59 protein-coding genes, 1 tRNA gene and 2 riboswitches (2 of these 62 cut by a window edge) are annotated in these 57,671 nt (G+C 36.6%); of the genes, 50 read left to right on the top strand and 10 right to left on the bottom strand.

The window, feature by feature from the left end; genetic code table 11:
• The 25 genes from grpE to MKY70_RS22425 all read left to right on the top strand — a co-directional run.
• Positions 1-122: the 3' end of a nucleotide exchange factor GrpE gene (grpE, locus tag MKY70_RS22545; RefSeq protein ID WP_088034231.1), read on the top strand. The gene continues 454 nt to the left of window position 1, outside the view; 122 of the gene's 576 nt are visible here — the last part of the coding sequence; its start codon lies off the left edge, out of view; the stop codon is at positions 120-122.
• Positions 123-148: 26 nt separating this feature from the next.
• Entirely contained in the window at positions 149-1,984 is a 1,836-nt protein-coding gene (dnaK, locus tag MKY70_RS22540) for a chaperone protein DnaK (protein WP_002015198.1), read from the top strand.
• A gap of 202 nt (positions 1,985-2,186) precedes the next feature.
• A complete protein-coding gene (gene dnaJ / locus MKY70_RS22535) occupies positions 2,187-3,296 on the top strand; it encodes a chaperone protein DnaJ (protein ID WP_088034233.1) in 1,110 nt (369 codons plus the stop codon).
• A 28-nt stretch (positions 3,297-3,324) separates the two neighbouring features.
• Positions 3,325-4,263, top strand: coding sequence for a 50S ribosomal protein L11 methyltransferase (gene prmA / locus MKY70_RS22530; protein WP_002067162.1), 939 nt, complete (start codon positions 3,325-3,327; stop codon positions 4,261-4,263).
• A gap of 145 nt (positions 4,264-4,408) precedes the next feature.
• Complete coding sequence (locus MKY70_RS22525; protein ID WP_002015195.1) at positions 4,409-5,158, top strand: 16S rRNA (uracil(1498)-N(3))-methyltransferase; 750 nt, start codon at positions 4,409-4,411, stop codon at positions 5,156-5,158.
• 6 nt (positions 5,159-5,164) lie between these two features.
• Entirely contained in the window at positions 5,165-6,517 is a 1,353-nt protein-coding gene (mtaB, locus tag MKY70_RS22520) for a tRNA (N(6)-L-threonylcarbamoyladenosine(37)-C(2))-methylthiotransferase MtaB (RefSeq protein ID WP_002015193.1), read from the top strand.
• 472 nt (positions 6,518-6,989) lie between these two features.
• Positions 6,990-7,163, top strand: coding sequence for a 30S ribosomal protein S21 (rpsU, locus tag MKY70_RS22515; protein ID WP_000048061.1), 174 nt, complete (start codon positions 6,990-6,992; stop codon positions 7,161-7,163).
• 15 nt (positions 7,164-7,178) lie between these two features.
• The gene (locus MKY70_RS22510) at positions 7,179-7,622 is read left to right on the top strand and encodes a GatB/YqeY domain-containing protein (protein ID WP_000054578.1); all 444 of its coding nucleotides are present in this window, start codon (positions 7,179-7,181) and stop codon (positions 7,620-7,622) included.
• Positions 7,623-7,729: 107 nt separating this feature from the next.
• Positions 7,730-8,023 carry a sporulation protein YqfC gene (gene yqfC / locus MKY70_RS22505; protein WP_002067170.1) on the top strand — a complete coding sequence of 98 codons (294 nt, stop codon included), beginning with the start codon at positions 7,730-7,732 and terminating at the stop codon, positions 8,021-8,023.
• 249 nt (positions 8,024-8,272) lie between these two features.
• Positions 8,273-9,472, top strand: coding sequence for a sporulation protein YqfD (gene yqfD, locus MKY70_RS22500; protein WP_088034235.1), 1,200 nt, complete (start codon positions 8,273-8,275; stop codon positions 9,470-9,472).
• Positions 9,473-9,475: 3 nt separating this feature from the next.
• Complete coding sequence (locus tag MKY70_RS22495) at positions 9,476-10,435, top strand: PhoH family protein (RefSeq protein ID WP_002015189.1); 960 nt, start codon at positions 9,476-9,478, stop codon at positions 10,433-10,435.
• Between the two features lie 196 nt (positions 10,436-10,631).
• Positions 10,632-12,776 carry an HD family phosphohydrolase gene (locus MKY70_RS22490; RefSeq protein ID WP_341025722.1) on the top strand — a complete coding sequence of 715 codons (2,145 nt, stop codon included), beginning with the start codon at positions 10,632-10,634 and terminating at the stop codon, positions 12,774-12,776.
• Positions 12,773-13,243: an rRNA maturation RNase YbeY gene (gene ybeY / locus MKY70_RS22485; protein WP_002165062.1), complete on the top strand. Its 471-nt coding sequence runs from the start codon at positions 12,773-12,775 to the stop codon at positions 13,241-13,243. The genes MKY70_RS22490 and ybeY overlap by 4 nt, the downstream gene beginning before the upstream one ends.
• Entirely contained in the window at positions 13,240-13,593 is a 354-nt protein-coding gene (locus MKY70_RS22480; protein ID WP_088034237.1) for a diacylglycerol kinase family protein, read from the top strand. The genes ybeY and MKY70_RS22480 overlap by 4 nt, the downstream gene beginning before the upstream one ends.
• A gap of 99 nt (positions 13,594-13,692) precedes the next feature.
• Complete coding sequence (locus tag MKY70_RS22475; protein ID WP_002015184.1) at positions 13,693-14,091, top strand: cytidine deaminase; 399 nt, start codon at positions 13,693-13,695, stop codon at positions 14,089-14,091.
• Positions 14,084-14,989 (top strand): GTPase Era, encoded by a 906-nt coding sequence (gene era, locus MKY70_RS22470; RefSeq protein WP_002088672.1) that lies wholly within the window; start codon positions 14,084-14,086, stop codon positions 14,987-14,989. The genes MKY70_RS22475 and era overlap by 8 nt, the downstream gene beginning before the upstream one ends.
• A 176-nt stretch (positions 14,990-15,165) precedes the next feature.
• On the top strand, positions 15,166-15,309 hold the full coding sequence (locus MKY70_RS22465) for a YqzL family protein (protein WP_000883924.1): 144 nt from the start codon (positions 15,166-15,168) through the stop codon (positions 15,307-15,309).
• A 33-nt stretch (positions 15,310-15,342) separates the two neighbouring features.
• Complete coding sequence (recO, locus tag MKY70_RS22460) at positions 15,343-16,089, top strand: DNA repair protein RecO (protein ID WP_002088669.1); 747 nt, start codon at positions 15,343-15,345, stop codon at positions 16,087-16,089.
• 106 nt (positions 16,090-16,195) lie between these two features.
• On the top strand, positions 16,196-16,828 hold the full coding sequence (locus MKY70_RS22455) for a helix-turn-helix transcriptional regulator (protein WP_088034669.1): 633 nt from the start codon (positions 16,196-16,198) through the stop codon (positions 16,826-16,828).
• A 29-nt stretch (positions 16,829-16,857) separates the two neighbouring features.
• The gene (locus MKY70_RS22450) at positions 16,858-17,670 is read left to right on the top strand and encodes a pyruvate, water dikinase regulatory protein (protein WP_088034239.1); all 813 of its coding nucleotides are present in this window, start codon (positions 16,858-16,860) and stop codon (positions 17,668-17,670) included.
• Between the two features lie 889 nt (positions 17,671-18,559).
• Entirely contained in the window at positions 18,560-20,362 is a 1,803-nt protein-coding gene (dnaG, locus tag MKY70_RS22445) for a DNA primase (protein WP_002067179.1), read from the top strand.
• A gap of 59 nt (positions 20,363-20,421) precedes the next feature.
• Positions 20,422-21,549 (top strand): RNA polymerase sigma factor RpoD, encoded by a 1,128-nt coding sequence (gene rpoD / locus MKY70_RS22440; RefSeq protein WP_000764062.1) that lies wholly within the window; start codon positions 20,422-20,424, stop codon positions 21,547-21,549.
• Between the two features lie 385 nt (positions 21,550-21,934).
• The gene (gene cccA / locus MKY70_RS22435; RefSeq protein ID WP_002015178.1) at positions 21,935-22,291 is read left to right on the top strand and encodes a cytochrome c550; all 357 of its coding nucleotides are present in this window, start codon (positions 21,935-21,937) and stop codon (positions 22,289-22,291) included.
• A 167-nt stretch (positions 22,292-22,458) separates the two neighbouring features.
• Positions 22,459-23,166, top strand: coding sequence for a tRNA (adenine(22)-N(1))-methyltransferase (locus MKY70_RS22430; RefSeq protein WP_002190695.1), 708 nt, complete (start codon positions 22,459-22,461; stop codon positions 23,164-23,166).
• The gene (locus MKY70_RS22425) at positions 23,163-24,284 is read left to right on the top strand and encodes a Nif3-like dinuclear metal center hexameric protein (RefSeq protein ID WP_088034241.1); all 1,122 of its coding nucleotides are present in this window, start codon (positions 23,163-23,165) and stop codon (positions 24,282-24,284) included. The genes MKY70_RS22430 and MKY70_RS22425 overlap by 4 nt, the downstream gene beginning before the upstream one ends.
• 40 nt (positions 24,285-24,324) lie before the next feature.
• On the opposite strand, the gene MKY70_RS22420 is transcribed toward MKY70_RS22425, so the two are convergent.
• Both MKY70_RS22420 and vrrA read right to left on the bottom strand, forming a co-directional pair.
• On the bottom strand, positions 24,325-25,275 hold the full coding sequence (locus MKY70_RS22420; RefSeq protein ID WP_002067184.1) for a 4-hydroxy-3-methylbut-2-enyl diphosphate reductase: 951 nt from the start codon (positions 25,273-25,275) through the stop codon (positions 24,325-24,327).
• Between the two features lie 89 nt (positions 25,276-25,364).
• Entirely contained in the window at positions 25,365-26,078 is a 714-nt protein-coding gene (gene vrrA / locus MKY70_RS22415; RefSeq protein ID WP_088034243.1) for a VrrA/YqfQ family protein, read from the bottom strand.
• 179 nt (positions 26,079-26,257) lie between these two features.
• On the opposite strand from vrrA, the gene MKY70_RS22410 reads away from it, so the two are divergent.
• Together MKY70_RS22410 and MKY70_RS22405 are read left to right on the top strand one after the other, a co-directional pair.
• Entirely contained in the window at positions 26,258-27,568 is a 1,311-nt protein-coding gene (locus MKY70_RS22410) for a DEAD/DEAH box helicase (protein ID WP_002015172.1), read from the top strand.
• A gap of 250 nt (positions 27,569-27,818) precedes the next feature.
• Complete coding sequence (locus tag MKY70_RS22405; RefSeq protein ID WP_002167660.1) at positions 27,819-28,715, top strand: deoxyribonuclease IV; 897 nt, start codon at positions 27,819-27,821, stop codon at positions 28,713-28,715.
• A 19-nt stretch (positions 28,716-28,734) separates the two neighbouring features.
• Here the strand turns inward: MKY70_RS22405 and MKY70_RS22400 are convergent, their stop codons facing one another.
• Entirely contained in the window at positions 28,735-28,989 is a 255-nt protein-coding gene (locus MKY70_RS22400) for a DUF2624 domain-containing protein (RefSeq protein WP_002088657.1), read from the bottom strand.
• 151 nt (positions 28,990-29,140) lie between these two features.
• On the opposite strand from MKY70_RS22400, the gene MKY70_RS22395 reads away from it, so the two are divergent.
• The 4 genes from MKY70_RS22395 to MKY70_RS22380 all read left to right on the top strand — a co-directional run bounded on the left by MKY70_RS22395 (position 29,141) and on the right by MKY70_RS22380 (position 32,230).
• Complete coding sequence (locus MKY70_RS22395; protein ID WP_002015168.1) at positions 29,141-30,019, top strand: YitT family protein; 879 nt, start codon at positions 29,141-29,143, stop codon at positions 30,017-30,019.
• A gap of 180 nt (positions 30,020-30,199) precedes the next feature.
• Entirely contained in the window at positions 30,200-30,970 is a 771-nt protein-coding gene (locus tag MKY70_RS22390) for a metal ABC transporter ATP-binding protein (protein WP_002015167.1), read from the top strand.
• Complete coding sequence (locus tag MKY70_RS22385; RefSeq protein ID WP_002015165.1) at positions 30,970-31,803, top strand: metal ABC transporter permease; 834 nt, start codon at positions 30,970-30,972, stop codon at positions 31,801-31,803. The genes MKY70_RS22390 and MKY70_RS22385 overlap by 1 nt, the downstream gene beginning before the upstream one ends.
• A 13-nt stretch (positions 31,804-31,816) precedes the next feature.
• Positions 31,817-32,230, top strand: a complete 414-nt coding sequence (locus MKY70_RS22380) for a Fur family transcriptional regulator (RefSeq protein WP_002015164.1) — start codon at positions 31,817-31,819, stop codon at positions 32,228-32,230.
• Between the two features lie 84 nt (positions 32,231-32,314).
• Here MKY70_RS22380 and ispG read toward each other — a convergent pair whose 3' ends face one another.
• The 3 genes from ispG to yqgB form a co-directional block, all read right to left on the bottom strand.
• Positions 32,315-33,424: a flavodoxin-dependent (E)-4-hydroxy-3-methylbut-2-enyl-diphosphate synthase gene (ispG, locus tag MKY70_RS22375; protein WP_162208025.1), complete on the bottom strand. Its 1,110-nt coding sequence runs from the start codon at positions 33,422-33,424 to the stop codon at positions 32,315-32,317.
• Between the two features lie 165 nt (positions 33,425-33,589).
• A complete protein-coding gene (locus MKY70_RS22370; RefSeq protein ID WP_002129120.1) occupies positions 33,590-33,955 on the bottom strand; it encodes a hypothetical protein in 366 nt (121 codons plus the stop codon).
• 65 nt (positions 33,956-34,020) lie between these two features.
• A complete protein-coding gene (gene yqgB / locus MKY70_RS22365) occupies positions 34,021-34,788 on the bottom strand; it encodes a protein YqgB (RefSeq protein WP_002034056.1) in 768 nt (255 codons plus the stop codon).
• A gap of 19 nt (positions 34,789-34,807) precedes the next feature.
• Between yqgB and MKY70_RS22360 the strand changes: the two genes are divergently transcribed.
• From MKY70_RS22360 to glcK, 15 genes are all read left to right on the top strand, one after another.
• Positions 34,808-34,999, top strand: coding sequence for a hypothetical protein (locus MKY70_RS22360; RefSeq protein WP_002034057.1), 192 nt, complete (start codon positions 34,808-34,810; stop codon positions 34,997-34,999).
• 28 nt (positions 35,000-35,027) lie between these two features.
• Positions 35,028-35,101 (top strand) — tRNA-Ile (locus MKY70_RS22355).
• Between the two features lie 223 nt (positions 35,102-35,324).
• Complete coding sequence (sodA, locus tag MKY70_RS22350) at positions 35,325-35,936, top strand: superoxide dismutase [Mn] (RefSeq protein WP_001052029.1); 612 nt, start codon at positions 35,325-35,327, stop codon at positions 35,934-35,936.
• 122 nt (positions 35,937-36,058) lie between these two features.
• Positions 36,059-37,336 (top strand): MFS transporter, encoded by a 1,278-nt coding sequence (locus MKY70_RS22345; protein ID WP_002015154.1) that lies wholly within the window; start codon positions 36,059-36,061, stop codon positions 37,334-37,336.
• 109 nt (positions 37,337-37,445) lie between these two features.
• On the top strand, positions 37,446-39,578 hold the full coding sequence (locus tag MKY70_RS22340) for a peptidoglycan D,D-transpeptidase FtsI family protein (protein ID WP_088034247.1): 2,133 nt from the start codon (positions 37,446-37,448) through the stop codon (positions 39,576-39,578).
• 522 nt (positions 39,579-40,100) lie between these two features.
• Positions 40,101-41,018: a PstS family phosphate ABC transporter substrate-binding protein gene (locus MKY70_RS22335; RefSeq protein WP_088034249.1), complete on the top strand. Its 918-nt coding sequence runs from the start codon at positions 40,101-40,103 to the stop codon at positions 41,016-41,018.
• Between the two features lie 27 nt (positions 41,019-41,045).
• Complete coding sequence (gene pstC, locus MKY70_RS22330; protein ID WP_088034251.1) at positions 41,046-41,996, top strand: phosphate ABC transporter permease subunit PstC; 951 nt, start codon at positions 41,046-41,048, stop codon at positions 41,994-41,996.
• Between the two features lies 1 nt (position 41,997).
• Entirely contained in the window at positions 41,998-42,864 is an 867-nt protein-coding gene (gene pstA / locus MKY70_RS22325) for a phosphate ABC transporter permease PstA (protein WP_088034253.1), read from the top strand.
• A 28-nt stretch (positions 42,865-42,892) separates the two neighbouring features.
• Positions 42,893-43,708: a phosphate ABC transporter ATP-binding protein gene (pstB, locus tag MKY70_RS22320; protein ID WP_088034255.1), complete on the top strand. Its 816-nt coding sequence runs from the start codon at positions 42,893-42,895 to the stop codon at positions 43,706-43,708.
• A 324-nt stretch (positions 43,709-44,032) separates the two neighbouring features.
• Positions 44,033-44,689, top strand: a complete 657-nt coding sequence (gene phoU, locus MKY70_RS22315; protein ID WP_002015145.1) for a phosphate signaling complex protein PhoU — start codon at positions 44,033-44,035, stop codon at positions 44,687-44,689.
• Positions 44,690-45,034: 345 nt separating this feature from the next.
• Positions 45,035-47,389 carry a sugar phosphate nucleotidyltransferase gene (locus tag MKY70_RS22310; protein ID WP_088034258.1) on the top strand — a complete coding sequence of 785 codons (2,355 nt, stop codon included), beginning with the start codon at positions 45,035-45,037 and terminating at the stop codon, positions 47,387-47,389.
• 68 nt (positions 47,390-47,457) lie between these two features.
• Complete coding sequence (gene rpmG, locus MKY70_RS22305) at positions 47,458-47,607, top strand: 50S ribosomal protein L33 (RefSeq protein WP_001265616.1); 150 nt, start codon at positions 47,458-47,460, stop codon at positions 47,605-47,607.
• 105 nt (positions 47,608-47,712) lie between these two features.
• Positions 47,713-48,291: a 5-formyltetrahydrofolate cyclo-ligase gene (locus tag MKY70_RS22300; RefSeq protein WP_088034260.1), complete on the top strand. Its 579-nt coding sequence runs from the start codon at positions 47,713-47,715 to the stop codon at positions 48,289-48,291.
• Positions 48,292-48,395: 104 nt separating this feature from the next.
• Positions 48,396-48,596: a YqgQ family protein gene (locus tag MKY70_RS22295; protein WP_002015140.1), complete on the top strand. Its 201-nt coding sequence runs from the start codon at positions 48,396-48,398 to the stop codon at positions 48,594-48,596.
• Between the two features lie 19 nt (positions 48,597-48,615).
• Positions 48,616-49,599 carry a glucokinase gene (glcK, locus tag MKY70_RS22290; protein ID WP_002034037.1) on the top strand — a complete coding sequence of 328 codons (984 nt, stop codon included), beginning with the start codon at positions 48,616-48,618 and terminating at the stop codon, positions 49,597-49,599.
• An 80-nt stretch (positions 49,600-49,679) separates the two neighbouring features.
• Here the strand turns inward: glcK and MKY70_RS22285 are convergent, their stop codons facing one another.
• Positions 49,680-49,853 (bottom strand): DUF2759 domain-containing protein, encoded by a 174-nt coding sequence (locus tag MKY70_RS22285; protein ID WP_002015138.1) that lies wholly within the window; start codon positions 49,851-49,853, stop codon positions 49,680-49,682.
• 170 nt (positions 49,854-50,023) lie between these two features.
• Here MKY70_RS22285 and MKY70_RS22280 point away from each other — a divergent pair, with 170 nt between their 5' ends.
• Entirely contained in the window at positions 50,024-50,653 is a 630-nt protein-coding gene (locus tag MKY70_RS22280; protein WP_088034262.1) for an MBL fold metallo-hydrolase, read from the top strand.
• A 9-nt stretch (positions 50,654-50,662) separates the two neighbouring features.
• Positions 50,663-51,775 (top strand): class I SAM-dependent methyltransferase, encoded by a 1,113-nt coding sequence (locus tag MKY70_RS22275; protein WP_088034264.1) that lies wholly within the window; start codon positions 50,663-50,665, stop codon positions 51,773-51,775.
• Between the two features lie 150 nt (positions 51,776-51,925).
• Here the strand turns inward: MKY70_RS22275 and MKY70_RS22270 are convergent, their stop codons facing one another.
• The 3 genes from MKY70_RS22270 to metI all read right to left on the bottom strand — a co-directional run bounded on the left by MKY70_RS22270 (position 51,926) and on the right by metI (position 54,999).
• Entirely contained in the window at positions 51,926-52,216 is a 291-nt protein-coding gene (locus tag MKY70_RS22270) for an ArsR/SmtB family transcription factor (protein ID WP_000894375.1), read from the bottom strand.
• Positions 52,217-52,726: 510 nt separating this feature from the next.
• The gene (metC, locus tag MKY70_RS22265) at positions 52,727-53,890 is read right to left on the bottom strand and encodes a cystathionine beta-lyase (protein WP_088034266.1); all 1,164 of its coding nucleotides are present in this window, start codon (positions 53,888-53,890) and stop codon (positions 52,727-52,729) included.
• Positions 53,887-54,999, bottom strand: a complete 1,113-nt coding sequence (gene metI, locus MKY70_RS22260; protein WP_341025711.1) for a cystathionine gamma-synthase/O-acetylhomoserine thiolyase — start codon at positions 54,997-54,999, stop codon at positions 53,887-53,889. The genes metC and metI overlap by 4 nt, the downstream gene beginning before the upstream one ends.
• Before the next feature lie 89 nt (positions 55,000-55,088).
• Positions 55,089-55,202, bottom strand: a riboswitch (SAM riboswitch).
• A gap of 202 nt (positions 55,203-55,404) precedes the next feature.
• Positions 55,405-55,514: riboswitch (SAM riboswitch) on the top strand.
• Positions 55,515-55,584: 70 nt separating this feature from the next.
• Between metI and MKY70_RS22255 the strand changes: the two genes are divergently transcribed.
• Positions 55,585-57,417 (top strand): bifunctional homocysteine S-methyltransferase/methylenetetrahydrofolate reductase, encoded by a 1,833-nt coding sequence (locus tag MKY70_RS22255; RefSeq protein ID WP_341025710.1) that lies wholly within the window; start codon positions 55,585-55,587, stop codon positions 57,415-57,417.
• A protein-coding gene (gene metH, locus MKY70_RS22250) for a methionine synthase (RefSeq protein ID WP_088034270.1) crosses the window boundary here: on the top strand, positions 57,417-57,671 show its beginning. It continues 3,144 nt past the right edge of the window; the window shows 255 of its 3,399 coding nt (coding positions 1-255); it begins with the start codon at positions 57,417-57,419; the stop codon falls past the right edge of the window. Before MKY70_RS22255 ends, metH begins: the two co-directional genes overlap by 1 nt.

The raw sequence follows: 57,671 nt of genomic DNA, 5'->3' as shown, positions 1-57,671 counted from the left end.
AAGCTATTATGCAAGTGGAAGACAGTGAATTTGAATCAAACGCGGTAGTTGAAGAATTCCAAAAAGGTTATAAACTAAAAGACCGTGTGATTCGCCCATCAATGGTAAAAGTAAATCAATAATTTACATAAAAGTAGGAGGATTCGCCATGAGTAAAATTATCGGTATTGACTTAGGTACAACAAACTCTTGTGTAGCTGTTATGGAAGGTGGAGAACCAAAGGTTATCCCAAATCCAGAAGGAAACCGTACAACACCTTCTGTTGTAGCTTTCAAAAATGAAGAGCGTCAAGTTGGGGAAGTTGCGAAGCGTCAAGCAATTACAAACCCAAATACAATCATGTCTGTTAAACGTCATATGGGTACAGACTACAAAGTAGAAGTTGAAGGTAAAGATTTTACACCTCAAGAAATTTCTGCAATCATTTTACAAAACTTAAAAGCTTCTGCTGAAGCATACTTAGGTGAAACAGTAACGAAAGCTGTTATTACAGTACCTGCATACTTCAACGATGCTGAGCGTCAAGCAACGAAAGATGCTGGTCGTATCGCTGGTTTAGAAGTTGAGCGTATCATTAACGAACCAACAGCCGCAGCACTTGCTTACGGTTTAGAAAAACAAGATGAAGAGCAAAAAATCTTAGTATATGACTTAGGTGGCGGTACATTTGATGTATCTATCCTTGAGTTAGCAGACGGCACATTCGAAGTTATTTCAACTGCTGGTGACAACCGTCTTGGTGGAGATGACTTTGACCAAGTTATCATCGATCATTTAGTAGCTGAATTCAAAAAAGAAAATAGCATTGATTTAAGCCAAGATAAAATGGCACTTCAACGTCTGAAAGATGCAGCTGAAAAAGCGAAGAAAGATCTTTCTGGTGTAACACAAACACAAATTTCATTACCATTCATTAGTGCTGGAGCTGCTGGACCATTACACTTAGAATTAACGTTAACAAGAGCTAAATTCGAAGAAATTTCAGCTGGTCTTGTTGAAAGAACATTAGAGCCAACTCGTCGTGCATTAAAAGACGCTGGTTTTGCTCCAAGCGAATTAGATAAAGTTATCCTTGTTGGTGGATCTACTCGTATCCCAGCTGTACAAGAAGCAATTAAACGTGAAACTGGTAAAGAGCCATACAAAGGTGTAAACCCAGATGAAGTTGTAGCATTAGGTGCTGCAGTTCAAGGTGGCGTACTTACTGGTGATGTAGAGGGCGTTCTATTATTAGACGTAACTCCACTTTCTTTAGGTATCGAAACTATGGGCGGTGTGTTCACGAAACTAATCGAGCGTAACACTACAATTCCGACAAGTAAGTCACAAGTATTCTCAACAGCTGCTGATAACCAACCAGCGGTAGACATTCACGTACTACAAGGTGAGCGTCCAATGTCAGCTGACAACAAAACGTTAGGTCGTTTCCAATTAACAGACCTTCCGCCAGCACCACGTGGAATTCCACAAATCGAAGTAACATTCGATATTGATGCGAACGGTATCGTTAACGTACGTGCAAAAGACTTAGGTACAAGCAAAGAGCAAACTATTACAATCCAATCTTCTTCAGGTCTTTCTGATGAAGAAGTAGATCGTATGGTACAAGAAGCTGAATCAAATGCTGATGCTGACCAAAAACGTAAGGAAGAAGTTGAACTTCGTAACGAAGCTGACCAACTTGTATTCCAAACAGACAAAGTTGTAAAAGATTTAGAAGGTAAAGTAGATGCAGCTGAAGTAGCGAAAGCAACGGAAGCGAAAGAAGCATTACAAGCGGCAATCGAGAAAAACGAACTTGAAGAAATCCGTGTGAAAAAAGATGCTCTTCAAGAAATCGTACAACAATTAACTGTTAAATTATACGAGCAAGCTCAAGCGGCTGCAGGGCAAGCAGAAGGTGCACAAGGAGCACAAGACGCTGGCGCGAAAAAAGATAATGTAGTAGACGCTGAGTTTGAAGAAGTAAAAGAAGACAAGTAATACAGTGAAATAAAATAAGTAAGATGACAAAAAGTCAAAGTCAAGCGTGCCTTGGCTTTGGCTTTTTTCACGAATAAGAAGAAATGTGTGAGGATCTTAAGTTTTTTATTTTGCATACTGTAAGTGAGGAAACTTTGTTGCAAAGCACTTTCTTTCGGTGTTAAAATTACGTTTATGTGAAAGATTCGGGGGTTGCAAATTTATGAATAAACGAGACTATTATGAGGTCCTTGGACTTAGCCAGGGCGCTTCAAAAGATGAAATTAAAAAAGCGTATCGTCGTTTGGCTAAAAAATATCATCCAGACGTAAGTAAAGAAGAAAATGCAATTGAAAAGTTTAAAGAAGTACAAGAGGCATACGAAGTATTGAGCGATGATCAAAAGCGTGCGCAGTATGATCAATTTGGTCACGCTGGTCCGAATCAAGGTTTCGGTGGCGGAGGAGACTTCGGCGGTGGCTTCGGTTTCGAAGATATCTTTAGTTCATTCTTTGGCGGTGGCGGTGGCGGCAGACGTCGTGATCCAAATGCTCCACGTCAAGGTGCTGATTTACAATATCAAGTTACTTTAGAGTTTGAAGAAGCTATTTTTGGTAAAGAATTAAACGTTGAGATTCCAGTGGAGGATCCATGTGATACTTGTAAGGGTAGTGGAGCAAAACCAGGGACTTCAAAAGAAACATGTAAACACTGTTCAGGATCAGGGCAAGTAAGTGTAGAACAAAATACACCATTTGGGCGTATTGTAAACCGTCAAGCTTGTGGACATTGTTCAGGAACAGGTCAAATGATTAAAGAGAAATGTACGACATGCCATGGTTCTGGTAAAGTTCGTAAACGTAAAAAAATCAATGTTAAAATTCCAGCGGGTATCGATAATGGTCAACAAATTCGTGTATCTGGAAAAGGTGAAGCAGGCGTAAATGGCGGACCGGCAGGTGACTTATATGTTGTTGTTCATGTGAGAAATCATGAATTCTTTGAACGCGAAGGGGATCACATTATTTGCGAAATGCCAATAACATTTGCGCAAATGGCACTTGGTGCGGAAGTAGAAGTTCCTACCGTTCATGGCAAAGTGAAGCTGAAAATTCCAGCAGGAACACAAACAGGAACAGAATTCCGCTTAAAAGGAAAAGGTGCTCCGAACGTACGTGGATATGGTCAAGGAGATCAATATGTAGTCGTTCGTGTTGTTGTGCCGACGAAATTAACTTCACATCAAAAAGATTTATTGCGTGAATTTGCAGGGCAAGAAGAGCAGGATGATAGCTTATTCAGAAAGCTTAAACGTGCTTTCAAAGGGGAATAATGGAAATAAAAAATGGAGTTGGTAAATTGTGAAATGGTCAGAAATTAGTATTCATACAACAGAAGAAGCAGTAGAAGCTGTCTCTCATATTTTGCATGAAGCAGGCGCTAGCGGGGTTGCGATTGAGGACCCAGCGGAGTTGACGAAAGAGCGCAAGCAACAATACGGTGAGATTTATGCACTTAACCCAGATGAATATCCAAGTGAGGGTGTTTTGGTAAAAGCATATTTCCCACAAACGGATTCTTTACACGAAACGGTTGCAGGTGTAAAATCATCTATTGATGCACTACCATCTTTCGACATCGAAATTGGTAAAGGAACTATTACAATTAATGAAGTCGATGAGGAAGATTGGGCTACTGCTTGGAAGAAGTATTATCATCCAGTTCAAATTTCTGATACATTCACAATTGTGCCGACGTGGGAAGAGTATACACCGTCTTCTCCAGATGAAAAAATTATTGAATTAGATCCAGGTATGGCGTTTGGTACAGGGACACATCCAACAACGACGATGTGTATTCGTGCGTTAGAAAAAACGGTTCAGCCAGGTGATACTGTGATTGATGTAGGGACAGGTTCGGGGGTACTTAGTATTGCTGCGGCAAAATTAGGTGCGGCTTCTGTTCAAGCGTATGATTTAGACCCAGTTGCAGTTGAAAGTGCAGAAATGAATGTGCGCTTAAATAAAACAGATGACATTGTCAATGTTGGACAGAATAGTCTATTAGAAGGTATTGAAGGCCCAGTTGATTTAATCGTAGCAAATTTACTAGCGGAAATTATTCTTCTATTCCCTGAAGATGCAGCGAGAGTTGTGAAGCCAGGTGGATTATTTATTACATCTGGTATTATTGGGGCGAAAGAAAAAGTAATTTCTGAAGCGTTAGAAACAGCTGGATTTTCAATTGAAGAAGTACTTCGAATGGAAGATTGGGTAGCAATTATTGCACGAAATGCGTAATATAGATTTTAGTCTATAAAGAACAGGGGAGTCTCTCACCGTATAAGGTGAGGGACTTGCCGTTTGTTATATGAAAATGATAACGTTTCGTTCTTTTCGTAAGTGTTGACTTACGAAAGGAACGAAACTCTACTAAGGTGATTATATGCAACGTTATTTTGTAGAAGAGAAATATGTAAATGAGACAAGTATTCGCATAATGGGTGATGATGTCCATCACATCGCAAGAGTGATGCGTATGTCAGCTGGTGACCACATTTATTGCTGTGTAAATGGTAAAACAGCAGAGTGTTCAATTGCTGAAATTACCAGTGAATTTGTGGATACCACTATTGTAGAATGGGTAGAGGCGTCAAGCGAACTTCCTGTGTTCGTGACGATTGCAAGTGGACTGCCGAAAGGAGACAAGCTAGAGTTAATTTTTCAAAAAGGAACTGAGCTTGGGGCAGCTGCATTTTTACCATTTCAAGCATCTCGATCTATTGTAAAGTGGGATGCGAAAAAAGCAGATAAAAAAGTTGAGCGTTTGAAAAAAATTGTAAAAGAAGCTGCGGAACAATCGCATAGAAGTGAAATTCCAGAAGTACACGTTCCCTCATCATTTAAACAACTGCTGTCGATGAGTAGCGAGTATGATGTTTGCCTTGTTGCGTATGAAGAAGAAGCGAAACAAGGTGAGAAATCTAATTTTGCGAAAGCCTTAGCGACGATTAAACCAGGCCAAAAACTGCTGATTGTATTTGGACCAGAAGGCGGTTTAGCGGAGGAAGAGATAACCGCACTTCGTGAACATAAATTTGTACCATGTAGTTTAGGACCAAGAATTTTAAGAACAGAAACGGCTCCGCTTTATGCGTTAAGTGCCGCTTCTTATCATTTTGAATTGATGGGGTGATAATCAATGGCAACTGTTGCGTTCCACACGTTAGGTTGTAAAGTAAACCACTATGAAACAGAAGCGATTTGGCAATTGTTTAAACAAGGTGGTTATGAAAGAACTGAATATGAAAAAAAATCTGATGTATACGTTATTAACACATGTACAGTAACGAATACTGGAGATAAAAAAAGCCGTCAAGTAATTAGACGTGCTGTACGTCAAAATCCAGATGCGGTAATTTGTGTAACTGGATGTTATGCACAAACATCTCCAGCGGAAATTATGGCAATTCCAGGTGTAGATATTGTTGTTGGTACGCAAGATCGTGAGAAGATGTTAGGATACATCGAAGAATTCCGTAAAGAGCGTCAACCAATTAATGCTGTCCGTAATATTATGAAAACACGTGTATATGAAGAGCTCGATGTACCATATTTCACGGACCGTACACGTGCATCTTTAAAAATACAAGAAGGTTGTAATAACTTCTGTACATTTTGCATCATTCCTTGGGCGCGTGGTTTAATGCGTTCTCGTGATGGAAAAGAAGTTATTAAACAAGCGCAGCAATTAGTAGATGCTGGCTATAAAGAAATCGTATTAACAGGTATTCATACAGGTGGGTACGGTGAAGATATAAAAGAGTATAACTTAGCTGGATTACTGCGCGATATGGAAGCGGAAGTAGGCGGATTGAAACGCCTTCGTATTTCTTCTATTGAGGCGAGTCAAATTTCTGATGAAGTAATTGAAGTGTTAGATAAATCAGAAGTAGTTGTACGTCACTTGCATATTCCATTACAGTCAGGATCTAATACTGTATTGAAACGTATGCGCCGTAAGTATACGATGGAATTTTTCCAAGAGCGTTTAGATCGTTTGAAAGAAGCGTTACCAGGTCTTGCGATTACATCAGACGTAATTGTTGGATTCCCAGGCGAAACAGAAGAGGAATTCATGGAAACGTACAATTTCATTAAAGAGAATCGTTTCTCTGAATTACACGTTTTCCCTTATTCGAAACGTACAGGTACTCCAGCAGCACGTATGGAAGATCAAGTTCCTGAAGACGTGAAGAACGATCGTGTTCACCGTCTAATTGAGCTATCAAATCAATTAGCGAAAGAGTATGCTTCTAGATTTGAAGGTGAAGTACTTGAAATCATTCCGGAAGAGACATTTAAAGATGGTGACCGTGAAGGTTTATATGTAGGTTATACAGATAATTACTTAAAAATTGTGTTTGAAGGATCTGAAGAATTGATTGGTAAGCTAGTAAAAGTGAAAATTACAAAAGCTGGTTATCCATATAACGAAGCGCAGTTTGTTCGTGTTCTTGAAGATGATGTAAAAAAAGAATCAGCAAGCGCATAAAATGAAACTTTAATCAGTGGGGGGGTTGTTCATCCCCGCTGATTATCAGCCTGACCCCCGCCTAAGTTCTTTGCTTTCGCTGAATTTTGAGGTGGGGGTCTTACTGTCCTGGCAAATAGCGGGATAAAAAAGCATGCAAACGGAAACGATTTGCATGCTTTCTTTTTTTTTTTTTGTGTGGAGAAGTTAAGTACTGAAAAGGCAGGTACGTTGAATGAGTAGTTATTTAATGCTTTCTTGTATTAAACAAGGTGTAATGATAAAAAATATAGTTGTCTTCAGGGGAAAAGGATAATAGCTATCTACATAGCTTTTGAACAGGTAAGGGCATCTATTCTTCTTTTATTCTGCCAAATAGTTGACCTGAAGTGATAAAATGTATTATAATCGTAAAAGACATGCTGAAGAAGGGTTTCTTTTTGCATGCTGAAATTAGTATGTAAGTGTGATGTTTCGGAGGGAGGGAAAGAGAATGTCAAAAACAGTCGTTCGTAAAAACGAGTCTTTGGAGGATGCACTTCGCCGTTTTAAAAGATCGGTTTCTAAAACTGGTACACTTGCTGAAGCAAGAAAGCGCGAGTTTTATGAAAAGCCAAGTGTAAAACGTAAGAAGAAATCTGAAGCGGCAAGAAAGCGTAAGTTCTAAGAGAGGGTGTAAGTTATGAGTCTTCTCGGTCGTTTAAACGATGATATGAAACAAGCGATGAAGAATAAACAAAAAGAAAAATTAACCGTTATTCGTATGGTTAAGGCTGCTTTACAAAATGAAGGTATTAAACTGCAACATACTCTTACTGAAGAAGAGGAATTAACAGTTTTAGCTCGTGAAGTAAAACAGTATAAGGACTCCCTCCTTGAATTTAAAAAAGCTGGTCGTGAAGACCTTGTTGATAAACTGCAAAGTGAAATTCAGATTTTAAGCGCATATTTGCCGGAGCAATTAACAGAAGAAGAACTAGCGGATATAATTAAGCAAGTTATTTCTGAAGTTGGTGCTACATCTAAAGCAGATATGGGTAAAGTGATGACTGCTGTTATGCCGAAAGTAAAAGGTAAAACAGACGGATCACTTGTGAATAAGCTGGTTATCCAGCTATTAGCATAAAAAAGCGTCTCATTTCGTATGAGACGTTTTTTTATGCTTTTTTCAGTTTGGACGTGATATTACAAGCTCTTTTTTCATACATATGGGATGAGAGGGGGTCTTTTGAGATGAAAAAAATAGAACAAATGAAGAATTGGTTAACGAAGCAAATAGACCTGCCAGTGGATGTGTTAATGGATCTACCTCGGATCACGCTTGTTGGGCAAGTACATATCTATATAGAAAATCATCGAGGATTATTAGTGTTTTCAGATAAAGAGGTAAGATTGCTATTGAAACATGGTCAATTATTAATTAAAGGTCAATCCTTTGTTATTAAAACAATCCTTCCAGAAGAACTGTTGCTTGAAGGGATTATTGAACAAGTGACGTTTTTAGAAAATGAAAAGAAAGAGGAGTGAGGAGAAACTTCCGTTTGTGAAGTTTTTCTTCGTTACCTTGTATTAACAGGCGGTAACGTTCTGGCCTCAATATTCGGCTCGTACAAAGAGGATAGGTGGGAATTGAGTTCCACGTAAAAAACTGGCTCGTGAAGGTTAATAATTAGTGAGGATCAAGGAATCTGCTAATTAACATTTTAGTACGAGCTAGTTTGATAATCGAATTGAAAAGTAGTGTATCTACTTTTAGAAAGGTAGTGGAGATAGTCGATGAAAAATAAATGGTTTATAAAATGGCTTGGGTATGTAAAGGTGCGAATTGAAGGTAGAGGAGCGGAACGCTTTGTTAACGAGTGTGTGCGGAAGAAATTACTCGTTTGGGATGTAAAGAAGATAGCTGATGAAACGTTAGTTTTTTGTATGTTATTACGAGATGTGAAAAAGATAAAACCAATTTATAGAAAAAATGAATGTAAATTATATTTTATTGGACGTTACGGTTTTCCTTTTTGGAATAAGCGTATAATTAAAAATAGTGGATTTTTAATTGGGTTTTTAATATTTTTTTTCGGAATGATCGCATTGTCAAATATGGTGTGGAAAATTGAAATTACAGGAGCAAAACCTGAAACAGAATATATATTGATGAAAGAATTGGACAAAATGGGTATAAAAAAAGGTAAATTACAATTCCAAATGCCGAGTGTAGAAGATGTTCAACGTCATTTGACAGACAATATTAATGCGATTACTTGGGCGGGATTAGAAATAAGAGGGACAACATATCATTTTAAGATTGTTGAAAAAAATGAGCCGAAAAAAGAAAGTGAACAACAGCCACAAAACTTAGTAGCAAAAAAAGAAGGGATTATTACAAAAACATTTGTGGAAGTTGGGAAGCCGGTTGTCATGAAAAATGACCATGTAGAAAAGGGGCAACTTCTCGTATCCGGGATGTATGGTAATGAGGAGAATCCGACAGTTGTTTCGGCTAAAGGGATTGTATATGGAGAAACGTGGTATAAATCTGAGGTGGATGTTCCGTTAAAGACACAATTTCAAGTGTATACTGGTAATTCATACAATGAATATTTCCTTAAATTTGGGAGTACTAAAATAAAAATATGGGGATTTCTACAGGATAAGTATAAGCGCTCTCGTACTGAAAGTGTAAAACATGATGTGAAATTATTTGGATTTACATTACCAATTGCATACGAGAAAAATATTGTACGAGAAGAGGAAGAAGCGAACCGAGAATATACCGAAAAACAAGCAATGAAAGTAGCGAAAGAGATGGCAGAAAAAGAACTGAAGAAAAAATTGGATGAACATGCTATGATTGTAAGTGATAACATTTTGAGTAAAGAGGTTGAGGCGGATCACCTAAAGGTCACATTACATTATACAGTGATTGAAAATATTGCAGAGCCACAACCAATATCTGAATCCGATATTCAAGGAGACTGAGTAATGGCAGAACAATTAGTAGAAATGAACCAACAATTGGAAAATCCCAACGAAGCAATCGCTCTTTTTGGGGTAAATGATGCTCATTTAAAAGTAATTGAACGAGAACTTAGTGTATCGATTGTGACTAGAGGAGAATCTGTTCGTGTATCTGGGGCAGATGAAACTGTGGTGCTCGTAGAAAAAATCTTACAACAGTTACTTGTTGTTATCCGTAAAGGTGTATCAATTTCGGAAAGAGATGTTGCGTATGCGATTCAGCTTGGGCAACAAGGGAAAATTGCTCAATTCGAAGAATTATATGAAGAGGAAATTTTTAAAACGGCAAAAGGTAAATCCATTCGTGTGAAAACGATGGGGCAAAGACGATATATTCATGCAATGAAAAAGAATGATATTGTATTTGGGATAGGACCTGCTGGGACAGGAAAAACATACTTAGCCGTAGTAATGGCTGTGAGAGCTTTAAAGCAAGGGTATGTAAAGAAAATTATTTTAACAAGACCTGCTGTAGAAGCTGGAGAGAGCTTAGGGTTTTTACCAGGTGATTTGAAAGAAAAAGTAGATCCGTATTTACGTCCACTATATGATGCGTTACATGATATTCTTGGACAAGAATATACACAACGTATGATGGAACGTGGTGTAATTGAAATTGCACCTCTTGCTTATATGAGAGGGCGTACTCTTGATGATTCATTTGTTATATTAGATGAGGCGCAAAATACAACTGGTGTTCAAATAAAAATGTTTTTAACACGATTAGGTTTTAGTTCTAAAATGGTTATTACGGGGGATCCCTCACAGGTAGACTTGCCAAAAGGGGTAAAGTCAGGTCTTTCTATTGCTGCTAATATTTTATCTGGTGTATCAGGTCTTTCGTTCATTACATTGGAACAAACGGACGTTGTGAGACACCCGTTAGTGCAACGTATTATTGAGGCATATGATAAAATGGAATGATCCTATTTGTCAGGGTCATTTCTTTTTGTATGATAAGGTTGGCGAGTGGCATATTTTTTACTATCATTAAAGACGAGGGAAATGAACTATAGGTAATAGTGGATAAAAACGTTGTCCAAAAAGTATCGTTGCCTAGAAGAAATGAAAGCTATAAATAGTTTCACTTTATTTCTGGAGAGGAGAAGGTATTGAAATCATGTCAAGATCTCAAGAAATTTCTAAGTGGTTTCGTAATTTACAACATTCGAAAAAACTAAGTTGGATTTCTTACGTTTTATTAGGAGCAGTGCTGTTTTTTGCACTTATGAATAATGTAAAACCAGAGCAATTAGATGTTACAACATATTCTATTGCGAAAAAAACAATCCATTCTCCTATTAAAATTGAAGATAAAGTTACAACGGACAAAAAGAAAAAAGAAGCCGCTACAAAAGTTGAAGATCAATATACATATAAAAGTGAGTATAAACAAAATAAAGTGGATATTGTGAATGACGTCTTTGCTAAAGTAGATGAAGTGATACAAGAGATTAAAGCGGTTGGACCGGATGAGCAAAAAAAGATTACTGATGCTGAAAAAGTGGACAAGTTGAAAAAAAAATTGCCTACTGATTTAACGAAAGAATTATCTGATTCAAACTTACTAAACTTAATTAATGCAGATTCGAACCAATTAGTATTAGCGAAAGATGCAACAGTTACAGCTATTAATAGTATCATGACTGAGCATGTTAAAATGGACGAATTGAAGGATGCGAAGGAACGATATGTAAGTGAGATGAATAGTGTTAATGTTGATAATGGTTTAAAGGAATCTATTAAGGCGTTAGGGAAATATGCGATTTCTGCAAACTATTTTTATGATCCGACCTTAACAAAAGAGAAGAGAAAAGCGGAAGAAGATTTAGTTCCACCTGTTTATATTCTTCAAGGGCAAGTCCTTGTTAGAGAAGGTGAAACGATTTCAAGTGATATGTACAATCAGTTGAAATTAGTTGGCCTGTTAGAAAAAGGGAACAGTTTTCAACCCTATGTTGGGTTAGCGGTACTCATTGGTGTGCTATTGTACTTTATGCATAAGCAGTTTGAAGTGTTTTTACAGCGGAAAAGAGAAGATAGGCCGTATGTCTTAGCGTATATTACAATTTTGTCTATCACGATTGTTTTAATGAAAATCATTAGTTTGTTTCAAAAACTTGAGTATGCAGGAATCGCGTATGTTGTTCCAGTTGCCATGGGAACAATACTTGTAAAATTAATGATTGGTGATCGATTTGTATTTTTAACGAGTATGATCTTTTCTGTATGCGGAAGTATTATGTTTAATGAAGGTGTAACGAGTACACTGAATTATAGTGTGGGGATTTATGTTTTATTAAGTTCATTATCAGTTAGTATTTTCTTGAGAGAAAAAAATCGTCGTACGATGATTTTACAAGCTGGTATACTCGTTTCTGTATTAAATGTAGTCGTATTAGCGGCTTTGCTATTATTACGTAACGGGAATTTTTCGCCTCTTGAAATTGGGGTGCAATTATTAATGGCTGCTGTTTCGGGTATTATCTCTTCTGTTCTAGCTATGGGGATTTTACCGTATTTAGAAAGTGGTCTTGGGATTGTATCGAGTATGAAATTGATGGAACTTTCAAGTCCGAATCACCCGCTCGTGCGCAAAATTTTATTAGAAGCACCAGGTACATATCATCATAGTGTAATGGTAGCTAATCTCTCAGAAGCTGCTTGTGAAGCAGTTGGAGCAAATGGAGTATTAGCGCGTGTAGGGGCGTATTATCATGATGTAGGGAAAACGGTACAACCACAGTTTTTTATTGAAAACCAAATGGGTATTGAAAACCCGCATGATAGATTAGACCCTGTAACGAGCAAAGATATTATAATTGCTCATGTAACCGATGGGGTGAGAATGTTAGAAGAACACCATATACCTCAAGAAATTATCGATATTGCTGGACAGCATCATGGTACAACGTTACTTAAATATTTTTATTATAATGCGATTAAAGAAGATAAAGAGAAATATAAGGAGGAAATGTTCCGCTATCCAGGATCAAAAGCAACTTCTAAAGAGTCGGCGATCGTTGGTATTGCTGATAGTGTGGAGGCGGCGGTACGTTCGATGAACCATCCAACACCAGATCAGATTAATAATTTAGTGCAAAGTATTATTAAAGATCGCCTGCAAGATGGTCAATTTAGTGAATGTGATTTGACATTTAAGGAACTACAAATCGTTGGAAAAACGTTATGTGAAACGTTAAATGGTATTTTCCATTCCCGTATTACATATCCGGAACCGCCGGAAGAAAAGGAGAAAGAATGAGTTTATTAATTGATTTTATTGATGAAACAGAAGAAGTGAAAGAAGAATATATAAGTTTGATTCGAGGTTTAGTAGAGAAAGCAGCCCAAATGGAGAACATAGAAGAAGGCGCAGAATTATCGGTTACATTTGTAGATAATGAACGTATTCGTGAAATAAACCGTGATTACCGAGATAAGGATCAGCCTACGGACGTTATTTCTTTTGCTATGGAAGAAATGGGAGAAGGCGAAATGGAAATTGTCGGTGCAGAGATGCCGCGTATGTTAGGAGATCTTATTATTTCTATTCCAAGAGCAAAAGAACAAGCTGAAGAATATGGACATTCTTTTGATCGAGAACTTGGGTTTTTAGCACTACATGGCTTTTTGCATTTGCTTGGTTATGATCATATGACAGAAGAAGATGAGAAAGAAATGTTTGGAAGACAAAAAGAAATTTTAGAGGCCTTTGGATTAGGGCGATGAAAACAGGAAAACTTTTAGATAGTTTTGGATATGCTATAGATGGTATATACTTTTGTCTTCGTCATGAACGAAATATGAAAATTCATTATTTAGCCGCAGTCATCGTTATATGCTGCGGCTTTTATTTCCATATTACAACAATGGAATGGATTGTCGTACTTATTGTGATAGGGATTGTAATGAGTTTAGAGATGGTGAATACGGCTATTGAAAAAACAGTAGACTTAGCAACCGTCGATATTCATCCGGTTGCAAAAATTGCAAAGGATGTTGCAGCAGGGGCAGTTTTATTATTTGCAATTATAGCTGCTGTAATTGGTGCTATTATCTTTTTACCGTATATGGTATAGTTGCATTCCGAAGCTTTTATTAAGCTTTGGGAGCGCCGTGAAGGCCTTTAATGAAAGAGTGTATCTGTTCACATCTATGAACGGAAAGGATGCGGGAATATGAATAGCAAACAATTAATTCAAGAAGCAACCGAAGCGCGTAAACGAGCGTACGTACCATATTCTAAATTTCAAGTAGGTGCAGCTTTACTAACTCAGGATGGAAAAATATATCGTGGATGTAATGTTGAAAATGCATCATATGGTTTATGTAATTGTGCAGAAAGAACAGCGTTATTTAAGGCAATTTCTGAAGGGGATAACGAGTTTGTAGCTATTGCAGTCGTAGCGGATACAAAGCGTCCAGTACCTCCTTGTGGAGCATGTCGACAAGTTATGATAGAATTATGTAAACAGGATACGAAAGTATACCTATCAAACTTACATGGTGATGTTCAAGAGACAACAGTCGGAGAATTGTTACCAGGAGCATTTTTAGCGGAGGATTTACATGAATAGAAAAGGTTATAAATCAGGTTTTGTCTCTATTATTGGCAGACCGAATGTTGGGAAATCTACATTTTTAAATCGTATTATTGGCCAAAAAATTGCCATTATGAGCGATAAGCCACAAACAACTCGTAATAAAATTCAAGGTGTATATACAGAAAATGATTCACAAGTAGTTTTCATTGATACACCAGGAATACATAAACCTAAACATAAACTAGGCGATTTCATGGTGAAGATGGCTCAAACGACATTAAAAGAAGTTGATATTGTTTTGTTTATGGTCAATGCAACTGAAGGATATGGTCGTGGTGAGGAATTTATTATTGAGAAATTACAAGAAACGAAACAACCGGTATTTTTGGTAATTAATAAAATTGACCAACTTCATCCAGAGCAATTGCTGGAGTTGATTGATCAATATCGTAAATTATATGAGTTCGCGGAGATTGTGCCAATTTCTGCATTGGACGGTAATAACGTTGAAGCGTTAATCGGAGCAATTAAAAAGTATTTACCAGAAGGACCGCAATATTACCCGGATAATCAAGTAACGGATCATCCAGAGCGATTTATTATTTCAGAGCTTATTCGTGAAAAAGTATTACATTTAACACGTGAAGAAGTACCGCATTCTGTAGCGGTTGTTATTGATGCAATTCAAAAGCGTGAGGGCGGAGCGGTTTATATAAACGCAACGATTGTTGTTGAACGTGCATCACAAAAAGGAATTATTATAGGTAAGCAAGGGAAGATGTTAAAAGAAGTCGGTAAGAGAGCTCGTTTTGACATTGAAGCACTTCTTGGTTCTAAAGTATTTTTAGAAGTATGGGTGAAAGTGCAAAAAGATTGGCGCAATAAGATGTCACAGCTTCGTGACCTTGGTTTCCGTGAAGACGAGTATTAATATGAAGTAAAGTTGTGATCAGTGGATGTTTTGTTCATCCACTGATTATTGGTTTTTATGAACCTTGATAAATTAGGAAAAATTTTTCTCACATGAAAATGAACAAAATGGGTCAACTTAATAACAACAAAAGAAATTGGTTTATAGGCTACGCTTATTGAGAAAGGTGGATTCTTATGCTAGATTTTACCTGGAAGTTTTTCTCCAAAACAGGAAGCATTGAAACGTATTTGCTTTTGAAAGAAATGGAAAAAGACGTAAACGATGAGATGGATCAACATGAAGAGGAGTTAGCGCATCTAGACTCTCCAATTTCTTGACCCGTTTTGTTCAAACCTTGGATGGTGACGAACATGTTTCAAAAAGTTGAGGGCATTGTTATCCGTACGACAGATTACGGAGAAACAAATAAGATTGTTACAATATACTCACGGGAATTTGGTAAGGTAAGTGCAATGGCAAGAGGGGCGAAAAAGCCGAAGAGTCGGTTAGCAGCTATTTCGCAACTTATGACACATGGTCATTTTCTTATTCAAATGGGATCTGGACTTGGAACTTTGCAACAAGGCGAGATTATTTCATCTATGAAAGAAATTCGCGAGGATATATTTTTAACTGCTTATGCATCATTTATTATCGAATTAACTGATAAAGCAACAGAAGATAAGAAGCATAATCCGTATTTATTTGAAATGTTATATCAAACGTTGCATTATATGTGTGAGGGTGTTGACCCAGAAGTATTATCATTAATTTATCAAACGAAAATGCTTCCGGTATTAGGGATGCACCCGTACTTTGATACATGTGCTATTTGTCATCAAGAAACAGATTTTGTCGCCTTCTCTGTCAGGGAAGGCGGTTTTCTGTGCTCGCGTCATGCGGAACAAGATCCGTATCGTATTCCGGTGGGAGAGGCTGTTCATAAATTATTACGTCTCTTTTTTCATTTTGATTTACACCGACTCGGTAATGTATCGGTGAAGGATAGTACAAAAAAACAAATGCGCACAGTATTGAATACATATTATGATGAATATTGTGGGATTTATTTGAAAACAAGGCGTTTCTTGGAACAACTTGATAAGTTTCAAATATAAAAAGGGCCGTATACGGTCCTTTTTACATACTTTCTTTTTCGAATAGCATATTTAGTATATAATATTTAAGAGATAGTATAACTTTTTTCGTTGTGCATTAAAGGTGGTGATTATCATAGAGCTGAATAAACGGCAAGAGCATATCATTCAGATTGTAAAAGATCACGGTCCTATTACAGGGGAGTCAATTGCTGGGCAATTGGGTTTAACACGTGCAACGCTAAGACCAGACTTAGCAATTTTAACGATGGCTGGTTATTTAGAAGCGCGTCCACGTGTAGGTTATTTTTATACGGGTAAAACCGGGGGACAGCTATTATCTGAAGCTGTTAAGAAAATTAAAGTGCAAGATTATCAATCTAGACCGGCTGTAATTGATAAAAATGTATCAGTATACGATGCAATCTGTACTATGTTTCTAGAGGACGTTGGTACATTATTTGTTGTAGATCAAGCTACTTTATTAGTTGGCGTTGTATCTCGTAAAGATTTATTACGAGCTAGCTTAGGAAAGCAGGATTTAACCTCTCTTCCGGTTAATATTATCATGACAAGGATGCCAAACATTGCGATGTGTCGCAGGGAGGATTCTTTATATGATATTGCGATGGAATTAATAGAAAGACAGATTGATGCGTTGCCAGTTGTGAAGGATACGAAACAAGGTTTAGAAGTGATTGGACGAATTACAAAAACAAATATTACACGTGCGTTTGTAAATTTAGTAAATAACGAATAAGTGTAATTTGTTTAAAGTGAGGTAATGTAATGGATAATAAAATCGTATATGTCGTATCTGACTCGGTAGGAGAAACGGCTGATTTGGTTGTTAGAGCGGCAATGGGACAGTTCCCATTCGCTCCTGATATTAGGCGTGTACCGTATGTAGAAGATACAGGGACATTAAAAGAAGTAATCTCGATTGCCAAGAACAATCAAGCGCTTATTTGTTTTACGTTAGTAAAGCCTGATATGCGTCAATATTTATTGACAGAAGCGGCAAAAGAAGGAGTAGAGGCATACGATATTATCGGACCTCTTATCGATCAAATTGAAGAAATTACAGGGCAAGTACCAAGGTATGAGCCAGGTGTCGTTCGAAGATTAGATGAAGAGTACTTTAAAAAAATTGAAGCGATTGAATTTGCAGTTAAGTATGATGATGGTAGAGATGCACGTGGTATTTTAAAAGCTGATATCGTGTTGATTGGAATTTCACGTACATCAAAAACACCACTTTCACAATATTTAGCGCATAACAAACGTTTGAAAGTTGCTAATGTACCACTTGTACCGGAAGTGGATCCGCCTGAGGAATTATATCAAGTGGCAAAAGAGAAATGTTTCGGTTTGAAAATTATACCAGATAAGTTAAATCATATTCGAAAAGAACGATTGAAATCACTTGGATTAAGTGATGGAGCAACATATGCAAATATTAATCGTATTCAAGAAGAAATTAATCATTTTGAGGAAGTAATTAGTAAAATAAATTGTCAAGTGATTGATGTATCAAATAAGGCAATTGAAGAAACGGCAAATATTATTGTGAATGCAGTGCAAAACCAAAAAATGTTTTAGCACATTTACCAAAGGTGAATGTGCTTTTTTCGCTCGTGAGAAGGCGTTAGAGGAAGATGCGAAGTAGAGCATGAACTTTCGGCTTAGTAATAGAATATAGCGGAATGGTTATACTTATATTCTTCTGTTTTTTAATTATGCTAAAGGAACGATTTCGTTATCTTTAAGTGTAAGATGAAAATTAAAGGGATATGTAGCGTAGTTGAAGAAAATATATTATAATAAAAAATTGTGATAAAAACCTATATTTTACGTTTAGACTTTAATTTTTCAGAATAAACTAGGGATAGGATTTTCGAAAAAGACATGTATTTACGTTAAATCGACAAAATCTAGACAAGAAAACGCACATTATGGAAGGATTCACAGAAGGGATGTAGAATACAGACATATGCAAAACATCAGATAAGATATTATTTGATGCAGATGCGTATCCCGTGAAGAATGCAATTGTGCAAGTTGGAACAAAATTTTATGTCGAAATTTTGTTTGTCGTATCCTATGCTCATCGTTCAAGAAAACAGCAAGGTAATTGGGTCTATGTAGATTCTGAGCAAGATGAAGTTGACTGTTATATTTATTAACATGCAAAAGCTACAGATCTCATGATCATACAGGCTATAGTGCTTCTTGCTAGTCTTCTTGTGAAAAAGGAGTATATGTATTGTCTCCAGGAGATACATTTGTAACAGATGAGCAAATGTATACAATTTTATATAGTAGTATGTATCTGCGAATTTACGCAGACTGGGGACTTATACGAAAGGTCCAAAATCGTTTACACAATGTGATCGACAGTACTTTCTAACAAATTTAGAAAAATATTGTCGAATTATAAAGGAATCTTTTAATTTATATCGAATACAAAATACGACACGGAGATGGAGTTATGGGGAACAGAATTCCTGAAGAAGTTGTTGAACAGATTCGGACATCATCCGATATTGTAGAAGTGATTGGTGAGTATGTTCAACTTAGAAAGCAGGGGCGTAACTATTTCGGCCTTTGTCCATTTCATGGTGAGAATTCTCCTTCATTCTCTGTTTCATCTGATAAGCAAATTTTTCATTGTTTCGGATGTGGAGAAGGTGGAAATGTATTTTCTTTTCTTATGAAAATGGAGGGACTTGCTTTCACAGAGGCTGTTCAAAAGCTTGGCGAAAGAAATGGAATTGCAGTTGCAGAATATACATCAGGGCAAGGACAACAACAACAAGAAGACATATCTGATGACACTGTCATCATGCAACAGGCTCATGAACTTTTGAAAAAGTATTATCATCATTTATTAGTAAATACAGAAGAAGGAAATGAAGCACTTTCATATTTATTAAAACGTGGTATTACAAAAGAGATGATTGAGAAATTTGAAATTGGTTATGCATCACAAGCTTGGGATGCAGCAACGAAAATTTTACAAAAAAGAGGTTTGTCGCTATCTAGTATGGAACAGGCTGGCCTTCTTGTAAGAAGTGAGAAGGATGGCAGTCATTATGACCGCTTCCGCGGAAGAGTTATGTTTCCGATTTATACTTTACAAGGTAAGGTGATAGCGTTTAGTGGAAGGGCATTAGGAGATGACACTCCGAAATATTTGAATAGTCCTGAAACACCGATTTTTTACAAAAGTAAGCTGTTGTATAATTTCCACCAAGCAAGGCCGTTTATTAGAAAACGTGGGCAGGTTGTCCTTTTTGAAGGTTATGCCGATGTACTAGCCGCGGTGAAAAGTGGTGTGGAAGAAGCTGTTGCGACAATGGGAACAGCTTTAACTGAAGAACAAGCGAAACTTCTGCGACGTAACGTTGAAACTGTTGTTCTTTGCTATGATGGTGATAAAGCAGGGCGAGAAGCGACGATGAAAGCAGGGCAATTACTATTGCAAGTTGGTTGCCAAGTGAAAGTTACATCCTTGCCAGATAAGCTTGACCCTGATGAATATGTGCAACAATATGGGACAACCGCTTTTGAAAATCTTGTGAAATCAAGTATAAGTTTTGTTGGTTTCAAAATAAATCATTTGCGTTTAGGGAAAAATTTGCAAGATGAGTCTGGCAAAGAAGAATATGTAAAAAGTGTTTTAAAAGAGTTATCATTGCTACAGGATGCGATGCAGGCGGAATCATATTTAAAATCATTATCGCAAGAATTTTCGTATTCAATGGAAACACTTTTGAATCAATTGCACCAATATCGCAAAGAACAAAAGGTACAGCAAAAACAAATAAAGCAGGTTTCTAAGCCATCTCAAATTGTTCAAACGAAACCGAAATTAACAGGTTTTGAAAGGGCAGAAAGAGAAATTATTTACCATATGTTGCAAAGTGCAGAAGTGACAGTGCGTATGGAACCTCATATAGAAGATTTTTATACAGAAGAACATAAAGGGATTTTATATGAACTATACGCATATTATGAAAAGGGGAATGAACCTTCAGTCGGAACATTTTTAAGTTGGCTCTCTGATGAAAAGTTGAAAAATATTATTACTGATATTTCGACGGATGAATTTATTAATCCAGAGTACACAGAAGAAGCGTTACAAGGTCATTTGGAGGCGCTAAGACGCCATAAAGAAAAACTTGAAAAGATGGAAATTATCTTTAAAGTAAAACAAATGGAAAAAACAGATCCTGTAGAGGCTGCTAAATATTATGTGGCATATTTACAAAGTCAAAAAGCAAGAAAATAGCTTTTTCGATAAAGTTTTAGTATAATGAATGTTTGTATCTCGCGTAAGGAGGGGAACAGATGGCTGATAAACCAGCTCGTTCTAAACAAATTGAAACTGAAATGACCCTTGAGCAAGTGAAAGAACAACTCACTGAGCTCGGAAAAAAACGTGGCGTTCTTACATATGAAGAGATTGCAGAACGCATGAATGGATTTGAAATTGAATCCGATCAAATGGATGAATACTATGAATATTTAGGTGAACAAGGGATTGACTTAGTTGGTGACAATGACAACGACGAAGGTCCTAATAATCGTCAAATTACAAAAACGGAAGAAGAATTTGACCTTAATGATTTAAGTGTGCCGCCAGGTGTGAAAATCAATGACCCTGTTCGTATGTACTTAAAAGAAATTGGTCGTGTAGACTTACTATCTGCTGAAGAAGAAATTCGACTTGCGACACGTATTGAAGAAGGCGATGAAGAAGCAAAACGCCGTCTTGCGGAAGCAAACTTACGTCTTGTAGTAAGTATTGCAAAGCGCTACGTGGGCCGTGGTATGCTTTTCTTAGACTTAATCCAAGAAGGAAATATGGGTCTAATTAAGGCAGTTGAAAAGTTCGACTACCGTAAAGGTTTTAAATTTAGTACGTATGCAACTTGGTGGATTCGCCAAGCTATTACACGTGCGATTGCAGACCAAGCGCGAACAATTCGTATTCCAGTTCATATGGTTGAAACAATTAATAAGTTAATCCGTGTACAACGTCAATTATTACAAGATTTAGGACGCGAACCATCTCCTGAAGAGATTGGTGAAGAAATGGATCTTGCTCCAGAAAAAGTACGCGAAATCTTAAAGATTGCACAGGAGCCAGTTTCTCTTGAAACACCAATTGGTGAAGAAGACGACTCCCATTTAGGTGACTTTATCGAAGACCAAGAAGCAACATCGCCTGCGGACCATGCAGCGTATGAATTGCTAAAAGAACAATTAGAAGATGTGTTAGATACACTAACAGATCGTGAAGAAAATGTTCTGCGTCTTCGTTTTGGTTTAGATGATGGACGAACTCGTACGCTTGAAGAAGTTGGGAAAGTATTCGGCGTAACGAGAGAACGTATTCGTCAAATTGAAGCGAAAGCACTTCGCAAATTAAGACATCCAAGCCGTAGTAAGCGTCTTAAGGATTTCTTAGAATAGGCTACCTTTAAGTTTACTTCACTTTTGTGAAGTAAACTTTTTTATTTTGTTAATTTTTGTTAAAGTTTAGCTATCGGCAACGATTACAATTTCTTGTAATTTATTTTACAGAATTGTCTTTTGATTTGCAAATGCTCATTTTTCGATTTTTCGATTTATTTTGTTTATTATATACAAAATAATATGTAGAAAAGTAAAAAATATGATGAGAAACGTTAGTAATTATCGAAATAATATGCGATATAATAGTGAAAATCAATAAAATGAATTTACGGAATATTTTTAACAAGTAGTAGTTTGCTCTTTTCTGATAGGGCGTTTTCAAGTACAATATAAATGACTGAATCATCTAACTATTTAGTGGTATAGAGGGGGGAGAAGAGATATGAAACGTAATCCGTTGATTCCGTTCGCTCTTATTGCAGCATTAGGTATTATCGTTATGTTTGTATTTTCATTTCAGGGGCTAAATAAATCTAAAGAGTTAGCTGATGCAAAAAATGGTGGGAAACCAGCGCAAACAGCATCAAAGCCAGAGGATATTGTAAAGCAAAGCTGTACGAGCTGTCACGGTGATCAGTTACAAGGGGCAGTGGGACCTAATTTACAAAAAATTGGTGGGAAACTTTCGAAAGATGAAATTAAAGAAGTTCTTTCAAAAGGAAAAGGAAATATGCCAGCTAATTTAATTCCAGCTGATCAAGCAACGAAAGTAGCTGATTGGTTATCGAAGAAAAAATAAAGTTTCGTATTACAAGCCTTTTGCTTTTGTGCAAAAGGCTTGTTTTTCTATACTTTCTAAAATACGATTAGTAATAGAGAATTGAAGTATTGTTATGGACTTGCAACAACTACTATAAATTCATTATCATGGAGACAGACTGAGAAGAGAAGGAGTAATGGAAATACATGAATGAAGTAAAGCTTTCGAAACGATTAGAAGAAGTTGTGAGGGAGATTCCGGTAGGCTCTACAGTAGCTGATATTGGATCGGATCATGCGTATTTACCGTGTTATACAATTATAAATAATATTGCTACAAAAGCAGTTGCAGGAGAGGTTGTAGATGGGCCGTTTCGCTCTGCACAAGCAACTGTAGCTGAAAGTGGCTTACAAGATAAAGTAGACGTTCGGAAAGGGAATGGATTAGCTGTTATAGTGCCAGGAGAAGTAGATGTTATTACGATTGCTGGTATGGGTGGAGCGTTAATTCGTGACATTTTAGAAAGTGGTAAAGAAAAATTAGAAGGTGTAACACGTTTAATCTTACAGCCGAATATTGCAGCACACCATATCCGTGAATGGTTTATTGAAAATGGATGGGAGCTTATCCGTGAGAAAATTGTAATAGAAGACGGAAAGATTTACGAGATTTTAGTCGGAGAGCGAGGAGATACAGCAGTACCTTACTCTGAAAATAAACAAGCTGAATTGTTTATGGGTCCATTTTTAATAAAAGAAAAAAGTGAAGCTTTTATTGAAAAGTGGGAAGGGGAATTGAAAAACTTCCAAAATATTTTAAAACAGTTAGAACGTGCAGCAGAGTCTGAAGAGACAAAAGCGAAGCGTGCAGAAGTAGAAGCGAAAATGAAAATGATAGGAGAGGTTTTATCATGAGTAAAATTCCGAATGGTCATGAAATTATTTCTTTGTTTGAAGGTATGTATCCGAAGCATTTAGCGATGGAAGGGGATAAGATTGGCTTACAGATTGGAGCGCTTAATAAACCTGTCCAGCACGTATTAATCGCGTTAGATGTAACTGAGGAAGTTGTGGACGAGGCGATCCAATTAGGAGCGAATATCATTATAGCGCACCATCCTTTAATCTTTAATCCATTAAAAGCGATTCATACAGATAAGGCGTACGGAAGAATTATTGAAACGTGTATTAAAAATGATATTGCAATTTATGCCGCACATACAAATGTAGATATTGCTAAGGGTGGGGTAAATGATTTACTTGCCGATGCGTTAGGGTTACAAAATACAGAAGTATTAGCTCCTACATATGCAGAAGAAATGAAAAAAATTGTTGTATTTGTTCCAGTAACCCATGCAGAAGAAGTGCGCAAAGCTCTTGGAGATGCGGATGCAGGTCATATCGGTAATTATAGCCACTGTACGTTCGGTAGCGAAGGGGTAGGTACGTTTATCCCTCGAGAAGGGACAAATCCTTATATCGGGGAAACTGGGCAGTTAGAACGTGTGGAAGAGATACGTGTCGAAACGATTATTCCAGCTTCATTACAAAGAAAAGTTATTAAAGCGATGTTGGCAGCCCATCCATATGAAGAAGTGGCATATGATGTATATCCGCTTGATAATAAAGGTGAAACATTAGGTCTTGGTAAAATAGGGTATTTACAAGAAGAAATGACGCTTGAGCAGTTTGCTTTACATGTGAAACAATCATTACATGTAAAGGGTGCAAGAGTTGTTGGAAAGTTAGATGATAAGGTGCGTAAAGTAGCTGTACTTGGTGGTGACGGTAATAAATATATAAACCAAGCGAAATTTAAAGGAGCAGATGTATATGTAACAGGTGATATGTATTATCATGTTGCTCACGATGCGATGATGATTGGTTTAAATATAGTCGATCCAGGACATAACGTTGAAAAAGTAATGAAGCAAGGTGTACAAAAACAATTGCAAGAAAAAGTAGATGTGAAGAAATTCAATGTACACATTCACGCTTCGCAGTTACATACAGATCCATTCACATTTGTATAAGAAAAATAAAAACCGTTGCTCATGTAGGCAACGGTTTTTATTATTGTTCTTTTTTCACTTTTACACGAGGTAGTATCTTTTGAAGTGGTACTTTTCGAATTCTTTCCCATGTAGCTGGATTCATTGGGTCATATTGATCTAAGAAAGCAATAACTTCTTTTGTAATTGGCGTTGGAGTAGAAGCACCTGCTGTAACAGCTACGTTTTCTACACCTTGTAGCCATTCTAATTGGATTTCACTTACGTCTGCAACGCGGTATGCTGTCGTACCAGCGATTTCTTGTGATACTTGTGCTAAACGGTTTGAGTTGTTACTTTTCGGATCACCGACAACAATTGTTAAATCTGCAACATCAGCTTGTTTAGCGACAGCTTCTTGGCGAACTTGAGTTGCTAAACAAATTTCCTTGTGGAATTCTGCTGTTGGGAATTTTTTCTGAATGTCCTCCATTAAATGTTGAACATCCCATTGACTCATTGTTGTTTGATTCGTAACTAAAATTTTATCCGTTGGAATTTCTAGTGTTTTTAAATCATCAGCTTTTTCGATAAGATGAACGATATCAGGTGCGATACCAACTGCGCCTTCTGGTTCTGGATGATTTTTTTTGCCGATATAAATGACATGGTATCCTTCAGCTTTCTTTGCTTCGATAAGGTCATGTGTTTTTGTAACATCTGGACAAGTTGCATCAATTGTCGTTAAACCTTTTTCTTTTGCACGTTGTTTAACTTCTGGAGAAACACCGTGTGCAGTGAAAATAACAGTACCAGAATCGATTTTATCTAAAATTTCTAATCGACTTGGACCGTCTAATGTAATGATGCCATCCTCTTCGAAAGCATCTGTGACATGCTTATTGTGAACAATCATACCTAAAATATAAATGGGTCTCGGTAATGATTTATCTAATGCGGCGTTACGTGCAATAACCATTGCGTCAACAACACCGTAGCAATAACCACGAGGGGAAATTTTAACAATCTTCATGTGAGTAATCCTCTCCTTCTAAACAAGGGATACTTTTGTGCATAGTCCATTACATTATAAAGGAGGAGTGGATAGAAAACAAAGGATTGTTACACATATAGTTTTGGTTTTGTTGCTGATTGTTGAATGGGTTCTTTCGGAACCTCTTTTTCTATTACCGGTTCAAGCACTATTTTTTTTCGTTTCCTTTTTGGAGGTGGAGGAGGTGGAGTTGCTACCTCAACCTGTTCTGTTGCATCTTCAGTTTGATTTTCTTCCGTACTTTTTCCAGAGGTGAGGATTTTAACAATGCTTGGTAGACTACGCATAATGGGACCGTACTGTTCGACAACAGGACCGACAGATTGCACGACTTGAGATACTTTTTCGATATTATTTATCATATTAGTTGGGTTCGAAATTAAATTTGAAAAAAAACTACCGATGCCGCTGCTAGATGCCGCTGCAGTTGTAGCTGACGCAGCACCACGTGTATCATTTGATTCATACATTTGAGGTGGTATCATCTGCTCTGGATATTGCTGCATGTATGGCTGATATTGTTGTGTATATTGTTGTTGGTATGGCTGTTGCTGTTGATATTGGGGCGGCGGTTGTTGGTGCATCATCGGTGGCCCTTCCATTTGTCGATAAGGAGGGACCATTTGCATGAAAGGTTCGGTTGGATCGTGTTTTTTAAAGAGTTTAGCAAGGAAACCTTTCTTTTTTTGAGCCATCGGTGGTAGTTGTGGAATCGGATATGGTGTGTAAGATTGTTGTCCTCGATTCGGATACATTTGTCTTATAGGGGATTTCGGAAACATGTGGGAAATCCTCCTTTCTTCAGTTAGGTATATACACATACAATATGCAATGGAAGGAAAGAAGGTTAGTTTTTGAGATAAAAACCTAAACTAAAGATGGATTTTACTTGTAGATTTAGATATAATGTAGACTTGACTGATTTGTGCGCAGTAGAAATTTTAGAAAGAAGGTGTAACTTATGACACTACAAACTTTTACACAGTATGATTTTAAACCATTTTTAATAGATGCAGTTCGTGAACTACGCTTTACAGAGCCAACAGGAATTCAAAAGAAAATTTTCCCGGTCGTGAAAAAAGGTGTGAGTATAATTGGACAATCCCAAACTGGTTCTGGGAAAACACATGCATACTTACTTCCTACATTAAACAGAATTGATGCAAGTCGTGAAGAGGTACAACTTGTTATTACAGCGCCTACTCGTGAGTTAGCACAACAAATTTACGAAGAAATTGTGAAACTAACAAAGTTCTGTGCAGAAGATCAAATGATTACAGCACGCTGTTTAATTGGTGGAACTGATAAACAACGATCAATTGAAAAGTTGAAAAAACAACCTCATATTGTAGTTGGAACGCCAGGACGTATTAAAGATTTAGTAGAAGAAAAGGCGCTATTTGTTTATAAAGCGGATACTATTATTGTCGATGAAGCGGACTTAATGCTTGATATGGGATTCATTCAAGATGTAGATAAAATTGCGGCACGTATGCCTAAAAATCTGCAAATGTTAGTTTTCTCTGCAACAATTCCTCAAAAATTAAAACCATTTTTGAAGAAATATATGGAGAATCCAGAACATATTCATATTAATCCGAAGCAAGTTGCAGCAGGAAATATTGATCATTACCTTGTGCCTTCAAGACACCGTAATAAAACTGAATTAGTGAAAAATATGCTACTTCAATTTAAACCATATTTAGCAATTGTCTTTACAAACACAAAGAAGAAGGCTGACGAAGTAGCCGATGGATTAGCAGAACGTGGATTAAAAGTAGGGCGTATACACGGTGATTTATCACCACGTGATCGTAGAAAAATGATGAAACAAGTTCGTGATTTAGAGTTCCAATACATTGTCGCAACAGATTTGGCGGCACGCGGTATTGATATTGAAGGAATTAGCCATGTTATTAACTATGAACTTCCACCAGATTTAGATTTCTTCGTTCACCGTGTTGGAAGAACTGCACGTGCGGGTCATTCAGGTATTGCAGTGACGATTTATGATCCAGCAAATGAAGAAGCGTTAGATAGTTTGGAAAAACAACGTCATATCGAGTTTAAACATGTAGATTTACGCGGAGATGAATGGGCGGATTTAGGTGACCGTCGTCGTCGTAAGAGCCGTAAAAAACCAAGTGATGGACTAGATGTTATGGCAACAAAAGTTGTTAAGAAGCCGAAAAAAGTAAAACCAAACTATAAACGAAAACTTGCAACAGAACGTGACAAAGTGAAGAAAAAATATAGCAATAAAAAAAGATAAGGGATTTCCCTTATTTTTTTTTATCTCACTGCTTGAGAGAAAGTCGATTAATGTAGACTAATAATTAGTGTGGGGTAGAAAAAACGTTGACTAAAGTTTCGCTTTATTGGGTTAATTTAAGTATAGAGTTCAGATTGTTTGAATAGTCTGTTTAATTCATGTAGTGCCTTTTGTGTGAACAAACAATTCGCTACATATTTCTACAAATTATGCTATCATTATATCTATTGTATATTGAAGAGGTGATTGTATGTTAAAGATTGGATCTCATGTTTCTATGAGTGGTAAGAAAATGTTATTAGCAGCAAGTGAAGAGGCTGTTTCATACGGTGCAACGACGTTTATGATTTATACAGGTGCACCGCAAAATACACGAAGAAAACCAATTGAAGAATTGAACATAGAAGCAGGAAGAAAACATATGGAACTAAACGGTATTGAAGAAATTATCGTACATGCGCCATACATTATTAATCTTGGGAATACGACGAAGCCAGAAACATTCCAATTAGGTGTAGACTTCCTTCGCATGGAAATTGAAAGAACATCGGCATTAGGTGTAGCGAAACAAATCGTTCTTCACCCAGGTGCGCACGTTGGTGCAGGAGCGGATGCTGGTATTCAACAAATTATTAAAGGGCTTAATGAAGTATTAACGCCAGAGCAGACGGTTAACATTGCGTTAGAAACGATGGCAGGAAAGGGAACGGAATGCGGTCGTAGCTTTGAAGAAATTGCGAAAATTATTGATGGTGTGAAATATAATGAAAAACTATCTGTATGTTTTGATACGTGTCATACGCATGATGCAGGTTATGACCTTGTAAATGATTTTGACGGTGTGTTAAACGAATTTGATAAAATTGTTGGGATAAATCGTTTACAAGTACTTCATATTAACGATAGCAAAAATGTACGCGGAGCTGGAAAAGACCGTCATGAAAATATTGGTTTTGGTCATATTGGCTATAAGGCATTGCATCACATTGTGCATCACCCACAACTTACGCACGTACCAAAAATTCTTGAAACGCCGTATGTAGGTGAAGATAAAAAAGATAAGAAGCCACCATATAAATTAGAAATCGAAATGCTGAAAAATGGTACTTTTGATGAAGGAATTCTTGAAAAAATTAAAGAGCAATAAGGAGGGGATTTTCCCCTCCTTATTTTAATAGCTGCTGAAATAAAATATTTACTTGTTGGGCAGTGGCAGGAGTAGTTACTTTAGCGATTTGTTTTAACAAATCTAGTCGCTCGGTATTATCGTAAATGTTAATGTTTTTCCCTTTCATAAGTAAAACGATTTTATCAGCTTGTGCAGTTGTGATTGGAACTTCGTATTCTTTACTATATTTCAATAGTTCTTTTGTAGAAATATGATTTAATTTTTTGTTCACAATTTGTTTAATGAGGTTCATCGTGTTGTCCTCCTTCACACGTTCTTCTATCGAAATATATGTACGCATAGCTTGTACATATTCGTATCAATGTGCATTTTTTCAATGGGGAAAAGAAGCTTATGTTATAATATAAGAACAAAACTATAGATAAAGAGTATAAGGAGGACTTATGGAAAAAAAGCAACATCGAAAAGAAAGTGTTATTCATCTTGTATATCGTTTAGTTATGATTGTCTTTGGGGCAGCGTGTGCGGCGGTAGCGATTGAACTGTTTTTAATGCCAAATAAAATTATTGATGGTGGAATTATTGGTATTTCTCTTATATTAGATTATCTTACTCCTAATATTTGGTGGTTAAGCTTTTCTACTTTAGTTGTTATCCTCAACATTCCTTTTATGTACTCCGGGTATAAGCAAATTGGAAAAACATTCATGTTATCTTCAGCATTTGGAATTGTAGCTTTAGCATTTATTGAATCAACGTTGCATGCTATCCCGCCATTTACAACAGAGCCGATTTTAGCAACAGTTTTCGGCGGTCTTATTTTAGGGATTGGTGTAGGACTTGTTATTCGTCATGGTGGATCGTTAGATGGGACCGAGATTATGGGAATTCTATTAACGAAGAAATTACCGTTTTCTGTTGGTGAATTCGTAATGTTTGTGAACTTATTCATTTTTGCATGGGCAGCATTTGTTTTTGGTGTTGAACAAGCGATGTATTCTGTTATGACGTACTATATCGCATTCAAAACAATTGATACGGTAATTCAAGGATTAGACGAAACGAAAGCAGTTTTAATAGTATCGGATCAATATGAGGAAGTATCAAATGCGATTTTACACCGCCTTGGTCGTGGAACAACAAAACTTGTTGCTAAAGGTGGCTATACAGATAAAGAAAAAGAAGTTATTTATGCAGTTGTAACACGTCTGGAAGTGACGAAGTTAAAATCAATTGTGCATGAAATTGATGAAAACGCATTTGTTACGATTATGAATACACAAGAGACAAATGGTGGTAAGTTTAAATCAGCAATTCACTAAAAAGTTAATTGTAATATCTTTTGAAAGCAGAGAATTATTCTCTGCTTTTTGTTATAATAATAAGGTTTCTTGAAATAAAGAATATATTTTAGGCAGATTGGTTTACAACTATAATAAGCTGTACTATAATTCAAATAGAGATAAATCGGAATCATTCTGAATTAAAATAGGTGAGATGCTATGAATAATATATTGGAAATAGAAGGATTAACGTTTCGGTATGAAGATCGCAACGTGTTAGAAGATATTAATTTGCAAGTTCCGAAGGGAGCTTTTTTAGGTTTAGTTGGACCGAATGGTTCAGGGAAATCGACTTTACTTAAATGCTTATTGGGTGTTTTAAAACCAAAGCAAGGAAGTATTAGATTGTTTGGCATTGATAGTAAGAAATTTAAAGAGTGGAATAAAGTTGGTTATGTATCCCAAAAGGCAAGTAGCTTTAACTCAGGTTTCCCGGCAACTGTTTTCGAGGTTGTTTCAATGGGGCTCGTTTCGAAAAAAGGGCTTTTTCGCTTTTTTACGAAAGACGATAATGCGAAAGTAGAAAAAGCGATTGCTGATGTAGGTATGAGCGAGTTTCGAGGTCGCAACATTGGAGAACTTTCTGGTGGACAACAACAGCGTGTATTTATTGCTCGTGCACTTGTAAGTGATCCGGAATTGCTTATTTTGGACGAGCCTACTGTTGGGATTGATGTGAAGAATGTGGCAAGTTTTTATGAGATACTAGAGGATTTAAACAAAAGATTGGGAATTACGTTAATTCTTGTTACGCACGATATGGGTGCTGTGACAGAGAAGGTGACGCATGTTGCATGTTTGAATCAGCATTTACATTTCCATGGGAATGTAGAGAAATTCCGAGAGTTAGAAGATGCAGAAATGTCGATTTTATATGGACATCATGTTCATCGCTTAGAACATGAACATGGGCATCACGGGAGGATATAATGATACAGGATTTTTTACAATATGATTTTTTACGTAATTCCTTATACGCTGGTATTTTGATAGGGCTTGTCGCACCACTTATCGGCGTGTTCGTTGTAATTCGCCGCATGTCGCTTATTGCGGATGCATTAAGTCATGTGACGTTATCAGGAATTGCAGCAAGTTTATTACTTGAAAAGACAATCTTTACCGGTGGGTTTTTAAACCCTTTATATATGGGGATGTTTTTTTCAATCGGTGGAGCATTGCTAATTGAAAAATTACGTACTGTATATAAACATTATCAAGAGTTAGCAATCCCGATTATACTTTCAGCAGGGATGGGGATTGGAGTTATCTTCATCTCACTTGCTAATGGATTCAATACGGATTTATTTAGTTATTTATTTGGTAGTGTAAGTGCTGTAACAAGTGCGGATTTAATTATTATTGGTATAGTAGCAATTGTTGTTATTGCGACGATTGTTTTATTATACAAAGAGTTGTTTTTACTATCATTTGATGAGGAATACGCTGTATCAACCGGTTTAAGTGCAAAGTGGATTCACTTTATCTTCATTATATTAGTTGCTCTTGTAATTGCGGTATCAATGCGTGTTGTAGGTGTTCTTCTCGTATCATCTTTAATGACGTTACCAGTTGCAGCAAGTATTCGTATTGCAAAAGGATTTAAACAAACAATTTTCTTTTCCATTTTATTTGGTGAAATTGCAGTAATTGGTGGAATGTTTGCTTCGTATCAACTTGATTTAGCTCCAGGTGGTACAATTGTTATGATAGCGGTTCTTATTTTAATTGGTGCAATTTTATGGAAGAAGAAAAAAACTGCATAAAGTAGGGATAGGTATGAATCTAACAGAAGCTTTACGCCTAATGAAGGAAAAGGGATACAAACATACGGGGAAAAGGGAAGAGATGCTGAGATTATTCGCAGCTCATAATCGTTATTTAACTGCGAAAGATGTTTTAGAGCATATGAAGGGTGATTATCCAGGACTTAGTTTTGATACGATTTATCGTAACTTAACGGTTTTTGCTGAAGTCGGTGTTTTAGAGCAAACGGAATTAAATGGTGAAAAGCATTTCCGTTTTACATGCTCCATTATGGAACATCATCATCATTTCATTTGTTTAGATTGTGGTGGTACGAAAGAGATTAATTCCTGCCCGATGGATTTTATGAATAAAGATTTTAAAGGTTATGAGGTAACGGGGCATAAGTTTGAAATATATGGTCGTTGCCCAAAATGTGCAAAATGAGAGGGCTCGTCAGTTATATAACTGACGAGTTTTTAATTTGAATGTAAAAAAAGGTTGCTCACAAAAATTGTGGCAACCTTCTTTTTATTGTTCTTGTTTTTCTTTTTCTTTTTCTTTTTCTCGTTCGGCAGCCATTTCAGCAGCGATTACATCAATTTCTTTTTTCAGTTCTTCTACCATTGTTTCTTCTGGTACTTTACGAACGACTTGCCCTTTACGGAATAATAAACCTTCTCCGCGTGCACCGGCAATACCGATGTCAGCTTCACGAGCTTCACCAGGACCGTTTACGGCACAGCCGAGTACTGCAACCTTAATTGGAACTTTAAGTGTGGAGATGTATTCTTCGACTTCATTAGCAATGCTAATTAGGTCGATTTCAATACGACCACAAGTTGGACAAGAAATAAGTGTTGCGGCATTAGATGCAAGACCGAATGATTTTAATAGTTCACGTGCAACTTTTACTTCTTCAACTGGATCAGCGCTTAAAGAGATACGAAGTGTATTTCCGATGCCTTTACTTAAAATTGCTCCAAGACCGGCGGCGCTTTTTACAGTCCCAGCAAACAATGTTCCTGATTCTGTAATACCTAAATGTAATGGATAATCAAAGGCGCGAGCAGCTTTTTCGTATGCTTCAATTGCTAAGTTAACATCAGAGGCTTTCATTGATACGATAATATCGTGGAAATCTAAGTCCTCTAAAATTTTAATATGGTGCAGTGCGCTCTCGACCATACCATCAGCAGTTGGATATCCATACTTTTCTAAAATATGACGTTCTAATGAGCCGGCATTTACACCGATACGGATTGGAATGCCACGCTCTTTCGCTGCATTTACAACAGCTTCTACTTTATGGCGACGTCCAATGTTACCTGGATTGATACGTACTTTATCAATGCCGCCTTCGATTGCTTTTAAAGCAAGGCGGTAATCAAAATGAATATCAGCAACAAGTGGAATGTTGATTTGTTTTTTAATATCAGCAATAGCATTTGCTGCGCGTTCGTCTGGAACAGCAACACGAACAACTTGACAGCCAGCTTCTTCTAAACGTTTAATTTCAGCAACTGTAGCCTCAACATCATGCGTTTTTGTTGTCGTCATACTTTGTATAATTAATTCATTGTTACCGCCAATTGTTAAATTACCGACTTTAACTGGACGTGTTTTTGTGCGTTGAGTCATTTCATTCACGAATTGATCGCTCTCCTTATAAAAGAAGTTTCTTATTTTAGTCCCTTACATCAATGATAGTATGTGTGAGAAAGGGCTATAGAAACCAAAGTACTCGGTTTCACTTTTACTATTGTATCAGCGCCTTTATGTAATTGACAAGGATTAAGTGATTGCTTATTGATATAAGGGGAATTTATAAGACTTTCCAACTTGGATTTTTGTAGCAGATGTATTTTTATTTAATTGCTTAAAATCATCAATTACTTTTTCAATAGAAGGAATTTTTTTCTTATTAATCGCTTCTGTAATAGAAAGAACTGTATCGCCCGTTTTTACTTCGATTGCTTTATAAGCTGTATCCGTTTCTTTTTCTGTTTCTTTCTCTTTATTTTGTTTTGTATCTGTATTTTCTTTTTTTATCGTTTGGGCAGCAGATGTTTTTTTGTATGAACTTAACATCGGTAAAGTACCGATTTTTATGTCGTAATAAAATATATAACCGAGGACAAGCACGAATAAGAGTACACCTAATCTCTTCATATCCTTCACTCCTTTGCTAGGAATATATGCTTGTCCAAAAAAAAAATGCCTATTTAGGCATTTTTTTATAGTTCTTGTTTTTCTTTCGGCTTTGGAACTTCTTTAATTGTTAAGTATAGAACGATTAAAACAACTGCAATGTAAATGAATGTTGCGCCAGGTACGTTTATTTTGAATAAATCCATAATCATAAAGAAGATTGTTGGAATTGTGTAACTGTAAGCAGTTAATGTCCAAACTTGTTTATAAGATAATTTGCGTTGACCGCTCATCGCAGAACCGATGAAGGCAAGCAATGTAACTCCTACAAAGGTAATAAATAATTGGAACAAGTACAGTAAGAACCCAATAACGAATAATAAGATTGGATAAATACTGTCAAATAACGAAATGAAATCTTGTAAATCTTTTTTCTCAAGAGATGCGCCTAATAAGTCATTATAGGAGTATGTTTGTGTTTGACCATTCCCCATGGAGACTACTTTATCTTTTAAAACAAATAAACCTGTTTTATTTTGATATTTTTCTAAGTCTGTTGAATTTGGATCAAATACGAAAAGGGCATTTCCATCTTCTTTTTCGATAGGTTGATCAATATCAGCTGTTAGCTCGCCATTTTCAATTTTAAAATCAGGTAAATCTTTTTCGATTACTTTATTTACCATGTTAACACCATCTTGAATAACGCTACCGTACAAGAAAGTTCTTGGAATAGTAGTGATTAGGCAAAGAAGCATAATATACAAAATGGTTTTACCGATTTTTTGAAAACGGAAAAGCGCCATATCTTTAGGCGAATATACGCTTTTTGCTAGCTGTGTAAAAATGGACATAGATTCACTTCCTTTATGTATGTATAAAATCATTGTAACGTACGAATCTAGAGAAGCTCAAGATATATTATATTTACATATAGTAGAGAGGACTAAATTCCTTCTTATTAATTTACTTCTTTTAGTAGAGAAAAATACAATTGACACTTTTCTTTCGTATATGGTAAATTTATCTTACATTTTTCAAACGATATATCCGATTGGAATTTAGTTGTTTTTAATGGTACATACATAATCGTGGACCCTTAGCTCAGTTGGTTAGAGCAGACGGCTCATAACCGTCCGGTCGTAGGTTCGAGTCCTACAGGGTCCATATCCATTTCATATGTTTATTATGTCAGCAGGAAGCTTCCTTGTAGAAGGAAGCTTTTTTTCGGAATATATGAGCATTTTAATTGAAAAGAAGTGGGAATTTTGCTACTTTAATGATAGCAAGACAAAGCGATTTATTTGTTTGCACCCTATGGCAATTAGGGTAGAATGAAGTTGTAGGTCACATATGTAGTGACAATACATAAACCGGGAGGAATATAACAATGGCAAAACACGAATTACCAAATTTACCTTATGCGTATGATGCTTTAGAACCTCACTTTGATAAAGAAACAATGAACATCCATCATACAAAACATCACAACACGTATATTACAAACTTAAACGCTGCTTTAGAAGGTCATGCAGAATTAGCTGACAAAAGCGTTGAAGAATTAGTTGCAAACTTAAACGAAGTACCTGAAGCAATCCGTACAGCAGTACGTAACAATGGTGGCGGACATGCTAACCATACATTCTTCTGGACAATCCTATCTCCAAACGGCGGGGGACAACCAGTAGGCGAACTTGCAACTGCGATTGAAGCGAAATTCGGTAGCTTCGATGCATTCAAAGCAGAATTCGCAAAAGCTGGCGCAACTCGCTTCGGTTCTGGTTGGGCTTGGTTAGTAGTAAACAATGGTGAGTTAGAAGTAACAAGCACTCCAAACCAAGATTCTCCTCTAACTGAAGGTAAAACTCCAGTTATCGGTTTAGATGTTTGGGAGCATGCTTACTACTTAAATTACCAAAACCGTCGTCCTGACTACATCGGTGCATTCTGGAACGTTGTAGATTGGAACGTTGCTGAAAAACTTTACCAAGAAGCAAAATAATTAAAGTTAATACAGCTAGAAAAAAGCTAGGGGGTTTTCTCCTAGCTTTTTTCTATGTTCTCCTTTTACATAATTGAGCTTGTTTTTGGAAGACTAGAACATGAAGTAAAGGAGAGTTGTGTATGAAGTGGAAACATGTAATCGGTGATGTTGAAGTGAATCGGGATTTAGTATTATTGCTCGTTATAGGAGGTTTATACACGCTCGCAATTTCTTTATCGAATACGTTTGTAAACATTTATTTATGGAAGCAAACACAAAATTATGTGAATCTGGGCTTGTATAATTTGGCCAGCGTTGTATTGCAGCCTCTAACATTTCTTGTGGGCGGGAAATTAGCGAAACGTATTGATCGCTCGATTTTATTGAGAATCGGTGTAGGCACGTTAGCTGTTTTTTTTATCGTCGTTTTAGTAGCGGGAAAAAGTGCATCTCACTATATTTTATTAATGGGAGCCCTTTTAGGAGTTGGTTATGGTTTTTATTGGCTCGCTTTTAACTTGTTAACATTTGAGATTACAGAACCAGAAACAAGAGATTTTTTTAACGGTTTTCTAGGACTTCTTACATCGTTCTCTGGAATGATTGGACCGATAGCAGCAGGATATACAATTTCACGTATGGAAAAATGGAGTGGTTATACTGTCGTTTTCTTCCTCTCGTTAATGCTATTTGCGGTTGCAGTCGTTCTAAGCTTTTTTTTATCGAAGAGGGAATGTGAAGGACGCTATGAAATTGTGCAAGTATTGAAAGAGCGGCAAGTTGATGAAAACTGGGGAAGAATTACGCGCGCTCATTTCTTCCAAGGTTTGAGAGAGGGAACGTTTATTTTCGTTATTTCGGTATATGTCTATTTAGCATCTGGTAGCGAGTTAGCACTAGGGAAATATAGTTTAGTGAATTCTGCAGTATCATTTGTATGCTATTATTTAGTTGCCCGTATGTTAAAGAAAGAATGGCGAAAAAAAGCAATTTTACTTGGCGGTATTATTTTATACGCGGTTGTATTTTTAGTTATTTTTAATGTTACATATACGAAATTACTTATTTATGCAGCATGTATTGCGGTTGCATATCCTATTTTACTCGTTCCGTACGGCTCCATGACATACGATGTAATTGGTAGAGCAAAACAGGCGAGAGAATGGCGTGTAGAATATATAGTGGTCAGGGAATTATGGTTAAATGCTGGAAGAATTTGTTCCATTTTAAGTTTTTTATGTGCTGTCATATTTTTTCCGCCTGAAAAAAGTTTACCTTTCTTACTATGTATTTTAGGAGCTGGACATTTCCTTATTTATTTTGCAGTTAAAAATGTCAAATATGATGAGGGGAATGTGAACAAAACCAGTGTTGTAGCGCAAGGGAGCACACAGAATCAAACTGAACCAGAAGGTTAACTTATCGTTTGTTTTATGCTAGAATAGAAAAAGATGTAAGACAGCAGTGAGGGCACCTGTATGAAGGTGTCCCTTTCACATTACATAGCTGTTGGTAGAGGGGGTTTGTATGAGCAAGAAGCAGAAAAAGAACCAGACAAAGAAAAAAACCCACGTTCCCTTTCGGTTAAACGTGTTGTTTTTTTGCGTGTTTTTAATGTTCTCCGCGGTTATTGTAAGGCTTGGATACGTACAAATTGTTCGTGGCGAGGAATATAAAAATGAAGTTGAGAAAAAAGAAAATTCAACGATAAGCAATCCTGTACCACGCGGGAAAATATTTGATCGTAATGGAGAAGCGGTCGTAGATAATGAGCCTATTCGTACAATTACATTTACAAAAATGAAGGGATCAACTGCAGCAGATCGCTTAGAAACGGCGAAAAAGTTAGCAGATTTAATTGAAGTCCCAACAGATAAGTTAACAGATCGCGATAAGAAAGATTATTGGCTTGCTTTACATAAAGAAGAAGCAGAAGCAAAAATCACAAAAAAAGATCGTGAAGATTTTAAAGCGAATAAAATTGAAGATAAAGAACTAGATGAACGTCAACGAAATCGTGTAACAGAAGAAGAGATTAGTCAATTTTCAGCAAAAGATTTAGAAATACTGGCAATTAAAAGTAAGATGGAAAGCGGATATGCAATGACGCCGCAAATCGTTAAAAAAGATGCAACACCGGAAGAATATGCGATTATTAGTGAAAATTTAGCGAAATTACCAGGTGTAGATACAAATGTCGACTGGGAACGAAAATATAAGTATGATGATACGTTCCGAAGTGTACTTGGTGGTGTAACGACTGCTGATGAAGGGTTACCGAGAGAGCGATTAGATTACTACCTTGTTCGCGATTATAATCGTAATGATCGCGTAGGGAAAAGTTACCTTGAGCAACAATATGAAGATAGTTTACACGGTACAAAATCCGAAGTGAGAAATGTTACAGATAAAGACGGAAATATTTTAGAAACTATTAATGTGTCACAAGGACAACGAGGTAACGATCTGAATTTAACAATCGATATGGAATTACAAAAGCGCGTAGAAGAAATTCTTGCGAAAAACTTAATGAGATTTAAAGGGAGCGAACCTCTTTTAGACCGTGCATTCGTTGTAATGATGAACCCGAAAAATGGTGAAGTTTTATCTATGGCGGGGAAACAATTAGTTAACGAAGATGGTCAAACGAAAGTAAATGATTTCGCATTAGGAACGATGACGAGTTCTTATCCGATGGGTTCAACTGTAAAAGGTGCGACAGTACTTACGGGATATCAAACTGGTGCGATTCAACCTGGATCTGTACAGTTAGATGAACCGATTAAATTAAAAGGGACACCTATGAAGTCATCTTGGAAAACGATGGGGTATATTAATGACCTTACAGCGTTAAAAATGTCTTCTAACGTTTATATGTTTAAAACAGCGATGAATATCGCTGGGGTTCCATACGTACGAGGCGGTACGTTAGATATCCCGCAAAAAGCATTCGATACTATGCGTTACTATTTTGGCCAGTTTGGACTTGGTGTGAAAACAGGAATTGATTTGCCGAATGAAACTGCTGGTCAAATGGGTAGAGGAAATCAACCAGGTTTCTTATTAGATTTATCAATCGGACAGTATGATACGTATACACCGCTTCAATTAGCACAATATATTTCGACGATTGCGAATGGTGGATATCGTATGCAACCGCAAGTTGTAAAGGAAATTCGTCAGCCATCGGCGAAGCCCGAGGAAGTTGGAAAAGTTGTTCAATCCATGGAACCGAAAGTATTAAATCGTGTTGATATGCCTGAATCACAAATTAAACGTGTTCAAGAAGGATTTAGACAAGTGTTTAACGATTCAGGTGGTACAGCTACAAAATACTTTGCAGGTGCACCATATAAAGCTGCAGGGAAAACTGGTACAGCGCAAACTGTATATGGCGGAGATAAAGAGATTGGTAAAAAAGCAGATGGTCAGCGTGTGGAGACTTATAACTTAACATTAGTAGGTTATGCCCCGCTCGAAGATCCAGAAGTAGCATTTTCTGTTGTTGTGCCGTGGGTACATGATGATAAAACAGGGATTAATGGATATATTGGTCGTGAAATAATGGACGCTTACTTTGATTTGAAAAAACAAGCATTAACTGGTGAAGCTCCAAAAGATGAAAAAGAGAAAAAAAGTAATGTACAAGATGATGAATAAAAAAGTTGTAAAAAAAGCACACTATCTGAAAAGATAGTGTGCTTTTTTTTATGCCTTACGCATATGGTTTAGTAAATGTGGACAAGCATAAAATATTGAAAAAACATGTAGTTTCAAAAACGATGAACACAACAAGATTAGTGCATACGCTCTAAGTTTGTCTTGTGTGATAGGCGATAGCAGTTTTATCCCGCGTTTGAGGGCGGTAAAACTCCCACCTCAAAATTCAGCTGGAGCAAAGAAGTTAGGTGGGAGCCCTGCTGCCCGTAAACGCCCGATTGGTGAGGGCTAATAATCAGTGGGGGGATGAACAAAACCCCCACTGATTAAAGTTTCGCTTTATGGATGATTAGAAAATTTCCTGCATCTAAAGTACAAAAGTGAAAATAAAGTTTGTGTATACAGTTGTTTTTGTGGGACTTTACAAAACTTTTACAAATAATTAAAACCGAATTAATAGTTTAGCAGTATTCTTATATCTGTAATCCTGTTATTTCCGGTTACTTCTAGGAGGAAGAACACGTGAAATGGATGAGCACATCGATTAAAGTTTTGACATTATCGACATGTTTCCTTTGTTTTAATATGTCTACTGCATTCGCTACAAATGAAATGGGAGAAGTGAGAGTTGATGGATCCTCAACGGTTTTTCCTATTATAGAGGCAGTAGCAGAGGAATATACAAAGGCCCATCCAAACGTGAAAATTTCTATTAGTATTTCTGGGACAGGAGGAGGATTTAATCGTTTCAGTAAAGGAGAAGTAGATATAAACAATGCTTCGAGATTGATGAAACCGGTAGAAGAAAATGCAATGCAGAAAAAATCCATTCAATTTACACCATTTGAGGTTGCTTATGACGGTCTAACGATTGTTGTGAATCGTCAAAATACGTGGGTAAACAATATGACGATAGACGAGTTACGTCTATTATGGAGTGAAAATGGAAGATTGAAACGATGGTCACAAATTCATTCATCATGGCCTCGTGAACAAGTTGAATTTTATGCGCCAGGCGTAGACTCTGGTACTTATGATTATTTCCAAAATGTTGTCTTACAAAATAATCGCCTTGTAAAAACGGTTTCTTTGTCTGAAGACGATCAAGTTATTATGCAAGGGGTAATGAATGATAAAAATGCCATTGCTTTTGTAGGATATGCTTATTATATGGCCAATCGAGATAAGGTAAAAGCAATACAGGTGGATGGTGTATTTCCAACGAAAGAGACCATTCAGTCGGGTACGTATAAGCCATTATCTAGGCCGCTATTTACGTATGTGAATCATGCATCTATCAGAAATAAAATTAATGTAGCAAATTATGTTGAGTTTATGATTAAGCATGTTGGAAGCCTTGCTGAAGAGGTCGGATATGTAAAATTACCAAAAGAAAAATATAATGAACAGCTGCGAATGTTAACAGAAATAAAAAGGTAATGTCAGGGTGGAAAGGGGTTTTCATCTTTGGCTCATAATGACAAAAGTCAAATTACATTTTCTGTACAACATTTGATTGAGAGAAATACAAATAGAAGAAAAAAAACGCAGCGAATCAATCGAATTGTTCCGTTAATACTAAAAGCCATTGCTAGCGTGTCCATTGTAACGACACTTGGAATTATTATTACGCTGGCAAATGAAACAATCATGTTTTTTCAAAAGATATCATTGTATTCTTTTTTGACAGAGAAGGAATGGTTACCTTTTTTTGAAGATCCAAAATTCGGTATATTACCACTTATATGTGGAACAATCCTTGTAACAGCAATTGCCATGTTCGTAGCAATTCCTATTGGTTTAGGTTGTGCCGTGTTTTTAAGCGAATACGCTTCGAATGGCGCTCGGAAAATATTAAAACCGTTGTTAGAGCTACTAGCAGGCATCCCGACAATTGTATATGGTTTTTTCGCGTTAACAGTTGTCACACCACTTTTACAACGCGTTATACCAGATTTGCAGTTTTTTAATGCTATTAGTCCGGGTATTGTTATAGGGTTCATGATGATCCCGACGATTGCGTCTCTCTCTGAAGATGCGATGAGGGCTGTAGAAAAAGGAATTAAAGAAGCCTCATTAGCGCTAGGAGCGACTCGTTTTGAGATGGTAAAACAAGTGGTGTTTCCATCGGCTTTTACGGGCATAATGGCAGCGATTATATTAGCAGCTTCCAGGGCAATTGGTGAAACGATGATTGTTGTTATTGCAGCTGGATCAACACCTAATGTATCGATAGATCCGACTCATTCTATTCAAACATTAACAGCCTATATTGTACAAGTGAGTTTAGGTGATGCTCCGCACGGAACGATTACTTATTACAGCATGTATGCTGTAGGTGCAACGTTATTTATGTTTACTTTTATTATGAATATCATTTCGCAATATATTATGCGCCGTTTTAGGAGGGTGACATAATATGCGAATGTTAAACCATAAAAAAATACAAGAAAATATGGCATCGCGTTTTTTAAAGGATCGGATTTACAAGTGTTTGTTTTATATAGCAATTTTGTTTTCAGTAGTAATACTTTTTATATTGCTTTTTCAAATTTTTGAAAAAGGTATAAGTTATCTTTCAATAGATTTCTTTACAAACTTCGCCTCACGTAATCCGAAAGAAGCTGGGATTGTCGCTGCTTTGTCAGGAACAATACTATTTATGAGCATTGTTATACCGGTCTCTTTTATATTTGGAGTCGGAACAGCTCTTTATTTAGAGCATTATGCGAAGGAGTCCGTTTTTAAAAAGTTAATTGAATTAAATAATCAAACATTAGCAGGGGTACCTTCCGTTGTGTTTGGTTTACTCGGATTAACTATTTTCGTATACGCTCTCCATTTAGGAGAGAGCATAATTGCAGCGGCACTGACGATGAGTTTACTCGTCTTACCAACTGTTGTTGTAGCTAGTCAAGAAGCGATTAGAACTGTGCCGAGCTCATTACTAGAGGCTTCTTACGGATTAGGTGCTACGAAATGGCAAACGATGTATCAAATTGTATTGCCAGTCGCTTTGCCAGGGATTGTAACGGGATGTACGTTAGCGGTATCGAGAGCAATTGGTGAGGCAGCACCATTATTAGTTATTGGGGCCCTTGCCTTTGCAAATTATGTTCCGTTTAGTATGTTTGATAGATTTACGGTTTTACCAATTCAAATTTTTAATTGGATGAGTAGACCACAAGAAGAATTTCAGTATGTAGCAGCAGCTGGGATGATTGTTTTGCTAGGATTGTTGCTCTTTATAAATATATTTGTCTTATGGTTACGAAATCGAAAATAAGTTGGAAGTGGATGAAAGGGGAATTCAAATGGTAGCAACAGTAGTAAATGTACAGGTGAAAAACGAGAAAAAGATTGAGACAGCACCAAAAAAAATAGTATTTGATACGAAAAATTTAAATTTATGGTACGGAGAAGACCATGCTTTAAAAGATATCAACTTAAGTATTCATGAGAATGAAGTAACAGCGATTATCGGTCCAAGTGGTTGTGGTAAATCAACGTACTTAAAAACACTAAATCGTATGGTAGAGTTAGTGCCTATCGTTCGAACTACGGGCGTTATCGAATATAGAGAACGAAACATATTCGAAAAGTCATATCCGGTTGAAGAATTGCGTACGCATGTGGGAATGGTGTTCCAAAAGCCAAATCCATTCCCAAAATCTATTTATGAAAATGTAGCATATGGCCCGAAAATCCATGGCGTTCGTGACAAAAAAACACTTGATGAAATCGTTGAGAAAAGCTTACGCGGAGCAGCTATTTGGGATGAGTTAAAAGATCGTTTGCACGATAATGCATACGGTTTATCTGGTGGACAGCAACAGCGCCTATGTATTGCACGCTGCTTAGCGATTGAGCCAGACGTAATTTTAATGGATGAACCAACATCGGCGCTAGATCCAATTTCAACATCAAAAGTAGAAGAGCTAATTCAGGAGTTAAAGAAAGACTTTAGTATTGTTATCGTGACGCACAACATGCAACAAGCAGCACGTATTTCAGATAAAACCGCTTTCTTCTTAAGTGGAGAAGTTGTGGAATATACAGATACGAACAAATTATTTACAACACCTGCAGATAAGCGTACAGAAGACTACATTACAGGACGATTTGGTTGATATCGCTAGCAAGGCTAAGAGTAAATGCCCTCTTAACAGAGGGCATTTCTCATTTTTACCTCATTTTAAATAGGGGAGTAATATTTCTCTTTTCTCAAGGCTTAATAAACGTACAAGAGGCTGGGTAGGGGATTTATCCCGCATTAACGGGCAGTAAAACTCCCAACTCAAAACTCGGCTGGAACAAAGAAGTTAGTTGGGAGATCAACTGCCCATAAACGCCCGATTGGTTCAACTAATAATCAGTGGGGGATGAAAAACCCCCACACTGATTAAAGTTTCACTTTATATAAAATGGCACATAATATTGAGGGGGAAGAAATGATGGTAAGAGAACAGTTTCAATGTGATTTAAAAACGTTACAGCAAAAGGTGATCGAGCTTGGTGAGTTAGCAAGTGGAGCTTTATTGATTGCTATGGAAGGTCTTCACAACAGGGATGTAGAGAAAGCGTTAGAAGTCATTGATGGGGATTATCGCATGGATAATTTAGAAGAGGAAATAAATGACCTTGCGCTTATGCTTATTACAAAGCAGCAGCCTGTAGCAAGTGATTTAAGAAGAATTTTCATTTCAATTAAAACAGCGACAGATTTAGAACGTATTGCAGACCATGCTGTTAATATTGCGAAATCAACAATTCGTCTTGGTGAAAAAGAAGTGGTTGTTAGTTTGCATAATCTTGAGGAAATGTTTGAGATTGCTCATAAGATGTTAAATTTAGCATTAGAAGCATATGAGCAAGAAAATTTAACTTTTGCTAAACAAATTGCTGAAATGGATGATTCAGTTGATGAAATTTATGGGAAGGCGATTCGTGAATTTATTTCATCTATCCCTGGACAACCAGAAGCGATTACACAAATTACACAACTATCCTTTGTTGCAAGATATATTGAGCGTGTAGCAGATCATGTTACAAATATTGCCGAGAATGTATTTTATGTAGTAAAAGGAAAGCATTATTTATTGAATGAGTAGGGGGAAAAGTAGGTGATGAGAAATCACCTGCTTTTTTTAGTCAAAACATGACAAAAAAAGCTCGTTGTTTCCTTTAGTCTATGATGATAAGATGTATCATAATTAATGGGAAAATAAGTACATATATGTTAGTTACGTCTTATTAATTATTTTACCAAGTTAATGGTAAGCGCTTTCTTTTTGATGGGAGTTAAAAGGTACATTTATTTATAAAGTGAGGCTTTAATTAGTGGGGCTGTCTCTCGCTGATTGTTAGATCATACCAAACCGGACTTTTACTGCAGTTAATGTGGGGTAAATGATATACGGAGTTCTTGAACATTATATAAGTGGAGGCTGAAGTATATGAAGGGGGTTATTTTAGCTGGAGGAAAAGGGAGACGCCTTAGACCATTAACATGTAATACTCCAAAACCGATGTTACCATTGTTAGAAAAACCAGTTCTTGAATATAATATTGAATTATTACGTCAGCATGGTATTCGTGAAATTGCAATTACAGTTCAATATATGAGTACTGCCATTAAGCAATACTTTGGTGATGGTAGTAAGTGGGGAGTTAACTTGTATTATTTTGAAGATTCTCCTCCGCTTGGAACAGCAGGGAGTATTAAGCAAGCGGAAAGTTTTTTAGATGAAACATTTGTTGTTATTAGTGGGGATGCACTAACTGACTTTCAATTATCAGAAGGAATTGCATTTCATGAACAGAAGAAGAGAATGGTAACGATGTTTGTGAAAGAAGTAGAAAACCCACTTTCATTTGGGTTAGTTGTAATGAATAAAGAACAAGAAATTATACGATATATAGAAAAGCCGAGCTGGAATGAGGTAGTTTCTAATATTGTGAATACAGGTATTTATATAATGGAGCCAGAAATCTTTTCTTACATACCATCCATGGAATTTTCGGATTTCAGTCATGATGTGTTTCCGTTATTGGCAAATAAAAATGCTTTATTTGCATATTTATCAGAAGACTATTGGCTAGATATTGGTACATTTGATCAATATCGGCAAGCTCAATTCGATTTGTTGACGAAAAAATTGAAGGTGCCTATTCCATATACAGAAGTATTACCAATGGTGTGGATGGGAGAAGGTGTAACGATAGGAAAAGGGACGAAAATTCATGGTCCTTCTTTTATTGGGGAAGGAGCAATGATTGGTGCAGGGGCTGTAATTGAACCGTACTCTATTATCGGGAAAAATAGTATCGTTTCAAGTTATTCTCATCTTCAAAAAAGCATCATTTTTGCAAACTCTCATATAGGGAAAAATTGTGAGTTGTTAGAAACAACAATAGGAGATCATACAATGGTCGAAGATGATGTTACACTTTTTCAAAAAAGTATTGTAGCGGATCATTGTCATATAGGGAAAAGTACAGTAATTAAGCAAAAAGGAAAAATATGGCCATATAAGGAGATAGATAGTCATTCTATAGTAGGTTCTGCCGGTGTTAAAGAGAGTGAAAAGAGTGCAGGATGGTTACAAAAAAGCCGGATTGTAGGAAGGGGTAATGTTGAAATTACTCCTCAATTTATTGTGAAAGTTGCAATGGCTTATGGATCTCTTTTTGCTAAAGGAGAGAGTATATTGATTGGAAGTCAGGAAAATATAGAAACAACTTCCTTTAAAAATTTATTCCTCCATGCCATTCATGGCAGCGGGATTCATACGATGGAATGTAAAGAAATGAATGAATCGCTTTTTCAGTATGCCATTCATAATTTGCAATGTGCAGGTGGAGTTTTCGTTCAAGTGGAAAGCGAAAGAGGAATTGTTATACAACTGTATGGCAAGGAGGGCTCGTTTTTAACGTATAAGCAGCAAAAAGCGATAGAACAAGTATATATGTCTGAGTCGTTTTATTACGCTTCTGAGAAAGAAATGGGGCGAAATAAGCTAGTTCACGTTTCTGTAAATAATTATGTAGAAGCTGTGTTAGAGCGTATTGATATTGAAACGATACAAAAACAGAAGTTTCATCTTCTTATTAATAAGAGAAATGATATGTTACAACATTTACTTATGATCTTTCTACAAAGGCTTGGATGCACAGTTACATGGATTTACGCGAGTGAACAAAAAGATCATGTGAAAGCTCTGATGAAATCGAGTAAAGCAAATATGGCGCTTATGTTTTCTGAACACGGAAATCGCTTCGAATTATATGACACTCACAGTAATATTTACCAAGGAACTGATTTTGAAGAAGTAGATATTCCAGATTTATTACTCGAATCAGCAGATAATGTTTACCCAATGTCTTTGAAATTAGGGGAATGTTATCTCCTCTTTTATATGCATAACGAAAAAAACTCTTTTCAATTAAGATGGAAACGAGATATTTTATATCGAATTGGAAAATTATTCGAATTAATAGCGTTGCAAGGAAAAACATTACTTAGCATAGCAGAGCAATCACCGCCACTGTATCTACTTTATGATGAAGTTGTATGTTCATGGAAGGAAAAAGGGAAAGTAATGAGGAAATTATTGGCCGATATGGAAAGAAAAGAAGAAGGTATATTTGAAGGGATACAGTTCAAATATACCGAAAAAGAGTGGTCTTATATCGTTTCTGACACAAAACAACCGAAATTTTTAGTGTATTCGCATGCTAGAAACCCAGTAATAGCAAGGGAAAACATGAAAAATCTTATAGAAAAAATTAGACAATATCAAAAGGTGTAGAATTTTTATTTTAAAAGTGGTATTATAGTATAGTCTGATTTAAGTTATTAGTACTGGAGGGAATAAGAATGCGTGTGAATATTACTCTAGCATGTACAGAATGCGGAGATCGTAACTATATCTCAAAGAAAAACAAACGTAACAACGCTGAGCGTATCGAGCTTAAAAAGTATTGCAAGCGTGACAAGAAGTCTACGTTACACCGTGAAACAAAGTAAGCAGTAGGAATATTTTCCTACTGTTTCTTTTTTTTATGCGATTCCTACGTAAAAGTGATACACTATCTTCGTAGAGTAAAGTGTCACTGCAAGGGGGAAAAGTGTGTGAAAGAAGAGAAAATACGTTTACGCAAACAAATAATAGAACACATGAATTCTTTATCTGAAGAACAGTATACAACTTTATCGGAACAAATTGCAGTTTCGGTGTATGGACAAAAAGAGTGGGTTGAAGCTAAAACAATTGGAATCACTCTCTCGATGGAGCATGAAGTGAATACATATCCTATTATCGAAAAAGCTTGGGAAGAAGGAAAGAAAATTGTTGTTCCGAAGTGTAATAAAGGGGCAAGAACGATGTCTTTCCGACAAATTAGTAATTTTAATCAATTAGAAACAGTATATATGAATTTACGTGAACCGATTCCAGCGCTTACGGAAGAAGTGAATGCGTGTGAAATTGATCTTCTTATCGTGCCAGGAGTAGCTTATACACAGCGAGGGGAACGGATTGGATATGGCGGTGGCTACTATGATCGTTATCTCGTGCACTATAAAGGGAAAACGCTATCATTAGCTTATAATTTTCAAATTGTAAAACATATTCCGGTAGATCCATTTGATAAAAATATAGAAAAAATTATTACAGAAAAAGGAACAATGGTTATAAATGGGCTTGTATAGACAAATAAAAATTGACGAGACTTTTTCTTCTTGATTATAATAAAATATGTGAACGTTTTCTTATTATAATTTTTTTATAGTAAGTGAGTATAGAGGGTGATGAAATGATATCCATTTATGATATTCAGCAATTGCTAAAGAAATTTGGCACGATTATTTATACGGGTGATCGAATCGCTGATTTACAATTAATGCAAGATGAATTGCGTGAATTAAATCAATCACAGCTAATCGATCCACAAGACTATCAAACAGCTTTATTTTTGTTGAAGCAAGAAATTCAAAAAGAGATAAATAAGAAATAGATAAAGGTAGGTACGTAACATGGAAGAGAAATGGTTAGTTGGTGTTGACCTTGGTGGGACAACGATTAAATTAGCATTTATTAATGTGTACGGTGAAATTTTACATAAGTGGGAAATCCCTACGAATACAAATGAACAAGGAAAACATATTACACTTGATGTAGCGAAAGCTATTGATAAAAAGTTAGAAGAATTAGGTGAATTAAAAAGTAAGCTAATTGGTATTGGTATGGGAGCTCCTGGTCCTGTACATGTGGCATCTGGAATGATTTATGAAGCGGTTAATTTAGGATGGAAAAACTATCCGTTAAAAGATTTACTAGAAGTAGAAACGGGATTACCTGTTGTTATTGATAATGATGCAAACTTAGCGGCGCTTGGTGAAATGTGGAAAGGTGCCGGTGAAGGAGCAAAAGATTTAATTTGTATGACACTTGGCACTGGTGTTGGTGGTGGTGTTATCGCCAATGGTGAGATTGTACATGGTATAAGCGGTGCTGCTGGTGAGATTGGACATATTACAGTTGTTACAGAGAACGCTTTTCCATGTAATTGCGGGAAGTCGGGTTGTTTAGAAACGGTAGCCTCTGCAACAGGTATTGTACGTGTTGCTATGCAACAAATACAAGAGACAGATAAAGAAAGTGTTTTACGTTCTATGTTAGCAGAAGAAGGGCTTATTACATCAAAAGATGTGTTTGAAGCGCTTGGACAAGGTGACGAACTAGCAGGTGAAGTAGTGGAAAAAGTAGCTTCTTATTTAGGATTAGCTGTAGCGAACCTTGCTAGTACGTTGAACCCAGAGAAAATCGTAATTGGTGGTGGCGTATCTAAAGCTGGAGACGCACTATTAGAGCCAATTCAACGTTATTTCGAGCAATATGCTTTCTCTCGTGCTGTAAAGAGTACGAAGTTAGCAATTGCAATACTTGGTAATGATGCAGGTGTAATTGGAGGAGCGTGGCTTGTAAAAAAGCACAAATACGAGGCGAAGATGATATAAGTAGTGAATAATGAAAAGAGGAAGGGGCCCCCTTCCTCTTTTTATGCAAGATCTTGTTGGAGAATAAAAATGTAAATAGATTAAGCTGTTGGTGGGTACCCATTATATAGAACAGTCATGATTGTAAACCATCCGAAAACAAGTACGGTTGCAATAGCGAAGCCGCCCGCGAATAAGTTTTTTTCGCGAAGTGTTCTAAGCGTAGCAAATACAGCTAACAGAGTGACTAGCGTAAAAATAATAACAAGGCCCATACAATATCCTCCTCTGTCTACTCATTCCTTAGAATGAGTTTTTAGAATATTTACTCTTTTATATTGTACATGTTTTAAAAATGATTGTCGAGATGACACGCCTTCTTTTCCTAAGAGAAAGAAATGTTGTATCATTAAAAGTAAATTAAATAACTGGAGGAGATTTTCATATGAAATGGATACAAATGCCTTTAGGCCCATTACAAACAAATGCTTATATTTTAACGAATGATCAAAATGAGTGTATTATTTTTGATCCTGGTCATGAAGGAGAGAAACTTGTTACATATTTACAGGAAGCGCAGTTAAAGCCACTTGCGGTTTTATTAACACATGCTCATTTCGATCATATCGGTGCTGTTGATGCGGTGAGAGACGCTTTTCATATTCCTGTATACGTACATAAAGAAGAAGCGGATTGGTTAGGCGATGCAACTGTGAATGGCTCGCAAATTTTTATGATGAACCGCAGTATTACAACAAAACCAGCAGATCATATTATTGACGAAGAGGGTACATTAACGATTGGTTCTTTTAGTTTTGAAATTTTTGAGACACCAGGACATTCTCCAGGAAGTATTTCTTATTATAGTAAAGAAGCGAATGCTGTATTTTCTGGAGATGTATTGTTCCAAATGAGTATTGGAAGAACGGATTTACCTGGTGGAAGTTTTGCTGAATTAATTGGAAGTATTGAAGAGAAATTATTTGTATTACCAGATGAAACAGCGGTGCTATGTGGACACGGTCCAGAAACAAGCATTGGTTTTGAAAAAGAAAATAATCCATTTTTACAATAAGGAGTCATTATGGGGATGGAGCTCAATTTAAGAGAATGGATGGGAAAAGAAAAGGATCATTCGATTTCATATAGTACGTATATGAACCTCGTATTATATGCAGAGGAACATGGGTATTATATGAGAGAACGTGAAAAAATTGGAAGACAGGGAGATTTTTTTACGAGTAGCAATGTATCTTCTGTATTTGCGAAGACTTTTGCTAAGTTTTTTATTCGGCTTGTTGAAAAGGGAGAAGTTTCTCCAAATATTTGTGAGATTGGTGGGGGAACAGGAAAGTTTGCCTATGATGTTTTACAAGAATGGAAACAATTATCTCCGGAAACCTTTATCAATTTAAACTATTCAATTATTGACGTGAGCCCTTTTCATAGAAGGCTACAACAGGAGAGGCTTTGCTTATTTGATAATGTGTCGTATTATACATCTTATATTGAAATGGGAGAGTCTTTCGAAGGAATTATTTTTTCGAATGAATTATTTGATGCGTTTCCTGTTGAGATAGTTGAGAAAAGAAATGGAATTTTGTATGAAGTACGTATCACGTATACAGATGAAGGAAACCTTACAGAAGTATTTAGACCGATAGAGAAAAGAGTCGGTCGTTACTTATTGAAATATAACATTCATATTGCTGAGGGACAGCGCTTTGAAGTGCCTATTGCAATGGAAGAGTATATAGAAGAGATTGCGAAATGGTTTCAGAAAGGTATATGTATTACAGTTGATTATGGATATACAAAAGAAGAATGGATGCATCCTGCACATCGTGAAGGAAGTTTAAGAGGATATTATAAGCACAAGCTAATTCGTAATCCTCTTGCATATCCAGGAGAAATGGACCTTACTACGCATGTTCATTGGGATGAGTTGAAGATGAATTTTGAGCTACAAGGAATTAATACGATATGGCATAGGAAGCAATCAGAGTTTTTGTTAGCAGCAGGAATATTAGATCAGCTTGCTAGCCATCAAGATACCAACCCTTTTTCTGAAACTCAAAAACTAAATAGAGCTATTCGCTCTATGATTTTGAACGGAGGATTAGGTAATGCTTTCGATGTTGTTATACACACAAAAGATATGAAGAATTTACTTTTGAATCAATATTTAACAATATGAAAAAAACAAGACACAGTATTTTCTGTGTCTTGTTTTTTAATACGACTTTTAATTATGTAGCATTATATATTTTCTCTCATGATATATATTTATATTAAAGATATGAGATGAAAAATATAGAATACACTCTTTTTCTCTGTCTATAGGTCCCTAACCTAATAATACGCGAACGAGTTGAATGATTGTTTCGTTTTCTACTTTGTAGTAAATTTCCAATCCTTTTCTTTCACTAGAAACGATTTTAGCACTTTTTAACTTTGCTAAATGCTGTGAAATTGTAGATTGTGGCATGTTTAAGCCTGTGTACATTGTAGAAACGTTGCTTGGGCCACGTTCAATTAATCCCTTTACAATACATAAGCGAACAGGATGAGCAAGCACTTTCAATAATTCTGCATTGCTTTCATATAGTTCTATTTCTTTTTGAAAGGTTTCTAACATGTTCTTTTCCACCTCCGTGTGAGCTGTTATACCATACTATACATACCAAAAAATCAAAGAAAAGAAAACAGTTGTTGCAGAAAAAAAGTCCTAAAGTAAAGAAATTGTAAGAAAAGAGACCCTGATGTAAATAAAATAGATAAATTTGCACAGTTTTGTAAAATGACATTTTTGAGTGAAAATTTTGATGCGTTTCAAAAATTGAAAGATATAGATATATTCGTAACACAATTTTATCATGATTTTCTTATTCTTTCAAATGAATATACAAAATTTTTAAAATAATATGACAAAGGAATTATAATGTTATATATAGAATATATAACAGGTTAAAAGAAAAGAAGCTGATTATGATCAGCTTCTTTATGATGATAATGAAATGTTTGGATGTAACTGATACATCTTAGAATAATCAAGTCATCAGTCATTTATTCTAGAGTTCATCTTTTTAAACAACTATTTTATTTCTTGAAGAGTTTTATTATTCGTACACAGCTTCGTTTCTTCCCTTTATGCATTTACAGGTTCTTCGACATAAGAAAGAGCATTTTCAAAATCAGATATTAAATCGTTAACATTTTCAAGGCCGACTGATAAGCGAAGTAATGAATTCGAAATGCCCCTTTCATCACGAGCTTCTTGTGATAAAGCCGCATGTGACATTTTAGCTGGATAGGAAAGAATTGACTCGACGGCTCCTAAACTAACTGCAAAAACAGGTAATTTTACTTTCGATAAAAATTGGCGGAGTGCATCTTCTGACTGCAGAGTAAAAGATAAGACAGCTCCAGCGGATGTCGCTTGAGATTGTTGAATATCAAAGCCAAGATGTGTTTGTAATCCAGGGTAATAGACATTTTGAACTTTAGAGTGCTCTTGTAAAAAATGTGCGATTTTGTTGGCACCTGCAGCTGAATGTTCGAGACGTACATGCAATGTTTTAATGCCGCGAAGCACGAGAGAACAATCTTGCGGTCCTAAAATAGCACCAAAAGCGTTTTGTAGAAAGCCGAGCTTTTGAGCGAGTTCTTCATCTTTTACGACAGCTAATCCGGCGGTGACATCGCTATGACCAGCAATAAACTTTGTAGCGCTATGAAGAACGACATCAGCGCCAAGATCAAGCGGTTTTTGAAATAGTGGTGTCAAAAATGTATTATCAACAAAAGTAAGAGCACCAATAGATTTTGCAAGATTAGAAACAGCACGAATATCTGTCACTTTTAAAAGTGGGTTAGAAGGTGTTTCTACATAAAAGAGCTTCGTATTTGGTTTAATGTTTTCTTTTACTTCTTCCACATTGGTCATATCAACAAATGTATGTGAAACACCATAACGGGAGAGAACTTCAGTAACAATTCGATAAGTACCTCCATATACATCTTCTGAAATAAGAACATGGTCACCTTGTGAAAGAAGGAGAAATGCAGTAGAAATGGCTGCAATGCCTGATGCAAAGGCAAATCCTTTTGTCCCGCCTTCTAATAAAGCAATGATATCTTCAAGAGCTTCACGTGTTGGATTTCCAGATCTACTATAGTCATACTTTCCGAAAGCATCTACATCAAACTGATGGAATGTTGATGTGTTATAGATGGGAACGTTAACAGCTCCTGTGTGTGAGTCATGCTTGTATTGATTATGCAGTAAAAGCGTATCTATGGAATAACTCATATTCTTACACCTTCTTTTACAAGTTTAATTGCTTGCTTTAAGTCTCGAATTAAGTCGTTGCTATTTTCGATGCCGACTGAAAAACGGAGAAGACGATTACACACACCACGTGCTGTTCGAACATCTTCTGGAATATCGGCATGAGTTTGCGTTGCTGGATAAGTCATTAAACTTTCGACACCGCCAAGACTTTCAGCAAATGTAATTAAGGATAAAGATTGTAAGAAAGGATTAATCCAAGTTTCATCTTGAAGGCGAAATGAAATCATACCACCTCTTCCTGGATAAAATACATCTGTCACACCATCTACATCATTTAAATAAGCAACAATTGCATGAGCGTTTTCTTCATGCTGTTTCATGCGAAGTGCTAAAGTCTTCATGCCTCGAATTAATAGCCATGAATCAAACGGGCTTAAGACAGCACCAGAGGCATTATGATAATGAGCAATCTCCTCGCAAAGTGATTTCCCTTTCGCAACGACAAGTCCGCTTAGTACATCGTTATGTCCGCCTAAATATTTAGTTGCGCTATGAAGGACGATGTTTGCACCTTCTGTTAAGGGTTGCTGTATATAAGGTGTATAGAACGTGTTATCTACAATAAGAAGTAGTCCGTGCCTTTTCGCTACACTTGCTACATTTGCGATATCAGTTACTTGCATTAATGGATTAGTCGGTGTTTCTATGAAAATAGCCTTCGTTTGAGATGTGATTGCTTGCTCAATTTGTTTAATAGATTGTGTATTTACGTATCTACATCGAATATTCCACTTGTCTTCATGTTCGGAAAATAGACGATATGTTCCTCCGTATAAGTCTTCGGATACGATAAGTTCATCTCCGGAACGGAATAGTGAAAGGACAAGGAGAACAGCCGCCATTCCTGAACTACAGGCATACCCTTGCTCACCGCTTTCTAAGTCCGCAATTGCCTGTTCTAAAAGACCGCGAGTCGGATTTCCAGTTCTTGAATAGTCAAAGCCAGTAGATTTACCAATTCCTTCGTGACGATAAGCAGTTGAGAAATAAACAGGTGGATTAACAGTTCCTGTTGTAGCTTCGCTACGGTTCCCGATTTGTGCTAGTTTTGTTTCGATTGTTGACATGTGAAAATTCCCCCTTTTTAAAGTGAACGACTAAGTGAAAATAAAAAAAGCCTTCTAAGAAGAAGGCTTTCGGATTGAATAGAGTCTTCTTCTCATCTGTCAAATCTTTCACAATTTGCTGGAATTAGCACCTTATTAACGAATGAATGTTAATGGTTGCTGAGGCGTCAAAGGGCCAGTCCCTCTACCTCTCTAGATAAGAATGTTCGTATGAAATTTTATTATGGTTTTAACTTTACAACAAAAAATAATTGAATTGCAACTTTATTTTAAATAATTTTTATTTTTCCGCAAGTGTCATTGACTTTTATTTTAGTGCGTGCTAAATTTATAAAAAATTAACAAACATTGTTAAAAGGGGAACGTATTTCCTTTTAGCTACATAAATAAAATAATAAAGACAAACTCTTATTGAGAGCGGTGGAGGGAAAGGCCCTGTGAAACCCGGCAACCTTCAAACTAAATGTTTGAAACGGTGCTAAAACCTGCAAAACGTGTGTTTTGCATAATAAGAGGAGGAACAATTATGTCCCCCTCTTCAAAGTGAAGAGGGGGTTTTTATATTGATAGAAATGAGGGAGATTCGTGAAATTACTAGATTTATTATCAAAAGGAATTGTAATAGGTGATGGTGCGGTTGGAACGTTATTACATTCGCATGGTTTACAAAGTAGTTTTGAAGAATTGAATTTGTCTGATCCGGACTTAATTATATCGATCCATAAACAATATGTAGCCGCTGGAGCGGATGTCATTCAAACGAATACGTATGGTGCGAATGAAGCGAAACTCCGCATGTATGGTCTAGAAAATCAAGTTGTCCAAATTAATAAAGCGGCAGTGAATATTGCGAAAGCATCAGTAACAGAGCGGAATGCAATTTTAGGGACAATTGGAGGTATGAAACATATTGGTGCTGTTACAACGACTGATATAGAGCGAGAATTTATGTTACTTGAGCAGGCAGGTGCTTTACTAGAAGAACAGGTTGATGGATTACTATTAGAAACTTTTTATGATGAATTTGAATTATTGCATGCCGTTAAAGTATTGCGTAAACAAACGAATATTCCGATTGTTGCTCAGTTAGCGTTACATGAGGCAGGTACGACTCAAAATGGGAATGATGTCAATGAAATATTAAAACAGCTTTTGGATTACGGTGCCAATGTTGTTGGATTGAACTGTCAACTAGGGCCACTTCATATGACGGAAGCTTTCAAAATGATATCGATTCCTCAAAATGGCTATTTATCAGCATATCCGAATGCAGGTCTCCCGAATTATGTGGAAGGGCGTTACGTATATGAGGGAAGTCCAGCGTATTTTGAAGAGATGACACCAAACTTTATTGAACAAGGTATTCGTTTATTAGGTGGTTGCTGTGGTACTACCCCGGAACATATTGAAGGAATGAAACGTGCTATTGCAAATGTTGCACCTGTAATAGCAAAGGAGACGATTCAAAGGCCTAAAGTGGTCCATACACATGAGAAGCGTTCGAGAGTTCATGTTACTCTCGCAGAAAAGGCAAAGAAACAAACGACAGTTGTAGTGGAATTAGATCCACCGAAAACGTTAGACACGCAGCGTTTTTTTGAAGGGGCAAGAGCACTGAAAAGGGCTGGAGCGGATGCTATTACTCTAGCAGATAATTCATTAGCATCTCCTCGCGTTTCGAATATGGCTATGGGTGCATTATTAACGAAGCATGATATTCCAGTATTGACGCATTTAACGTGTAGAGACCATAACGTCATTGGACTACAGTCTCACTTGCTTGGATTATCAGCATTAGGTATGGAGGAAGTGCTAGCTTTAACTGGTGATCCAGCGCGCGTTGGTGATTTTCCAGGTGCAACTTCTGTATATGATTTGTCATCGATAGAGCTCATTAAAATGATTAAAGAGATGAACGACGGACGCTCTATTTTAGGGAAATCAATTGGTCCGGCAACAAGATTTTCTGTCGGAGGGGCATTCAATCCTCATGTAAGGCATTTAAAAGCAGCGGTCAAGCGAATGGAACGAAAAATTGATGCTGGTGCTGAATATTTCTTAACGCAGCCGATATATGATGTTGCTTTAATAGAAGAAGTATATGAAGCGACAAAGCATTTGGAACAACCTATCTTTATTGGAATTATGCCGTTAGTAAGTAAGCGGAACGCAGATTTTCTTCATTTTGAAGTGCCGGGTATTACTCTCCCTGAAGAGATAAGACAAAGAATGGATGGACATGAAACGAAAGAGGCAGCCATAGAGGAAGGGATTCGTATTTCACAAGAGTTGATCGATGCGGCGATGAAATACTTTAACGGTATTTATCTTATTACACCGTTTTTAAAATATGAAATTACAGAACATCTCGTGAAATATGTGAGAGAAAAGCAAGAAGTGAAAGAAGGTATTAATTGATGAAACGAATAGAAGAGAGATTACAACATGAAATTTTAATATTAGATGGTGCAATGGGAACGATGATCCAGCAAGAAGACTTAACAGCGGAAGATTTTGGAGGAGAAGAATACGAAGGTTGTAATGAATATTTAGTAAAAACAAGACCGGATGTTATTTTAAATATTCATAAAGTCTACATTGAAGCTGGAGCAGATATTATTGAAACGAATACGTTTGGTGCAACAAATATTGTATTAAGTGATTATGCATTG

Source organism: Bacillus sp. FSL R9-9492 (genome assembly GCF_038007365.1).
Lineage (GTDB): Bacteria > Bacillota > Bacilli > Bacillales > Bacillaceae_G > Bacillus_A > Bacillus_A mycoides.
The sequence above is the reverse complement of the archived record's forward strand: the minus strand, read 5'-3'. Positions and strand labels throughout refer to the sequence as shown.

Excerpts from the sequence above, each read along its gene's own strand:
- yqgB (WP_002034056.1), bottom strand. The coding sequence starts at position 34,788 with ATGTCCATTTTTACACAGCTAGCAAAAAGCGTATATTCGCCTAAAGAT.
- MKY70_RS22275 (WP_088034264.1), top strand. The coding sequence starts at position 50,663 with ATGGGGATGGAGCTCAATTTAAGAGAATGGATGGGAAAAGAAAAGGAT.
- MKY70_RS22280 (WP_088034262.1), top strand. The coding sequence starts at position 50,024 with ATGAAATGGATACAAATGCCTTTAGGCCCATTACAAACAAATGCTTAT.
- metI (WP_341025711.1), bottom strand. The coding sequence starts at position 54,999 with ATGTCAACAATCGAAACAAAACTAGCACAAATCGGGAACCGTAGCGAA.
- MKY70_RS22410 (WP_002015172.1), top strand. The coding sequence starts at position 26,258 with ATGACACTACAAACTTTTACACAGTATGATTTTAAACCATTTTTAATA.
- recO (WP_002088669.1), top strand. The coding sequence starts at position 15,343 with ATGTTTCAAAAAGTTGAGGGCATTGTTATCCGTACGACAGATTACGGA.
- MKY70_RS22450 (WP_088034239.1), top strand. The coding sequence starts at position 16,858 with ATGGATAATAAAATCGTATATGTCGTATCTGACTCGGTAGGAGAAACG.
- pstB (WP_088034255.1), top strand. The coding sequence starts at position 42,893 with ATGGTAGCAACAGTAGTAAATGTACAGGTGAAAAACGAGAAAAAGATT.
- sodA (WP_001052029.1), top strand. The coding sequence starts at position 35,325 with ATGGCAAAACACGAATTACCAAATTTACCTTATGCGTATGATGCTTTA.
- phoU (WP_002015145.1), top strand. The coding sequence starts at position 44,033 with ATGGTAAGAGAACAGTTTCAATGTGATTTAAAAACGTTACAGCAAAAG.
- MKY70_RS22480 (WP_088034237.1), top strand. The coding sequence starts at position 13,240 with ATGAAAACAGGAAAACTTTTAGATAGTTTTGGATATGCTATAGATGGT.
- MKY70_RS22310 (WP_088034258.1), top strand. The coding sequence starts at position 45,035 with ATGAAGGGGGTTATTTTAGCTGGAGGAAAAGGGAGACGCCTTAGACCA.
- MKY70_RS22430 (WP_002190695.1), top strand. The coding sequence starts at position 22,459 with ATGAATGAAGTAAAGCTTTCGAAACGATTAGAAGAAGTTGTGAGGGAG.
- MKY70_RS22425 (WP_088034241.1), top strand. The coding sequence starts at position 23,163 with ATGAGTAAAATTCCGAATGGTCATGAAATTATTTCTTTGTTTGAAGGT.
- ispG (WP_162208025.1), bottom strand. The coding sequence starts at position 33,424 with ATGACTCAACGCACAAAAACACGTCCAGTTAAAGTCGGTAATTTAACA.
- rpmG (WP_001265616.1), top strand. The coding sequence starts at position 47,458 with ATGCGTGTGAATATTACTCTAGCATGTACAGAATGCGGAGATCGTAAC.
- MKY70_RS22420 (WP_002067184.1), bottom strand. The coding sequence starts at position 25,275 with ATGAAGATTGTTAAAATTTCCCCTCGTGGTTATTGCTACGGTGTTGTT.
- dnaG (WP_002067179.1), top strand. The coding sequence starts at position 18,560 with ATGGGGAACAGAATTCCTGAAGAAGTTGTTGAACAGATTCGGACATCA.
- MKY70_RS22395 (WP_002015168.1), top strand. The coding sequence starts at position 29,141 with ATGGAAAAAAAGCAACATCGAAAAGAAAGTGTTATTCATCTTGTATAT.
- MKY70_RS22270 (WP_000894375.1), bottom strand. The coding sequence starts at position 52,216 with ATGTTAGAAACCTTTCAAAAAGAAATAGAACTATATGAAAGCAATGCA.
- yqfD (WP_088034235.1), top strand. The coding sequence starts at position 8,273 with ATGAAAAATAAATGGTTTATAAAATGGCTTGGGTATGTAAAGGTGCGA.
- MKY70_RS22285 (WP_002015138.1), bottom strand. The coding sequence starts at position 49,853 with ATGGGCCTTGTTATTATTTTTACGCTAGTCACTCTGTTAGCTGTATTT.
- ybeY (WP_002165062.1), top strand. The coding sequence starts at position 12,773 with ATGAGTTTATTAATTGATTTTATTGATGAAACAGAAGAAGTGAAAGAA.
- dnaJ (WP_088034233.1), top strand. The coding sequence starts at position 2,187 with ATGAATAAACGAGACTATTATGAGGTCCTTGGACTTAGCCAGGGCGCT.
- MKY70_RS22495 (WP_002015189.1), top strand. The coding sequence starts at position 9,476 with ATGGCAGAACAATTAGTAGAAATGAACCAACAATTGGAAAATCCCAAC.
- MKY70_RS22295 (WP_002015140.1), top strand. The coding sequence starts at position 48,396 with ATGATATCCATTTATGATATTCAGCAATTGCTAAAGAAATTTGGCACG.
- MKY70_RS22490 (WP_341025722.1), top strand. The coding sequence starts at position 10,632 with ATGTCAAGATCTCAAGAAATTTCTAAGTGGTTTCGTAATTTACAACAT.
- glcK (WP_002034037.1), top strand. The coding sequence starts at position 48,616 with ATGGAAGAGAAATGGTTAGTTGGTGTTGACCTTGGTGGGACAACGATT.
- MKY70_RS22475 (WP_002015184.1), top strand. The coding sequence starts at position 13,693 with ATGAATAGCAAACAATTAATTCAAGAAGCAACCGAAGCGCGTAAACGA.
- MKY70_RS22400 (WP_002088657.1), bottom strand. The coding sequence starts at position 28,989 with ATGAACCTCATTAAACAAATTGTGAACAAAAAATTAAATCATATTTCT.
- dnaK (WP_002015198.1), top strand. The coding sequence starts at position 149 with ATGAGTAAAATTATCGGTATTGACTTAGGTACAACAAACTCTTGTGTA.
- MKY70_RS22385 (WP_002015165.1), top strand. The coding sequence starts at position 30,970 with ATGATACAGGATTTTTTACAATATGATTTTTTACGTAATTCCTTATAC.
- mtaB (WP_002015193.1), top strand. The coding sequence starts at position 5,165 with ATGGCAACTGTTGCGTTCCACACGTTAGGTTGTAAAGTAAACCACTAT.
- MKY70_RS22510 (WP_000054578.1), top strand. The coding sequence starts at position 7,179 with ATGAGTCTTCTCGGTCGTTTAAACGATGATATGAAACAAGCGATGAAG.
- rpoD (WP_000764062.1), top strand. The coding sequence starts at position 20,422 with ATGGCTGATAAACCAGCTCGTTCTAAACAAATTGAAACTGAAATGACC.
- MKY70_RS22380 (WP_002015164.1), top strand. The coding sequence starts at position 31,817 with ATGAATCTAACAGAAGCTTTACGCCTAATGAAGGAAAAGGGATACAAA.
- MKY70_RS22370 (WP_002129120.1), bottom strand. The coding sequence starts at position 33,955 with ATGAAGAGATTAGGTGTACTCTTATTCGTGCTTGTCCTCGGTTATATA.
- era (WP_002088672.1), top strand. The coding sequence starts at position 14,084 with ATGAATAGAAAAGGTTATAAATCAGGTTTTGTCTCTATTATTGGCAGA.
- MKY70_RS22340 (WP_088034247.1), top strand. The coding sequence starts at position 37,446 with ATGAGCAAGAAGCAGAAAAAGAACCAGACAAAGAAAAAAACCCACGTT.
- vrrA (WP_088034243.1), bottom strand. The coding sequence starts at position 26,078 with ATGTTTCCGAAATCCCCTATAAGACAAATGTATCCGAATCGAGGACAA.
- MKY70_RS22345 (WP_002015154.1), top strand. The coding sequence starts at position 36,059 with ATGAAGTGGAAACATGTAATCGGTGATGTTGAAGTGAATCGGGATTTA.
- MKY70_RS22360 (WP_002034057.1), top strand. The coding sequence starts at position 34,808 with ATGTATAAAATCATTGTAACGTACGAATCTAGAGAAGCTCAAGATATA.
- MKY70_RS22525 (WP_002015195.1), top strand. The coding sequence starts at position 4,409 with ATGCAACGTTATTTTGTAGAAGAGAAATATGTAAATGAGACAAGTATT.
- MKY70_RS22405 (WP_002167660.1), top strand. The coding sequence starts at position 27,819 with ATGTTAAAGATTGGATCTCATGTTTCTATGAGTGGTAAGAAAATGTTA.
- rpsU (WP_000048061.1), top strand. The coding sequence starts at position 6,990 with ATGTCAAAAACAGTCGTTCGTAAAAACGAGTCTTTGGAGGATGCACTT.
- cccA (WP_002015178.1), top strand. The coding sequence starts at position 21,935 with ATGAAACGTAATCCGTTGATTCCGTTCGCTCTTATTGCAGCATTAGGT.
- metC (WP_088034266.1), bottom strand. The coding sequence starts at position 53,890 with ATGAGTTATTCCATAGATACGCTTTTACTGCATAATCAATACAAGCAT.
- yqfC (WP_002067170.1), top strand. The coding sequence starts at position 7,730 with ATGAAAAAAATAGAACAAATGAAGAATTGGTTAACGAAGCAAATAGAC.
- MKY70_RS22390 (WP_002015167.1), top strand. The coding sequence starts at position 30,200 with ATGAATAATATATTGGAAATAGAAGGATTAACGTTTCGGTATGAAGAT.
- MKY70_RS22465 (WP_000883924.1), top strand. The coding sequence starts at position 15,166 with ATGCTAGATTTTACCTGGAAGTTTTTCTCCAAAACAGGAAGCATTGAA.
- pstA (WP_088034253.1), top strand. The coding sequence starts at position 41,998 with ATGCGAATGTTAAACCATAAAAAAATACAAGAAAATATGGCATCGCGT.